Here is a 57671-nt window from a genome sequence, read left to right on the forward strand (position 1 = left end):
TGACTTGTCGGAATCCACCGTCGTGATCGGCATCATGATGCGACAATACCAACATATCCAAATGCCGCACCCCCGCCGCATTCAGACTGGGCAGAATATTCATCACCGCCGTCGGCTCCGTACCCGTGTCAAACAAAAGATGATGCCGGTGCGTCTGCATCCATACCGACAAACCCTGCCCCGCATCCCAAACGGTAATTTTCAGACGGCCTTGGGCGACTTCCGGCGGACGATATACCACAAACCCCAACAACACCAAACAGGCAAAAGGTTTCCAACCGCTGCCGCGCGGCAATAACAACAGCCATGCCGAAACCACGGCCAACAAAAGCAGATAAGGCGGCGCCGCGGCAACCGCATATTCCGGCGCACCTTGCGCCATATACGCCAGCGCACGCAATGTATATTCGCCCGCACCCGCCGCCAGCCACTGTAATGCCGGAAGCGGTACTAAAGAAGCCAATAAAGCCAGCGGCACCAACACCCACGAAAACCACGGCACCGCCACCATATTGACCAACGGGCTAATCAGCGGCAGCGAAGCAAATATACTGCCCAAAGCCACCGCTGAAAGTACCGAAACTGCCCACTGGGCGCGTAATACCTGCCGCCACCCCTTATCTGTTTTCAGACGGCCTGACGATACCCACAACAACGCCCCCACCAAGCCGAAAGACAACCATAGCCCTGCACTCAGTACCGCCTGCGGGTCAAACAGCAACACCAGCGCCAATGCCTGCCACCAACCGCGCCACGCCGCCACACCGTTACCGCACCACCAAGCCCATGCCAATGCAGACAACATCAAAACGCTACGTTGCGTCGGCACGGAAAAACCCGCCAAACCCGCATACAACAAAGCCGCCGTTAGCCCTGCGGCCAATATCCATAAACGCGGTATTTTCGGCACAAACGGCCATAGGCGTAATATTTGTTTCATCAACCAGCCCGCCAATAAAGCCACCATGCCCACATGCAGGCCCGAAATACTCACCAGATGATTTAAACCCAATGGCCGAAAGGTTTGCCAAATATCTGCTCTTAAAGCCGATTTTTCACCCAAACTCAATGCCCGCATTAATGACAGGCCGTCTGAAAAATCATGGTCGCGCATATCGGCTTGCTGCCAATTCAAACTGATGGCTTCCCGAACCGCTAACAGTCCGCCTGCGCGACCCGACAACTGTTTCCGCTCCTTGCCAACCGTACCCCAGCCATCGAAACCGGATGCCAATGCCCATGCCTCACGATTTAATCCGCGCAAATTAACTTCGCCGACAGGCGCACGCACTCTGGCAGAAACTTGCCACCGGCTACCTGCCGGCCAATCCCGTAAATGATAGTCCGACAAGCGCAAACGATAATGTTTGCCGGATTCATCAACCGCATCGGCAACAAAACGTACCCGCCGCCTATCAGCCTGAGACAAGTCGATGACTTGAACGGTCAACGGTACGGAAACCACTTCCTCAGACAGCGGCCACTGTTTAGCCAACTGCCATTGCGTATGCCCGATGCCATACAACATGCCCGAAAGACACACCCAAGCCCACCCTGCCGCACGAAACCGCCATGCCGCCGCTAATAGAACCAACCACAGTACAATAGACCATGCCCACGGCGGCACAACAGGCAATGCAAACGACACCGCCACACCTGCCACCCATAGCGGCAACCCGAATCCCCGCATCAATAAAATTCTTTTTAATAATAAACACAGTTATCATAAAGCAATATAAGCAGAACGTCATCCGTATATATTCCAAAAGCCAAACACCCTGTTATGATAGATATATTTAGGATAGAAAAGAAAAAACGCAATCTGCCGAACTTTTTCGGTATACCTGCATCAGTGATAAAAACAGGATAATTACAATGCCCGTACTATTTTTCTAACAACTATAGATAACAAAGGAGCTGTATTATGCTTTCTACAAAAATCATCACTCATCTAAACGATCAAATGAATCTTGAGTTTTATTCATCCAACGTTTACCTGCAAATGTCCGCATGGGCAGACAGCCACGGTTTTGAAGGCACTGCCGCATTCTTAAAAGCACATGCCGCCGAAGAAATGCAGCATATGCAACGGCTTTTCGATTATTTGAGCGAAACCGGTGCTACGCCTAAAATCGGCACAATTGATGCCCCTAGAGCAGACTATAACGGCTTAAAAGATGTTTTTGAGACTGTATACGCACATGAAAAAATGATTACGCAAAAAATCAATGAATTGGTTGAAGCCACATTTGCCGAAAAAGATTTTTCATCATTTAATTTCTTGCAATGGTATGTAGCCGAACAACATGAAGAAGAGCGTTTATTCAAATCTATTTTAGACAAGCTCAATTTAGTCGGTGACGACGGCAAAGGGCTGTATTATGTTGATAAAGACTTATCGGCATTAATCCCACCTGCTGCCTAAAACTTTATTATTCACAGGCTGATAACTAAAAATTATCAGCCTGCATTAAATAACATTCACATCCGAATAAACCAGTAAAAGTATGGTTTATATCCATTTGATTAGAACCCTGTATCTTGTTATTCTGAAAATCTATTAGAATAACCAAGCGGTATCATGAATTTGTTATAATCTGCTCATTATCTATTTCCCACAATTCAAATAAATGATGCGTTACTTTATTTTATTCCCTGTCTTACTTTGTGCTGCTTGCGGTTCTCAAAAAGCTGTACGCCCCAATGCCCCCACTCCTTTAGTGGCTGAAGCACAAACACAAACTATCCATTATCAAGCAGGAAAAAACAAACGCCTGACTGCGGTTTATAACAACAGTAACAGCCCGCTTACCGTAGAGCTGCGCCAAGGTAATACGGTTGAAACACTACAGCAAATCCAATCATGGGCACAAGGCGTAGAATATGGCAATGCCACCACACGCTGGCATATACAAGATAGCCGCGCCACTTTAAAACGTAAAGGCTCAACTACAGTCTATCGTGAAGTAGAATAAGCTGCCTAATCGGTTTGAATACAATCTACTTTCCACATTTATTTGATAATAAGGCCGTCTGAAAACTTTTTCAGACGGCCTTACTCCCATGTATTCATCCAATGCTTGTTGATAACCTTTTTATACCGATGCGATTAAGGTAACAACATCTAATGTAAATGAGCCATCTTCTTGAATATCAAAATAGTTTTTTAAATCTTGGCTACTACCTTGTTGCAATGCCCTGATACTGGCAACAAAATGCTCAGGGGTACGCATTCTCGTTATCCAAGAAGCAAAATCTAACGGCAACTTATGCGTTTGCATACTCTGAACCTGTAACCCTGCATATCCCAACATAGTTTGCCATTGAGAAGCGGAATAGTCCCGCACATGACTGGTATCCCGAAGGATTTCTATGGTTTGTAAAAAGCTGTCATAAAGTGGATTGGCGGGTGAGATAACATCTACCATCATCACTTTGGCATCTGGCTTACAAACCCGCCGAACTTCTTTTAAAGCTTAGAGCACATCTTGCCAATGGTGCGCTGAAAAACGACTGATAACCATATCAAAGCTATCATCGGCAAAAGGTAATAACTCAGCTATTCCTTGTTCTATCTCAATATTATCCAGCCCTCTTTCTTTCGCCGTTTTCGCTACAAGGTTCAGCATATCTTTTGATAAATCATAAGCAATCACTTTATGAGCCCACGGCGCCACATTAAAGCTAACATGCCCGGCTCCACATCCCAAATCTAATACAGTAGGTTGCTGCAACTGTTGTACTTGTTGCGCCATTAATGCAAATTCTTGGCCTGAAGCATGTACACTGCTTTGCAAATATAAATTTGCCTGCGAGCTAAATTGCTTATCTATCAGATCATTATGGGTTTTGTAACCAGATACTGGTTTATCGGTGTTATTTATATTTGTATTATTCATATTCAACCGCCTGTCTGTCGCTATTCGACCAATAATAATTGATTATCCCATTTAATAATATCATATCAATAATCAACATATTTTATATTTTAAAATATAAAACAAAAGTTTATATATCATTATTCTATTAGTAAATACGCACTGCTTATTATTTTATCCTATCTACCCACATCCGAAACAATACCGTACATTAGTGATTTAACTCGGTAAAGTAATATGAAAAGAGGCCGTCTGAAATTTTTTTCAGACGGCCTCTTTTCATTGATCACTACACAATCCCATCTTGGGCGCTATCAAGAAAAACTCAGCTTCCCGTTACTTTGGCTGTTTATTTTTCTCAATGATTTTTTCATATAAAAATGTTAAAGCAAACTCTACGGCCTGGCGGCGTACTTCATCACGATCGCCTTCAAATAGCGCGGTCTTGGCCCAAATACGCTGCTTGGTTGCCAATCCGAACCATACCGTCCCCACAGGTTTTTCCTCACTACCACCGGTTGGACCGGCAATACCGGAAATACTCAAAGCATAATCCGTTTTGGTGATCAGCAATGCACCAAGTGCCATTTCACGCACCGTTTCTTCACTAACGGCACCATAAAATTCCAAGGTATTTTTTTTCACACCCAAAATATTCTGTTTGGCTTCATTACTATACGTTACCAACCCTGCTTGAAACCATGCGGAGCTGCCCGGTAAACTGGTAAGTGCTCCTGATAACAATCCTCCGGTGCAAGATTCGGCACAAGAAACGGTTTGGCCATATTCGACAAGCAGCCCGGTGAGATCGGCTAGAATATTATCCATAATATAAAGCTTCCATATAGAGTGCTCGGAAAGAATGCCAACAGTAGCTTCTATATCATCTGTTTGATTCCCAAAACACTAAAATTGTGACTCAAATAACACTGCTTATAATTCACCCTATTTTATCCTATCTGCTTATCTTCGTGGCGATTCATCCATTATTTTCACTAACAAAACGATATATTTACTGAAAATATCACCGAACAACACTTCTTTATTATCTTTATCTACCATTCTAAAAAATCAATCTAAATATATGGTTGTACGAATACTATGCAATAAAAACCGGTTTGGTATTCATGCTGATTCCAAACGGATTTTTTGTCTCAATTATACTAACATCATAAATATCAAACTCATAATAAGCCAAGCGAGATAATCGGAAAGGCGATTAATATGGCCAACCTGATAAATTATAAAATAATAAATAGTATTACTACCGTAAACATATCGGCAAGCTTAATATGCGGTGCAATCACCTTAATCACAAAAATATTCATTCCCATCTGCGGCGTAATCAATCCAAGTTCGACGGTCAGCACGGTAATAATGCCGAAGCAAATCGGATCAAATTCTAAGGAAACAACAGGATAGACCACAGGAATAGTAATCATCAACATGGCCGAAGCATCCATAAACAATCCTAGAAGGATGCACAGCAAAATAATCATAGGGCTAACAGCCAAACCCGAAATCCATACTGATAAGGTATAAGACAAGCGGGAAACAAAGATAGCGTTTCTATTAATGACTGCTTCAAGCCCTTAAGGCGTATTCCTTTCACAACAGCATAAAACCAAGAGGCAAGTGCACCTATGGCGGCACCTTCAGTCGGCGTAAACACACCCATTAAAATCAAAAAGCATTAAAATCACGTAAATTTGATATGATACCAACAAACAATCTGCTTCAATTCCAATAATAAGTAACAGTAAAATGCCTTATACAATATTAATCAAGTAAACCATGATTCAACCAAATAAGACCCGTCACGGCGTAAAGTCAGTAGAAATCGGATTGTCGATTTTAGATATCTTAATTGACTATAAAGAGCCGATGAAATTAAAAGATATTGCTTTTACAATGCAAATGCCGGCAGCAAAAATACACCGTTATCTGGTTAGCATGACGGTGAAAAACTACGTGAAGCAATTAAGTAATGGATACTATACGGTAGGCAACCGGATTAACTCTATTCAACAAGCCGGTTTAGAACAAACCAGCGTACTAAACCAACTTAATAAAATAGCAACAGACATAAAAAACAATTTAAATTGTAGTGTGCAAGTAGCCAGATGGTTTAATGAAGGGCCTATTATTATTCAATCTGTCGATCTTAATAATTTTATTAGTATCAATACCCGTATAGGTTCCAAAATGCCGTTATTCTCCTCTGCTACAGGAAAACTCTTAGCGAGCTACCAGCCTTTAGACATAATTAAACCCCTAGTATTAGCAGAATTAAAATCATTTTCAGACAATTCAAATGAAGACAAGCTTAATGAAAATGACAGCATTGCACCGCCAAACAAACAAATCAAAGAAGATATTTTAAAACGTTGGCATGAATTTGAATCATCCCTAGCTGAAATTAGGGAACAAGGTTTTTCTTATGTTATCGGTAATATGATGACAGGAATTAATGCTTTTAGTATAGCGGTAGATATGACACACTTATCAGATATAAAAAACGCCACAGATACACTTGACCACCAACAACAAATATATGCCGTCACCGCCATTGGTACAGCAGAGCAATTACCCTCAAGTAAACGAAATAAAATCCTTAAAGAAATGCTTGCTATTGCACAGCATTACCGTCTTTTATAGCCTAATAACAAACCCTAAAACTACCAACATAGCATTTACCAGAATAAAACCCTTATTGAGCCATAAGCTCAATAAGGGTTTTATAACTTAAAAGCTAAATAATTAGCTTATTATAAATAGCTTTTATTTAACATTAACAGTGATTTTGCTCAAACCGTCAAGAGTAGCAACCATCTTATCGCCTTTAACGACGGCACCGACACCTTCCGGAGTACCGGTCATAATTAAATCACCGGCTCTTAATTCAAACAGTTCAGACAAGCGGGAAATCACCTCTGATACATTCCAAATCAAATGAGTAATATTGCTTTTTTGTTTGGTTTCACCATTTACAGTTAACTCAATATTGCCTTCATTTAATTCGCCAATGGCAGAAATAGGAGCCAACTCACCAATAGGTGCTGAGTAGTCAAATGCTTTACCGATTTCCCAAGGACGTCCTTGTTCACGCATTTTCATTTGCAAATCACGGCGGGTCATATCCAAACCAACGGCATAGCCGAAAATCACATCTTTGGCTTCTTCAACAGAAATATTTTTAGCATTTTTACCAATGGCAACAACCAACTCTACTTCGTAGTGATAGTTTTCAGTCAATGTCGGATAAGGCACATCAACGGTACCGTCTTTTTCAACAGGAATCACTGATTCCGGGTCGTTTGGTTTGCAAAAGAAAAACGGCGGTTCACGATCGGGATCGAAACCCATTTCACGAGCATGCGCCGCATAGTTACGACCTACACAATAAACACGACGTACGGGGAATTTATCTTCCGTACCCTGTACATTCAAACCAACTGTTTTTACAGGTTCAAAAACATATGACATATTTCATTCCTTTTGCTATTTTTACCTTAACAGGCAAATAAATATGAACAACTTATTAATCTAAAAACCAATTAAAGCTTATATTCAGAATAATAAATCAAGACTTACAAAGCATACTAACTTAAATTAAAAAGCATCCGATTGATTTTCCGGCTCTGCTTTAATAAAAGCTTCCAGGCTGCGGCAATGCTCATCAACCGCCACAATATTGGGATAAGGAGTTAAATCCACATTAAAACGACGGGCTGAATAAACTTGGGGCACCAAATAACAATCGGCAAAAGTCGGTTTATTGCCATAACAGAAATCACCGCGCTCTTTATCTTCGGCCAAATGTTTTTCCAATGCGGTAAATCCATCATTAATCCAGCGATGACACCAAGCTTGTACTTCTTTTTCATCTACTGATAAATCTTTGCGCAGATACTGCAAAATACGACGATTGTTAATCGGGTGGATATCGCAACCTACTAAAGCACTTAATGCCCTCACCCTCATACGGCCAAAGCTGTCTTCAGGCAATAACGGTGTATCCGTATAAGTTTCTTCCAACCACTCTATAATTGCCGGGCTTTGAAATAAACGTAACCCATCTACTTCCAAAACCGGTACTAACCCTTGAGGATTGATGGCTTTAAACTCAGGTTGCAAATGTTGCTCTTTAAACAAGTTAACCGGAATATATTCATATTCCAAACCTTTTAAATTCAAGGCAATACGCAGACGGTGTGATGTGCCGCTACGAAAATAACCATAAAGTTTCATTATTATTCCTTTGTGAATAATCACTATAAAATATACTGATTGATATACAAGCCTAATCTATTTATGAATAAGCAATTATTCATTTAATCTCATCAATAATTGCCCAACAGACATTTTCTTGCATTGCAAGTCAATATTTTTATACCTATTTATCCTTAGATAAGACTTATTGATACTTAAATATCCGTTCTTTCACGCTCAGAATACAATCCCAACTTTCTTTGGAAAGGAGACTCATCAGCCACAAAAACAAAAGACGGCTTATCTAATGTATTTACTAAAGTGACATTTGTAAAGCACGGAGTACAAAGCGTATCGGCGACTGTTAAATCATGTTGGACTGAGTCCACTTTGATATTAACATCCCCTTCAATTACATGAAATACCATAGCACAAGAACGCTGTCTCAACTTCAATACCTGATTTGGGCGCAGCATAATGGCACTAAAGCCAATAATTTTTTGTGCATCATCGCCTGTTTCAGGGTTAACATAAGTCACCTGAACCATTTCAACACTACTATTTTCTGCAATGGTTTCCAATGCTTTTTTGGCATCAGCCCACGGATAACGCAATACCGGATATTTAACCAAATGATTGTCGTTACGTGTAAAGTTTTCAGTGGCTACGATACCCGGGCCATAAACCAACGGTTTAGCCTCATTATTACTTTTTGCCTTTTCACCCTCTTCGACGAAACTGGCTTCAGAATAATAAACTAAGGGTAAGTCCAATACATCCAACCAAACGACTTCAGATTCTCCTTCATGTGAGTGCTCATGCCACATGCCTGTCGGTGTTAGAATCAAGTCACCTCTTTCCATCGGGCATTTTTCGCCATTCACACTGGTATAAGCACCATTGCCTTCAACGATCAAGCGGACGGCATTCGGGGTATGGCGATGGCTGGGGGCCCATTCTCCAGGCAACAAAAGCTGCATGCCCAAATACATAACGGAACTGGCGCGCATATTTTCCAAACCGTGACCAGGATTCGACAATACCAACACTCGGCGTTCCGCCTTTTCTATTGGTGTCAGTTCGCCGGCACGCATAAGTAGCGGTCGGATATCTTTATATTTCCAAGAAATAACTTGTGTTTGAGGCTTAGGCTTATTTGGAGGTAATACTTCTCTCAAACTTGGCCATAAAGGAACCAGATTTTTTTGAGTCAGCTCATCAACATAAGCTTTAGGCAGATCATCTAAGGTAGCAAGTGTTTCCATTATTCAGTCTCATCTCTCAATTAGGTTATATTACCAACTAAAAAACAATAGGGTAACGCTCATTTTTTGTTTATAACATACTTGAATATTTTAGTCTGAAAATGACTTAAATATTTTTTAATATATGGTTTATATCATTAATTTAAGAGGTATTTAATCCGTCAGACAGCAAAAAATAAAATATAGGTTCTTTTTCGAAAAGGTATAATTTATGTAATATTTAATATTTATGGTGGCAACAAGATTCACTTTTTACCGAATGACTTTCCTTACGAATTTACAACCATGCTATCCCAACGCTACCTATAAACTCCTCAACACTTTAGATAAACAGGCTGCACAATAAATTACATAATATAGAATTTTTAACTTATCACTAATTTTGACTTATAACCTTTTTTTACATAAAAAAACTTTATTTAAATAAAATTACCCGTACAAATTTATTTTCTTTTAGGCTTACTAGTTAAATAACATTAAAACGGTGCCAATCTTATTTGATAGCATAGCCTCCTTGGTTATTTCCCAAGCCCCATTGACCTCTCAATTCAAGTCATGCCGTTGGGTATATTTTCAAACCGTTGAGTTTAATATCACATACATATCGAACCTGTACCCGATAATAATACATAACCATAACCTGCGAATTGCAAATGCTACATGTTGTGATGTATTTGTTTTAATTTTTTAATGGTATTTTGCATTCCAGTTTTACACAGATTTTTATTTGCTGCCTTTTCAACACAGATACTTGCGGTACAGTCTTGAAAAAATATATGGTGCGATAAAATCATAATCAGTACAGCCTATTGCAAACAATATGATATTAGCTCACATAAGCCGAGCACTCGCCTTCTCTAAATAAAAGGCACCTACAAACCCCTATTTATCAAAATTTAAATCGATATTCATGAATAAAAAACGTAATATACTTCTTTATCTGCCCGTTATATTGGCACTATGTTGGCTGGTATTGCTGGCTTGGGTCTATATATCCGCATTATTTTCACGAAATATTACCTTAGACGAAATCCAGCCAGCCGATGCCGTATTGGTGTTGGGCAATGCCGTTTATAGTAATGGCGAACCCAACCCATGCTTACGTTCCCGTGTAGCAGCGGCCGTCGAGCTTTACAATGCCGGTAAAGCCCCGAAACTGGTTGTCAGCGGCGGCACGGATAGCGACGGCAGCAATGAAGCGGCCCACATGAAAGAAATCGCCATGGAATTGGGCGTACCGGAATTCCGTATTGTGACCGAAGGCAAATCGGAAAACACCTATGAAAATATCTTTTTCAGCACGATACCGCTCACCAACAATCAAAGCGTGATTATCGTCAGTGCCGACTACCACCTCAAAAGGGCGGGTTGGCTGGGAAGCAAAGTCTGGAAAGACAAAAAAACCATACAGGCTTATTCCGGACAAGACACTTGCGACAGAAGCAGCGGCGGCTACTCACGCAAACTGGTTCGTGAAAGTTTGGCATGGGTTAAAGCCGTTATCACACCCGAATAGCCTACATCGGCAATGGCAGAAATCAGGTAGAATACAGCTTGTTTCCGACCCTAGGCCGAGCACAATTCGATGATTTAGCCTGATAAGCTCTGCTACTGCTTATTTAATTGGCTCATGAAAACTATTAAACAAAGGCCGTCTGAAACTTTTTCAGACGGCCTGATACTTTATACAATCACGATAATATTAATTACCGACAACCATATATCAAATCTATGAATACAGACGACCACTGGCAAATTCACCGCCTTCTTGCCCAAAACACCGACGAACGTTTGCAATTATTACGCCGCACCCCGCAGCAGATTATATTAGTAGGCGCAGATGCCGACGAAAGCCGCCGCTTACTGGCCGCCCGTTATCCCAAAGCGGTTTTCTCAGAATATGATCCGCGTGCCGATGCTCTAGCAACGGCTGCCGAGGCACGTCAAACCGGTTTATGGCAAAAGCTGACAGGCAAAGCCGTTATCCAATACCAGCAAGCGCCGACCGATCCTTTACCGGCGGCGCAAGCCGATATGTTGTGGTCGAATTTAGGAATGATTCACGGTAAAGACCCGATACCTGTTTTAGAAAACTGGGCCAACGCTTTAAAAACCGACGGTTTGCTGTTTTTCACCCATTTCGGTGTCGATACGCTGGTAGAACTCAGAGGCCGTCTGAATGCACAAGGTATCGGTGTCGAAGCCCCCATGTTGTTTGATATGCACGATTTGGGCGATATGCTGTTTCACCACGGCTTTTATGATCCGGTGATGGATACGGCCAAACTCGAATTGAGCTACCGCAAAGCCGAAACCTTTTGGCTGGATATGGAAACATTAGGTTTATGGTCGTCACTGGTTTTTGAAGACCCTGCAACTGCGCATGATGCTATAAACGATTGGTTTGCTACCGACAAACAACTCACGATTACGTTAGAAACGGTATACGGCCACGCGGTAAAAAAACAAATCCTGCCGCAAGGGGAAAGCCCGGTACAGTTTTATCCAAAAAAACCGGCTTGAGTACCGTTTTATTTAGGCGGTGTAACAGTTATTTCATCACAATTGAAATGCTGTTTTAAGCAAGTATCAGGCCGTCTGAAAGCGGCTTGATGTATAATAGCGGCCAATTTTCAATATTGTATAGCCGCTTCGATAAAAATCCGGCAGTCTATCCCCTATACTGCCGAATATATTTTGAAAAGCACCGATAACGCTACATTACTGATATTTTTTCGTCTATCTTCACAGGAATCCGACAAATATGATAAACACCATCGCCGCCCTTTCCCCCTTAGACGGCCGTTACGCCAAATCCGTAGAAACCTTACGCCCGATTTTCTCCGAATACGGCCTGATGAAAGCCCGTGTTACCGTCGAACTCAACTGGCTCAAAGCCTTGGCTGCCGAAGCCAAAATCACCGAAGTTCCAACCTTCAGCCAAGCAACCATTGACGAAATCGATCGTGTTATCCGTGAATTTTCCTTAGAAGACGCAGCGGCGGTAAAAGCCATCGAAGCCACCACCAATCACGATGTAAAAGCTATCGAATACTGGCTGAAAGAACGCTTTGCCAATGTACCCGAAGTAGCTGCCGTAGGCGAATTTATTCACTTTGCCTGCACCAGCGAAGACATCAACAACCTTTCCCATGCACTGATGCTGAAAGAAGCACGCGAAACCGTGCTGTTGCCGAAACTGGCCGAAATCACCGCCAAGCTCACCGAAATGGCACACCAATTCGCCGCCGTACCCATGATGAGCCGTACCCACGGCCAGCCGGCAACACCGACTACATTAGGCAAAGAAATCGCCAACGTGGTATACCGCCTGCAACGCCAAGTGGCGATTCTGGGCACTCAAGAGTTTTTAGGCAAAATCAACGGCGCCGTCGGCAACTACAACGCCCACATGGTCGCCTATCCCGATGTAGATTGGGAAGCACATTGCCAAACATTTGTCGAACAATCACTCGGCCTCACCTTCAACCCCTACACTATTCAAATCGAACCGCACGACTATATGGCCGAATTTTTCCAAGCCATCAGCCGCGTCAACACCATCCTAATCGACTTTAACCGCGATGTTTGGGGTTATATTTCTTTGGGTTATTTCAAACAAAAAGTCAAAGCCGGCGAAGTAGGCAGCTCTACCATGCCGCATAAAGTCAACCCGATTGACTTTGAAAACTCAGAAGGCAATCTGGGCATGGCCAATGCCGTATTGGGTTTCTTAGCGGAAAAACTACCCGTTTCACGCTGGCAGCGCGACCTGACCGACAGCACCGTATTGCGTAATATGGGCGTCGGTATCGGCTATACCATTTTAGGTTTAACCGCCCATTTACGCGGCCTGAACAAACTCGAAGCCAACCCTGCCGCATTGGCTGCCGATTTGGATGCCACTTGGGAATTACTGGCCGAACCGATTCAAACCGTGATGCGCCGCTACGGTGTCGCCAATCCGTATGAAAAACTGAAAGACCTAACGCGCGGCAAAGACGGCATTACACCGGAAGTATTGAAAGTTTTCATCGAATCTTTAGAGATTCCGGCCGAAGCCAAAACCGCCCTATTGGCACTGACTCCGGCGCTATATATCGGCAAAGCCGAAGCATTGGCTAACCGAATTTAATCTGCGGTTTTAAATCAAGATAAGAGGCCGTCTGAAAAAAACATTCAGACGGCCTCTTATCTTTAAAATACTCAAAACAACCATTGCGACACAATATAAATCACCAACCCCACCAAACCGCCGACGATTGTGCCGTTCATACGGATAAACTGTAAATCGCGGCCTACGCTTAATTCTAGTTTTTCCACCATCTGAGCACTGTCCCAACCTTTCACTTTATCCGATACAAAAACCGCCGCCTTATCCTTATAACGCATGACAAAATCACGCACCAGCAACGAAATACGAAGGTCGGCACGACGCATAAATTGTGGATAAGCCTGCGCTTGCGACAACATATGATCCAACAACCGATTCAACTGCACCAGCCACAAAGAATCCGCCTTTTCCACATCGGCTGCCGTCCAGTTTTGCAAACCCTGCCAACTGCGCATCAGCATTTCGCGCATGGCCGGCGATTCTGCTATCTGCATTTTCCCCTGTTCCAAACGCTTATGCCACAACCGCGAATGGCTAAGGGAATGAACAACCTGATCATATTCTTCATTAAAAGCGGCACGGATACGGTGTTCGGGGTTTGCCAAAGCCGCTTCCAGATAGCTATCGGCCCAATCCAAAGCCTTTTCCGATACCCAACCGTCTACCCTATCAACAATGGTTCCTTTCAATGATGCTTTTAATTTTTCCCAAGTGCTCGGCGCATCGCTTTCGATTCGCGCCGCCCATTCGCGCAAATTTTCTTCCAATAGCGCACGGGTCTCCGGATCCTGCAACCAACGGCGCGCCTGTTTCAACATCGCCACAAACAAAGTTTCATGCATGCCCTGCGCTTTTAAGGCTTTCAGAATATTGGCCAGCGTTTTCCCTATCCGCTCGCCGCTATATTGCTCGGCCAACAACATCCCGATAAACCGCGCCGCCTGCTCTGGCTTCGCCACATTAAGCACCGCCGGTAGCTGTTTGGCCAGCCAAGGCAGCCACTGGCTACGCGTTTTTCCCGCCGCCAGCCAATTCAACAGTTTCCGACTCGGATCGGCCTGATAAACCCTTAAAGCAATCGGTTTGCCTTGCAAAAAATTATGCTCGATAAACCGCCCCAACTCATCGGCAATACGGTGTTGGTTGCGCGGCAGAATCGCGGTATGCGGAATCGGCAACCCAAGCGGGCGGCGGAACAATGCCGTAACGGCAAACCAATCGGCCAACGCCCCCACCATCGCTGCTTCTGCAAAAGCCTTCACATAACCCAACGCAGGGTATTGCCTGATATAAATCGCCGATACCACAAACAACACACAAGCCGCCAACAACAATCCGGTAGCCCAACGGCGGCTTTTTTGCAACCGCTTGCGGGCAATTTGGGTACGGACTTCGGTAGATAGCGTGTGCACGGCGGTTCTCCTTATTTTTATCTTTCACTGCCAATTATACCGCTTCATATTAAAAAAACATCTGCACATTTTTTAAGCAAATTTATTTTTATGTTATAAATAATAGTATTAAGCATGTTATCCACAAACCATGCACATGAAAGCAAATCTTTTCTGTGGGTTTCTTATTTACACTGCCTATTTTTTCAGCAATTTAAAATTCTCTTTATGTTTCAAAGCGCATATTGATTTCTCCACAATATACACACAACATTATCAAAGTTTTTCGTGGGTATGAGGTTATTCCTGCATAGATTAAAGAATAACTTGCGGATAAGTTGTATATAACTTGAAGGCCGTCTGAAATTTTTTCAGACGGCCTTCCATATTTTTTATTCAAACCAATATGTCTTGATCCAAAACTTAGCTTTTAGACCGTATAAAATGGCCGTTCCGCAAAAACGCGGCCACTTGAGCGACCACTTCGGTACTGAACAACATCCCCGTATGGGTAACCGGCAGCACAATATGATCCTGCATCCCCTCACAATAGGTTTCTTCCACCCCCACTGTTCCATCATTTTCACCCTTGATACCAATCACTTTGCCCAACCCCGCCGCATGGTTGCCCGCCAAGCTACCCAACGCAATACTTTGCGGCAAGGCCGGTATATTACCGTCTAACCCATGATGATAAGTCTCACCCAGCAATCGGGATAAATAAGCCGACCGATATATCCGATGAGCGACAGAACTACCCTGATGCGGCGTACCGACGGTAACGATTCCGCCCCGCACCAAATCAGGGCGTGCCGCTGCCAGATGACGCAATAACAACCCGCCCAAACTATGGCCGACAAAATGTAAATTCTCAATATTTTGTCCGTACAGCCGCATCACTTCATCCGCCAATACCGCTGCATGTTGCACCAAAGGCTGCCGTGTCGTGCGGTAGCCGAAATAATGAACTTTAAAACCCTGCTGTTCGAGCTTCCGCCCTAATGAGCGCATAATCCAAACGCCGGTATATAAACCGTGAACCAATAAAACGTGGGATGTCATAACCGTACCAATAACCATAATGTTTTTATATTACAGAATAATTCAAACCCAACAAACCCGAATACAATAAAAGGCCGTCTGAAATCTTTTTCAGACGGCCTTTTATTCATCACTAACGATTCAAAATCAGATTAATCAAAAATCAGTTCATCGCCTTGGGCGCGTACATGAATAACGCTTTCCGGCGGGTATTTGCTTTCCAGCAATGCCATTGCAAGCGGGTTTTCAATGTCGGACTGAATCGCGCGTTTGAGCGGGCGGGCACCGTAAATCGGGTCGAATCCGGCTTTGGCCACCAAATCCAATGCGCTGTCTTCCACATCCAAATGCAGACCTTGTGCGGCCAAGCGTTTTTCCAAGCTTTGTAGTTGGATTTTGGCAATGATACGGATATGTGCCTGATCCAAACCATGGAATACCACCACTTCATCAATACGGTTAATCATTTCCGGACGGAAGTGTTCTTTCACATCCTCCATCACCACTTCTTTCACCGCATCATAATCTGTCGTGCCCATGCTTTGGATATGCTGGCTACCGATATTGGAAGTCATCACAACCACGGTGTTTTTAAAGTCTACCGTACGGCCTTGGCCGTCGGTTAAGCGGCCGTCGTCCAATACTTGCAATAAGATATTGAACACATCGGGATGCGCTTTTTCCACCTCGTCGAGCAAAATCACGCTATACGGTTTGCGGCGAACCTGTTCGGTCAGATAACCGCCCTCTTCATAGCCGACATAGCCCGGAGGCGCACCGATTAATCGGGCAACGGCATGTTTTTCCATATATTCCGACATATCAATGCGGATTAAATGGTCTTCGCTGTCAAACAGGAAGTTTGCCAATGCTTTACACAATTCGGTTTTACCGACACCGGTCGGGCCTAAAAACAGGAAGCTGCCGTAAGGTTTGTTGGGGTCGGCCAAACCGGAACGCGAACGGCGGATGGCATTGGAAACGGCACCTACCGCTTCGTCTTGTCCGACTACGCGGTTATGCAGCACGTCTTCCATTTTCAGCAGTTTTTCCCGCTCGCCTTCCATCATTTTGCTCACCGGAATGCCGGTCATGCGGGAAACGATTTCGGCCACTTCGTCTGCGCCCACTTTGGTGCGGAACAATTTATTGACCTGTTGTACTTCGGGGTTGTTTTCCACCGATGCCAACTGTTGGGTCAGTTTCGGCAATTCGCCATATTCCAACTCGGAAGCGCGCCCGAAATCACCCTGCCGTTTGGCCTGCTCGATTTTAACTTTTACATCGTCGATTTGTTTTTTAATATCGGCGGTACCGGCAGATGCGGCTTTTTCGGCTTTCCAGATTTCATCCAAATCGGCATATTCTTTTTCCAACTCGGTAATTTCTTCGTCGATTAATTCCAAGCGTTTTTTGCTGGCATCGTCGCTTTCTTTCTCAACGTGCATTCTTTCCATTTTGAGCTGGATAATGCGGCGGTCGAGTTTGTCCATCTGTTCCGGTTTGCTGTCGAGCTCCATTTTGATACGGCTGGCGGCTTCGTCAATCAAATCGATGGCTTTATCGGGTAAAAAGCGGTCGGTAATATAACGGTTGCTCAATTCGGCAGCCGCCACAATGGCCGGGTCGGTAATGTCGATACCGTGATGGATTTCATAGCGTTCCTGTAAACCACGCAAAATGGCAATGGTATCTTCCACGCTCGGCTCGCCCACCATCACTTTTTGGAAACGGCGTTCCAAAGCGGCATCTTTTTCGATGTATTGGCGGTATTCGTCTAAAGTGGTGGCGCCCAAGCAGTGCAGTTCGCCGCGTGCCAATGCGGGTTTGAGCATATTGCCCGCATCCATCGCACCGTCGGTTTTACCTGCGCCGACTAGGGTATGGATTTCATCAATAAAAATCAGGGTATTGCCATCATCTTTGGCCAAGTCGTTCAATACGCCTTTCAAGCGTTCCTCAAATTCGCCACGGTATTTGGCACCGGCAATCAACGCGGCCAAATCCAACACCAACAGGCGTTTGTTACGCAGCGAATCGGGCACTTCGCCATCAACGATACGTTGTGCCAAACCTTCTACAATAGCGGTTTTACCGACACCGGGCTCACCGATTAACACCGGATTGTTTTTGGTACGGCGTTGCAATACCTGAATGGCACGGCGGATTTCATCATCGCGACCGATAACCGGATCCAATTTACCCTCACGGGCGCGTTGGGTTAAATCCAATGTGTATTTTTTCAAGGCATCGCGTTGGTCTTCGGCATTTTGGCTGTCCACCGCCGCACCACCGCGCACCGCGTCAATGGCGGCATTGATATTTTGTTCGGTCGCACCGGCGTTTTTCAAAATTTTTCCGGTCGCGTCATTTTGCTGTACTAACGCCAGCGGAAACAGTTCGCTGGCAATATAGGCATCGCCGCGTTTGGTAGCGGCTTTATCCATCAGGTTCAACACGGCCTGTAATTCGCGGCTGGGCAGAATTTCCCCGCCATTGCCGGATACTTTCGGCAGGCTGTTGAGCGATTGGGTAAGCTGTTGTTTCACTTGCGGTACATTAATACCGGCATGGGCAAGCATGGCAGCCGTGCCGCCGTCGTTATCGAGCAATGCTTTTAAAACATGGCCGGCTTCAAGATAGCTGTTGTCGGCAGCCAAAGCCAAACTTTGGGCATCGGCCAATGCTTGTTGGAATTTTGCTGTCAGTTTGTCAAATCTCATATATTTCTTTCTTCATATAGTGGGAAGTTTTGTGGATGACTTCAGATAACAGCTATATGGGTCTGCCTGTGGGTAAGTCAATATAGAAATCTGATATTTTATTTAAAAATAATATAAATATTTGAATAAAAATAAAATCTATCTGTGGATAAGTTTAAAAATAAAAATCTGTCCTATCGAATAACATCATGTTCAGGCCGTCTGAAAGCCAGAATCGGCAACGTGTTTGATGTATAATCCGCTTCTTAATCAAGATTACCCGTTTTCAGACGGCCGTTTGCTTTTCATATTCGGAGGCCGTCTGAAACTTTTATACCGCATACAGAAAGCAGTGATATGAATAAAAAACGTGTCTTAACCGGCGTTACCACTACCGGTATTCCACATTTGGGCAATTATGTCGGCGCCATCCGCCCCGCCATTGCCGCTTCTCACTTACCCGATACCGAATCGTTTTTATTTTTGGCGGATTATCACGGCATTATCAAATGCCACGACCCTGAAATCATCCACGAATCCACACGCGCCATCGCCGCCACTTGGCTGGCCTGCGGTTTAAATCCTGAAAAAACCACGTTTTACCGCCAAAGTGATATTCCCGAAATCATGGAATTAAATTGGATTCTGACCTGCATTACCGCCAAAGGCCTGATGAACCGCGCCCATGCCTATAAAGCGGCCGTGCAAGACAATCTCGACAAAGGCCAGGAAGACCAAGACCACCAAATCGAAATGGGCTTATACAGCTATCCGATTTTGATGACTGCCGATATTTTGATGTTTAAAGCCCAAGAAGTGCCCGTAGGCCGCGATCAAATCCAGCATGTTGAAATGGCACGCGATATTGCCGGACGCTTCAACCACCGCTTTAAAGAAGTCTTTACCCTACCCGAAGTAAAAATTGATGAGAATGTAGAATTATTGGTCGGCTTAGACGGTAGAAAAATGTCGAAAAGTTACGGCAACACCATTCCGCTGTTTGATACGGATAAAAAAACCCAAAAAGCCGTGAACAAAATTATTACCAACCTCAAAGAGCCGGGCGAACCGAAACAACCGGACGAAAGCCCCTTGTTTGAAATTTACAAAGCCTTTGCCACGCCGTCTGAAACCACCGAGTTCACACAAATGCTGGCAGACGGCTTAGCGTGGGGCGAAGCTAAAAAATTACTGGCTGCAAAAATCAATGCCGAACTAGCCGAACCACGCGAACGCTATGCCGAACTGAACGCACATCCCGAAAAAATCGAAGCGATTTTACAAGCCGGTGCACAAAAAGCCCGTAAAGAAGCACGCATATTGCTCGACCAAGTGCGCGATGCCGTCGGTATCCGTGCATTGAAATAAAGCCGTTGCCATACCAAATAACAGGCCGTCTGAAAAAATATTCAGACGGCCTGTTTGATATTCAACCGAAGAACATTAATTAAAAAACGTATGCGCCCCGATAAACCTTTTTGCAAAATAAGGATTAGACATTTTTTCGGTACGAATCACCCCTTTTCTTGACGGCGCATGAATAAATTCGCCATTACCGATATACAATCCCACATGCGAATATTTGCTCGAACCGCCGGTATTAAAAAATACCAAATCACCCGTTTTCAGACGGCTCGGATCAATCGGTCGTGAAGCAGCCGCCATATCACGTGCAGTACGCGGCAGTGCCACACCCAATGCATTTTGATAAACAAACTGAATCATGCCGCTACAATCGAAGCCTGTCGAGGTATCCGAACCACCATAACGATAAGGAGTACCAATCAGACTCATGCTGTGCAACATCAATTCTTGTGCGCCCTGATCACGGTCAATATGGGAAATACGCACAGGCTTAACCGAGCGTGCCACATGTTTGGGTTTGCTATTCACCTTTGTTGCCACCTGCTTAGGCGCACTACCACAAGCGGCCAGTAAAAAAGGCACACACAATAACAGTATTTTTTTCGATATATTCATCATCCCACCATCTTGTGATCGATTGCTATCAGATGGTTTGATTTTAAGCAATCATCCCGAAATTGCCAAGATTACCCCAAAACTATGCATACCATATAAATAACTTAATGCGTGTTATACTTAAGCGCCGTAAATTCATGTAAATCAAACTAGCTTTTTTTACTATCAGCATTATATTTAGTGAAATTCAAAATGAAGATAGCTATTAAGTTATATTCATTTACATATATATAAATTTTATTAATATTATTAGCACTATAAATTATACAAATTTAGATTTCAGGCTAGAATATCGGTATTGAATTTCTAACTGATTTATTTTTTTATACCGTTTAACTAAAAGGAGTATCAAAATGGCTTTCGTAGACCGCACCGGACAACAAGTCCCAAATGTCGTATTCCATACCCGCGTAGGTGATTCTTGGAAAGATGTATCAACCGACGACCTGTTTAAAGGTAAAAAAGTTGTCGTATTCTCTTTGCCCGGCGCTTTCACACCTACTTGCTCCTCAACCCACCTGCCACGCTACAACGAATTAGCTAAAGCATTCAAACAAAACGGTGTCGACAGCATTCTGTGCGTTTCTGTAAACGACACTTTCGTGATGAATGCATGGGCAGCCGAAGAAGAATCTGAAAACGTTATCATGGTTCCCGATGGTAACGGCGAATTCACCGAAGGCATGGGCATGTTGGTTGGTAAAGACGACTTGGGTTTCGGCAAACGTTCTTGGCGTTATTCTATGTTGGTGAACGACGGCAAAATCGAAAAAATGTTCATCGAGCCGGAAAAAGAAGGCGATCCCTTCGAAGTTTCCGATGCCGACACCATGCTGAAATACATTGCACCGGATTGGAAAGCTCAAGAATCTATCGCCATCTTCACCAAACCCGGCTGCCAATTCTGTAGCAAAGCTAAAAAATTGTTGGAAGAAAAAGGCTTGGCTTACGAAGAAATCGTATTGGGTAAAGATGCCAGCATCGTATCTGTACGCGCAATTACCGGTAAAGCAACCGCTCCTCAAGTGTTTGTTGGCGGTAAATACATCGGCGGCAGCGAAGATTTAGAAGCTTACCTGGCTTAATCCAATCTTTATATCTAAACAGACCGTACACTTGGATCTGTTAATGAAGCAGAACTAAACAATATTCTGCGCAATTTAAACGTGCCGTTGTGATTTCATTTCACAATGGCACGTTTAAATCATTTCAGACGGCCGATGAAATAATCATAATAAAATAACAACGTGTTATCATAGAAAGTTGTTTTACAAAAGCAGGATAGAGCAGATTCCGTTATCGAAGGTATTCTATTTTTGTAAGATAAGAATAGTATCGTTCGTCTTCCTTAATCAAAATTTTTTAAAATAACGGCCCTAACCGGCTTCTCCACATAATAAAGGAAATTATATGAAACAAATTCAAGCTGATGTTGTCGTTATCGGCGGCGGCACTGCCGGCATGGGTGCATTCCGCAATGCACTCCGACACACAGACAATGTTTATCTGATTGAAAACAACGTATTCGGTACGACATGTGCCCGCGTCGGCTGTATGCCGTCCAAACTGCTGATTGCCGCTGCTGAAGCACGCCATCACGCCTTACATACCGATCCGTTCGGCATCCATCTGGATAAAGACAGCGTAAATGTGAACGGCGAAGAAGTGATGAACCGTGTTAAATCCGAACGCGACCGTTTTGTCGGCTTTGTATTAGAAGACGTAGAAGCATGGCCTGAAGAAAAACGCATTATGGGCTCGGCTAAATTTATTGATGAACACACCATTCAAGTAGACGACCATACAACTATTAAAGCAGACCGCATTGTCATTGCTACCGGCTCACACCCTATTGTATTGCCCGGCTGGCGCAAAGAACTAGGTGACAAACTCATTATCAACGATGACGTTTTCTCATGGAACACCCTCCCGGAAAGTGTTGCTGTTTTCGGCCCCGGTGTGATTGGTTTGGAATTAGGCCAAGCGTTGCACCGTTTGGGTGTTAAAGTAGAAATTTTCGGTGCCAGCGATAGAATTGCCGCTATTGATGATCCTATCGTTTCAGAAGAAGCCATCCGTATTTTCAGCGAAGAAATACCGTTACACTTAGATTGCAGTACCGAAGTCAAACTCAACGACCAAGGTAAAGTAGAAGTTTGCTGGGATAGCAAAGACGGATCGCGTGGTACTTATGTTGCCGATTATCTGTTAGCCGCTATCGGCCGCCATCCGAATGTGGAGAAACTCGGCTTGGAAAACCTTGATATCGAATTAGATAACAAAGGCGTACCCAAAGCACACCCCCTGACGATGCAAACCAGTATTCCCCATATTTTTATTGCCGGCGACGCATCTAACCAAATACCACTGCTACATGAAGCCAGTGATCAGGGCAAAATTGCCGGTGACAATGCCGGTTTATACCCCAATATTGAAAACGGTTTGCGCCGCAGCCCGATGGGCGTAGTCTTTACCAGCCCGCAAATTGCCTTTGTCGGCTTAAAATATAATCAGGTTATGGAGCGCTTTAAAAATCCCGAATGCTTGATTATCGGCGAAGTTTCCTTCAAAAATCAAGGACGCAGCCGTGTGATGTTGGTTAACAAAGGCCACATGCGCATTTATGCCGAACAAGGTACCGGTTTGTTTGTCGGTGCGGAAATGGTCGGCCCGGCTGTCGAACACTTGGCGCACCTGTTAGCATGGGCGCACCAACAAAAAATGACGATTCCGCAAATGCTGGATATGCCGTTCTACCACCCCGTTATCGAAGAAGGTTTGCGCACGGCATTGCGTGATGTTAACAAACAGCTCCGACTCGGTATGCAAAGCAATGAATGTGCCGAATGTCCGGGTGCATAAAATATCTAATTAACAAAGCCGTCTGAAACTTTTCAGACGGCTTTGTTTTTTTATTGCTGCTTAATATTGTTCAGACGGCTTCTAATAACCGCCTAAACAAAAGTTTAAACCCCGCGCAATAAATCGTTTACGCTGGTTTTCGAGCGGGTTTGCGCATCGACTTTTTTCACAATCACCGCGCAATACAGGCTGTATTTACCATCGGCAGACGGCAGATTACCCGATACCACCACCGAACCGGCAGGCACGCGGCCGTAATGGATTTCGCCGGTTTCGCGGTCGTAGATTTTGGTTGATTGGCCGATATACACCCCCATAGAAATCACACTGCCCTCTTCGACAATCACACCTTCCACGATTTCAGAGCGGGCACCGATAAAGCAATTATCTTCAATAATGGTCGGATTGGCTTGCAACGGTTCCAACACCCCACCGATACCCACACCACCGCTCAAATGAACGTTTTTACCGATTTGCGCACAAGAGCCGACAGTCGCCCAAGTATCTACCATCGCACCTTCATCCACATAAGCACCGATATTCACATAAGACGGCATCAGAACCACATTTTTTGCCACAAAGCTGCCACGGCGGGCAACGGCCCCGGGAACGGCACGGAAACCGGCGGCTTTAAAGGTTTGTTCATCCCAATCGGCAAATTTGGTCGGCACTTTATCGAAATATTTATTCACGCCGTCGTCTGATACGCCATTATCCTGAATACGGAAAGACAATAATACCGCTTTCTTCACCCATTCGTTTACCTGCCATTGGCCGACACCCAAACGTTCGGCGACACGCAATGCGCCTGAATCCAACTGACGGAGGGTTTCCTCTACTGCTTCTTTTACTTCGGGCGTTACCGTTGCCGGGCTGATTTGCGCACGGTTTTCAAACGCTGTTTCAATAATATTTTGTAATGACATATTTTCTTTCCTAAAAGGCTCGGATTAATCGGGCTGAAGCCGTCTGAAAACCTATCGTACTTTCAGACGGCCTATTCAAATGAAAATCTTATCCAATCCGTTAAAACCGCAAAGGGCAGGCATATACAGGCAAAACACGATTCGCCATACAAAGCCATATACCCCTCGGCTTTAAAACGATTTCACGCTATTTTAACTGAAAATGCGCCGATGGCCATGATTCCCTGATATCAGGCCGTCTGAAAATGTTTTCAGACGGCCTATGATAACGGTTTTTATTTTATAAGCCTAAAGCATCAGCATGAAACTCAATATGCGCATCAATAAAGCTGCCGATAAAAAAGTAACTATGATCATAGCCTTTACGCACACTGAATTGCACATTAAAACCCTTACCACGGGCAGCATGGATAAACGCCTCCGGCCGCAATTCCGGATAATATTCGTCGGCATCGCCCTGATCCACCCATATCGGCAAAGGTTGAGTAGCATTTTTAACCAATTCAGTGCTGTCGTATGGCAACCAAGTGCTGCTGTCTTCACCCAAATAAGCGGTTAATGCTTTTTGCCATAACGGCGTTGCCGAAGGATTGGCTATCGGCGCAAAAGCAGAAACAGAAGCATAACGGCCCGGGTTTTTCAAAGCAATCATTAACGCACCATGCCCGCCCATACTATGACCGGCAATACTGCGCTTATCGTTCACCGGAAAATGGCTTTCCACCAGTTCGGGTAATTCCTGCACAATATAATCGTACATCCGATAATGCTTCGCCCACGGCATTTCGGTGGCGTTCACATAAAAGCCGGCACTCAAGCCCACACCCAGCTCATTACTGTCAGCCACCCCTTCACCGCGTGGTGAAGTGTCCGCCATCACCAAAGCCATCCCCCATTGCGCGGCAAAGCGTTGCGCTCCTGCTTTCAGGGTAAAGTTCTCATCGGTCGCGGTAATACCGGAGAGCCAATACAAAACCGGCACTTTATAACCTTGCAAGGCCATCGGCGGTAAATAAATGCTGAAGGTCATTTCGCAATTATTGGTTTTGGAAACATGCCGATAACGCTCCTGATGACCGTTAAACATTTTATGACGTTCTATTAGCGTTAAACCATTCATACCCTACCTCACATTTTTTTGATAAAAACATAATTCATGCTTGCTGCTTATTTCACATCTCAAAGCACAAATTAATACTAACTAATTATTTTTAAAAGAATTTTATAAAACATCATACTTTTAAAAAACACTATTTTCTTGAATATTTTATATTTTTTGACATTCTTAAAAGTAAACAATCAAACCGATAGAGATAATATTATTTCCAAATGGTAAATAGTACTTTTCATATAAGCTACTTTTTTCACCCATACTGCCATACGTATAATTCACCCATCGCTTAAGAAGCCAACAAATATCAATTAAAAACTAATAAGGAATAATATTATGCAAACAGTTTACCACGCAGCAGGTTCACGCGGTTTTGCTAACCATGGCTGGTTAAAAAGCGCACATACTTTCAGCTTTGCAAACTACTACAACCCCGAGCGCATGGGTTTCGGCGTACTGCGCGTTATCAATGACGACTTTGTAGAAGCCGGCATGGGTTTTGGCAACCATCCACACCGCGATATGGAAATTATTTCCGTACCCTTGAGCGGCGACTTGGCTCACAAAGACAGCATGGGCAATGGCAGCATTATCAGAAACGGTGATGTGCAGGCGATGTCTGCCGGAACAGGCGTTGTTCATAGCGAAATGAACGCAAACCACGACCAAGCCGTAAAATTTTTACAAATTTGGGTATTGCCGCGCAAAAACCGCGTTAAACCGCGCTATCAGCAAGTCAATATCACAACTGAAGCCAAGCCAAATGATTTCCAACAAATCGTTTCGCCGAATATGGATGACGACGGTGTTTGGATTCATCAAAACGCATGGTTCTCGCTGGCTAAGTTTTCAGACGGCAATAAAAAACATTACAACGTCAAACGTGAGGGTAACGGTGTTTACGCGTTTGTAATCAAAGGCAAAGCCAAAGTCGGTGGGATTGAACTCAACGAACGCGACGGTTTGGGTTTATGGGAAACCGACGGGTTCGATGTAGAAGCCCTAGGCGATGCCGAAATCCTGTTGATGGATGTGCCGATGGATATCGAAGCCAATATCAACCAACGCCATTAAAAATGAAGAAGAATTTTTTGAAGTTTATTTTGAAATTTTAAAGTTTAAGTAGTACCACAAGCCCGAAAGTAAGAACTTGGCCCCGTATACATTTACCCGCCTGGCGGATAAATGGAACGGGGCATCTTTTTATCTGCAAAATCCATCACCGCAACCGAAAGCAATATTATCCGATATCGCTTTAAATCTTTCAGACGGCCTAAAACCTTGTTTTACGACAAAACAAATTCCACCGCTGCCAAAGCATGAATCTGAGCACTGTCGAAAACCGGCAACGGGCATTCCTGCGGCGACAACAGCAACCCGATTTCCGTACAACCGAATACAATACCTTGCGCCCCCTGCTCTGCCAGCCGTTCCATCACACCGAGATAATAAGCTTTGGCCGATTCGGTAAAACGGTTCAGGCACAATTCTTCAAAAATAATCCGATGGATTTCCGCCTGTTCCCGTTCGGTAGGCACTATGGTTTCTATGCCCGATGCCCTAGCACGCTCAGTATAAAAATCATCGTTCATTGTAAAACGCGTTCCCAACAGGCCGACCTTATTCAAACCCTGCCGTTTCACCGCTTCGGCGGTCACATCAACCACATGAATCAGAGGAATATCCACTGCCTGTTCAATAGCAGAAGCGACTTTATGCATGGTATTGGTTGCCAATACCACGGCTTGCGCCCCCATTGCAGCCAACTTCACGGCGGCAGCGGCCAACACTTCGCCCGCCTGCCGCCAATCCCCCGCCCGTTGCATGGCGGCAATGGTTTCAAAATCAATACTGTATAGCAACATTTCGGCGCTATGGTTCGCACCCAAACGGCGGTTCACTTCGCGGTTGATAATGTGGTAATAAGAAACGGTGCTCTCAGGGCTCATGCCGCCAATCATGCCTAAGGTTTTCATATTGTTCCCTTTTATAAAGATAAAAAAGCGGCGTCACAAGCCATAAAAACTTTTGGCCGTCTGAAAGATTTATTCCTGCTCGTCTTCCGCTTCGGTACTCAAATAGCTGCTTTGTTTCAACGCATGTAGGAATTCGGCGGTATAAAGTTTGCGCTCGGTCGCTTTCAATTGCGCCCAACGGGTTTTCTCTTCAAAGCGGTTAATCACTTCGTTGGTAGAAAGATGCACATAATGAAGCATATCTTCAATGGTATCGTGCTCTTCCATACCGCCGAATTCGATATTGCCGTTATCACGCACATAAACGTTCACCGAATCGGTATCGCCGAACAGATTATGCATATCGCCGAGAATTTCCTGATAAGCCCCTACCATAAACACACCGAGCATATACGGTTCGCCGGGATTCAGGGCATGCACACGCATGCTGGATTCAATACTCTGCTGATCAACATACTGGCTGATTTTACCGTCGGAATCACAGGTCAAATCCTGCAAAACCGCGCGACGGGTCGGGCGTTCGTTCAAACGGTGCAGCGGCATAATCGGCAGCACCTGCCCAATCGCCCATGTATCCGGCAAGCTTTGGAACACGGAAAAATTACAGAAATATTTATCGGCCAACTTATCGTTTAAATCGTCGTAAACCTGACGCTGCGAACGCCTGCCGGCTTGCAGTTGTGTTTTCAGACGGCGGCACAATACCGCATGAAGCTGTTCGGCCAAAGCTTTTTCTTTTAAGGGCACTTTGCCTTCCAGATAAAGCTCGGTCACTTCGGTGAGGTAATGGCCGATGCGGTAATAGGTTTCGGTTACCATTTCGCTGTCGTTAATATCCAGATAGGCAATCAGCTTTTGCGTGGCAAACGAAAGCGTTTCAGGGTCGGCAATATCGGGAATCTGTTCGGGCAGGGTTTCCACATCGGTCACATTCATCACCAAAACCGCATGGTGTGCCGTCATGGCGCGACCCGATTCCGAAAAGATATGCGGATGCGGCACATTGTTGGCATTACAATATTCGGCCAACATCGACACAATCACATGCGAGTATTCGCCCATATCGTAATTAATCGAACTGGCATTGCGCGAGTGGGTACCGTCGTAGTCAACGCCCAAACCGCCGCCCACATCCACATATTCAATCGGCAGCCCCAAACTACGCAACTCGGCAAAATAGCGCACGGCTTCTTTAAAGCCCATACGGTAGTCGGCAATATTGGAAATCTGCGAACCCATATGAAAATGCATTAATTTAACCGTATCGCCCAAACCGGCAGCAGTCAGTTTTTCAGCCGCCGAAATCAATTGTGCGGCCGACAAGCCGAATTTACCTTTCTCCCCGCCGGTATCCGCCCACTTGCTCGAAGACAGCGACGACAGGCGCACACGCAGGCCGATATTGGCACGGATACCGAGATTGCGCGATTCTTCAATCACCAAATCCACTTCGGATTCTTTTTCAATCACGATAAACACCTGATGACCGAGCCGCTGACCAATCAGCGCCAAACGGATAAAGTCGCGGTCTTTATAGCCGTTGCACACAATCGTGCCGCCTTTGGGGGCAAACGCCAGCACAATCATCAGTTCGGGCTTGGAGCCGGCTTCTAAGCCAATGGATACCTGTTCGTTTTTCGGCACGATAATATTTTTAACCACCGATTCCTGTTGATTTACCTTAATCGGATAAATCGCCGTATAACGCCCCTGATATTCGTTTTTACGGATAGAACGGTTAAACGCCGCACACAAACGCGCCACCCTGTCTTGCAGAATATCGGGAAAACGAAACAACATCGGCAAATCCTGCCCGCGTTCGTTCAATTGCGAAACTAAATCGTATAAATCCACTTCTACCGGGCTATTGTCGTTCGGCCGAACCATGACACGACCGTTTTCCCCCACGGAAAAATAACGGTCGCCCCAATGGCGGATACCGTAAAGAGAAACACTGTCTGCTACCGACCAAGTCATGGTTTTATCCTTATCAATAAAATAAAAGAAGTATCTAACCGTTATCGATAAAAAATAACGAAACGGCCTGAATCATAACATATCCGATATCCTGCCTCAGTTATCCATGAATCAATCAGGCCGTCTGAAAATATTTCAGACGGCCTTTTCATTACAAATAATCAATCTATTACTCGGATACAAGTTTATTTTCCGGGCTGCATAATGTCGGACAATATTGAAGCCCGCCGATAATGGTTCTGACAAAAACCAACAACATATCCCCTTTTATATCCACCCTAACCGGATTCACCAAATTTTGATATATCGATCCGGTTACTGCGGATTGCAAATAAAAAACCGCTGCATCAATATCTAAATTTTCCGGTAACGATTGCTGTTTCACACACTGCATTAATACGGCCTTCAGCAATTCATACCACATCTTTTCATATTTGCCGATAATATCGACAATCGACTGATTCTCGGTAACATATTCACATTTTAAAAACAGAATACTGCAAAATTTATAATAAAGTGGATCATTGGCCAAACGGTCAAACATCGCCAATAAACTATTATAAAGACTTTCGAGCATATCAGCGGCACCGTCTGCCAAATCATTTCTCAGCTGACTTTCGGCATCTTCACATAATTGTCCGAAAAGCGCATCAAACAAATCTTCTTTGTTTTTAAAATGCCAATACAATGCACCGCGCGTCACCCCTGCAGCACGAGCGATTTCATTCAAAGATGCACGGGAAGTACCTTTCTGATAAAAGGTTTCCAGCGCCGCCATCAATAAATTATGGCGTGTTTCAAGTGCTTCGGCTTTGGTTCTTCTCATAAAATAATGGCTATATTTAAGTTATTTTTCGTAAAAAAATTTACGCAATTATAGAAAACAACTTTTTAACATGCAACTGTGTATGTATAATTGCAAAAAATTTGTCAGGCTATTTCTCGTTAAGGTTTAAACAAAAGAAAGAAAATAAAACAATGTCATACTTTACACCCAACACAACAAACACATTGAAACTAGCCGCACTGGCGGCCGCTACAATGCTTGCTTTATCTGCTTGTAATCAAGGAGGGGACAATGCATCTGCCCAAAAAGGGACGGAACAAGAAGCACCCGCCCCCCTTGTCGGTGTCGTCACCGTGCAACCGCAAAATATCACGCTGAGCACCGAACTCCCCGGCCGTTTGGAATCTCGCCGTATCGCCGATATCTTGCCGCAAGTCGGCGGTATTATCAAAAAACGCCTGTTTCAAGAAGGCAGCTATGTCCGTGCCGGGCAACCCCTCTATCAAATTGATGATGCCGTCTATACCACAGCTTTAGAAAATGCTCGCGCCCAGCTGGCTTCAGCACAATCGGCACTAGCCAAAGCCAATGCCGATTTATCGCGCTATAAACCATTGGTTGAAGCTGATGCTATTAGCAAACAAGAATATGATGCCGCCGTTGCAGCCAAACGCTCTGCAGAGGCCAGTGTAAAAGCGGCGCGTGCCGGTATTAATGCGGCACAAATCAATGTGAATTATTCCCGTATTACCGCACCGATTTCCGGCTATATCGGTCAATCGTTTGTTTCCGAAGGTACATTAGTCAGCCCCGGCGGGCCCTCCAAATTAGCGACTATCCAACAAACCGATCCTATGTATGTCAATGTCACCCAATCAGCAGCCGAAGTGATGCAGCTGCGCCAAGATATCGCAGATGGGAAAATGCAGTCGGTCAATGGCGGTGTCGAAATTGAGATTAAATTAGAAAATGGTACGCTTTATCCGCTCAAAGGCCGTCTGTTGTTTGCCGATCCGACCGTCGACCAAACCACCGGTCAAGTGACTTTGCGCGCTGAAGTGCCAAACCCCGACAATATCTTATTACCCGGCTTATATGTGCGTGTTGTACTGCCTCAGGCAGATATTCCCAATGCATTCGCCGTACCGCAACAGGCAGTTACCCGCGGAGAATCAAACTCCGTTATGATTGTTAATGCGGAAAACAGCTTGGAACCGCGCCAAGTTAATGTGGTACAGCAACAAGGCAATAACTGGATTATTTCAGACGGCCTTCAAGCCGGCGACAAAGTGGTTGTGAACGGCCTATCAATTGTCGGTATGTCGGGCGCGAAAAAAGTGACTCCGCAAGAATGGACCGCACCGGGCAGCGAAGCTCCGGCTCCTACCGATATGAACAATACGGCTTCAGATACCGAAATCACTTCTGACGATGCCGATCAAGCAGCTTCCACAGCACAATAAGGAGCAGTCATGGCTAAATTTTTTATTGACCGCCCTATTTTTGCGTGGGTGATTGCAATATTTGTTATTATTGCCGGTATTGTTGGTATCTATTATTTGCCGGTTTCACAATACCCCTCCGTTGCAGCACCGACCATTACTCTATCAACCAGCTATCCGGGTGCATCCGCCCAAGTCATGGAAGACAGCGTATTGGCCGTTATCGAGCGTAATATGAATGGTGTAGAGGGATTGGACTACATGACCACCAATGCCACCTCTAATGGTAGGGGCTCGGTCAGATTAGTATTTACGCCCGAAACCAATGAAGATTTGGCACAAGTCGATGTGCAAAACAAACTTTCCCAAATCACCCGAGTATTGCCTGCTCCGGTACAACAAAACGGGATTACCGTCGCCAAAGCACGCTCTAACTTCCTAATGGTATTAATGATGTCATCCGAAACGATGAGTACGGAAGAAATCGGCGACTATGTGGAACGTAATATCAGCCCCGAAATACAACGTATTGATGGTGTCGGTGATGTAAACTTATTCGGTTCACAAAGAGCGATGCGTATTTGGGCCGACCCGAAAAAACTGCAAAACTATAACCTTTCTTTTGCCGATATTTCTGCAGCACTCAGCGGACAAAATGTTCAGCTTTCCACCGGTAGTATCGGTGCCCTCCCCGCTCCGGCCGGGCAATCTATTACCGCAACCATTATGGCGGAAGGCCAGCTTTCCACACCGGAAGAATTCGGCAATATTATCCTACGCTCCAATACCGACGGCGCTAACGTGTATCTGAAAGATGTTGCCCGTATCGAGCTGGGTAGCCAAAACTACGGTGCAAGTACCCGCCTGAACGGTAAACCTTCCGTGGGTATGGCGGTAATGTTATCCAATACCGGTAATGCCATGGCAACAGCCGCTGCCGTACGTGAAAAGATGGCCGAATTAGAGCATTTTTTCCCGCAAGATTTGAAATGGTCTGCACCTTACGATACTTCTAAATTTGTTAATATTTCCATTCAAAAAGTGGTTACTACCCTGATAGAGGCCATCGTATTGGTGTTTATCGTGATGTATATTTTCCTACAAAACATCCGCTATACATTGATTCCAACTATTGTGGTGCCGATTTCCCTATTGGGTTCGTTTGCCTCTATCTGGTATCTGGGGATGTCGATCAACGTATTAACCATGTTTGCCATGGTCTTGGTGATCGGTATTGTGGTGGACGATGCGATTGTGGTGGTAGAAAACGTCGAACGGATTATGGTTGAAGAGGGCCTCACACCGGTTGAGGCCACCAAAAAAGCCATGGGCCAGATTTCCGGTGCCGTAATCGGTATTACCGCCGTATTGATTTCGGTATTTATACCCTTAGCCATGTTTAGCGGTGCTACCGGTAATATTTACCGTCAGTTTGCCGTCACTATGGCAATTGCCATCGCATTCTCGGCATTTTTCGCGTTATCACTCACGCCTGCCTTGTGCGGTACATTACTCAAACAAATCCCCAAAGGCCATCACGAACAGAAAAAAGGCTTCTTCGGTTGGTTTAACCGCAAATTTTCAAGAGGTACCCACCGTTATGAAGGCTGGGTTGCCAAAATTCTGAATAAATCTTTCCCCATGATGATAATCTATGCCATCTTAACCGCAGTGGCCGGATTATTGTTTACCCACATTCCCGACTCGTTTCTGCCCAATGAAGACCAAGGTAGCCTGATGATGATTATGCAGCTTCCTTCTGGAGCAACCAAAGAGCGGACCGATGCTACTTTAGCTACAGCCACTAAAGTGATTATGGATCAACCCGAAGTAGAAAGCATAATCGGTATTTCCGGCTTCAGTTTTTCAGGCTCGGCACAAAATACCGGCATGGGCTTTATTACACTGAAAGATTGGTCGGAACGTACTACGCCGGAAACGAGTGCGACTGCACTGGCCGGCAAGTTGACCGGTGCTTTAATGGGTCAAGTGCGAGACGGTTATGCAATTACTGTCAACCCGCCTGCCATTAGGGAGCTGGGTAATAGTTCCGGATTTGAAATGTATCTGCAAGACCGTAACAATAGCGGGCATGATGCATTATTGGCCAAGCGCAATGAACTGGTTAATAAAATGCGCCAAAATCCAATGTTTGACCCCTCCAGTGTCCGCCCTTCCGGTTTAGAAGATGCGCCGCAGCTTAAAATCGACATCAACCGCGAAGCTGCTGCTGCACAAGGGATCAATTTCGACAGTATCCGTTCGGTATTGGCAACGGCATTGGGTTCTTCTTATATCAACGACTTCCCCAACAAAGGCCGTTTACAACGTGTCATTGTACAAGCCGATGCCCAAGCTCGTATGCAACCTTCTGATATTTTGGCATTAACCGTGCCAAATAGTCAGGGGATTGCTGTTCCTTTGTCTACCATTGCCACCGTATCATGGCAAAACGGTATTGAACAAAGTGTCCGCTTCAACGGCTACCCTGCCATGCAAATCAGCGGCGGAGCTGCTGAAGGCTATTCTTCAGGTGATGTAATGGCCGAAGTACAGCGCATGGTCGATGAAATGGACGGCTACAGCTTAGAATGGAGCGGCCAATCTCGTGAAGAAATCAAAGGTAGTTCGCAAACAACCACTTTATATGTATTTGCCATTATTGCCGTATTCTTAGTATTGGCTGCATTATATGAAAGCTGGTCGATTCCTTTAGCCGTGATTTTAGTGGTACCACTCGGTTTCTTAGGCGTAGTGTTGGGCGTAAACGGACGCAATATGATAGGTGCCTTATTCGGCAATGCCCCCGCTTATCTTAATGATATTTACTTCCAAGTCGGCCTGATTACCGTGATCGGTTTAAGTGCCAAAAATGCTATTTTGATTATTGAGTTTGCTAAAGATCTACAGGCACAAGGTAAAAATGCAATTGAATCTGCTCTGGAAGCAGCACATCTGCGTTTCCGCCCGATTATCATGACATCATTTGCCTTTATTTTAGGTGTTGTGCCACTTTATCTTGCCTCCGGTGCCAGCTCGGCCAGCCAACGTGGTATCGGTACAACCGTGTTATGGGGTATGTTGATAGGTACCATTTTATCAGTATTCCTTGTACCACTGTTTTATGTACTGATCCGCAAACTCTTTAAAGATAAATCCAACGGAACACCGGCCGGAGCAACGGCCTTACCCAATTCGGTTGGAAATGAATACACTGATAAGGATTAAACATGAATGTATTCTCTTTCAAACCTGCTTTGAATGCTTTAACGCTTATAACAGCACTTTCAGCCTGTACTATGATTCCGACATACGAGCAGCCGCAAGTCAACATACCGGAAACATTCAAGCATGACACCCAGCCCGAAACCGGTATTCAGGCGGCCTCGTTGGGTTGGCAGGATTACTTTGCCGACCCCCGTTTGCACCGTTTAATCGAATTGGCTTTAAACAATAATACCGACTTACAGGAAGCGGCATTAAATTCCGAAGCCGTACGCCGTCAATATATGATTTCCCGTGCCGACTTATTACCCGGCATCAACGCCAGCGGCAACGGCCAACGCGGACGCAGGGCGGCAGATCTAAGCGGTGGCAACGCTATGGTTTCATCATCTTATAATGTCGGCTTAGGCATTACCGCTTATGAGCTTGACTTATTTGGTAAAGTACGCAGCCAAGCCGAAGCAGCCAAACAAACTTATTTCAGCAGTGCCGCTGCCCGTGATGCCGCACATCTGACACTGATCGCTACAGTAGCCAAAGCCTACTTCAACCAACTGCATGCAGAAGAAGCCATGGTACTGGCTCAAAACGTGCTGGAAACTCGTCAAAGAACCTATGAACTGACCCAATTAAAACATAGAGCCGGTGTGGTTTCCGCACTTGATCTACGCCAACAGGAAGCCTTAATTGAAGCAGCCAATGCCGATTATGCCGCTGCGGTACAAGGCAGAGAGCAAGCACAAAATGCTTTATCTATGTTGATTAACCAACCACTTCCCAACGATTTGCCGCAAGGTTTATCGCTATCCGAACAGTTTAAAATCAGCAAGTTACCTGCCGGCTTATCATCCGAGGTTTTGCTCAACCGCCCTGATATCCGTGCTGCTGAATATGAATTACGCGGTGCCAATGCCAATATTGGTGCAGCACGTGCTGCATTCTTTCCCAGTATCAGCCTAACCGGCACCATCGGTACCGGCTCAACCGAGTTAAGCGGCTTATTCGAAGGTAGAAACCGTACTTGGGCATTTATTCCCACCATCAATCTACCCATTTTTAACTGGGGACAAAACCGTGCCAATCTGGATTTAGCCAATATCCGCAAACAAATCCAAGTTGTTCGTTATGAAGCGGCTGTTCAGAATGCTTTCAGAGATGTCTCCGACGCACTGGTTGCCCGTGAGCAGTTGGACAAACGTTATGATGCGACGATGAGACAAAAGCAATCATTCGCTGATTCTTTAAGATTGGTACGCCTGCGCTATCAACACGGCGTATCCAGTGCGCTGGATCTGTTGGATGCCGAGCGTAGCAGCTATGGCGCAGATACCGCACTCTTAAATATAGAACTGACCCGCTTGGAAAATCTGGCAGATTTATATAAAGCATTAGGTGGCGGTTTGAAACGTTATACCGAAGATCCTTCTTAAAGACTCAATATTTAACCTTAAATAAAAGGCCGTCTGAAAATAATTCAGGCGGTCTTTTATTTACTACCACGCATATCTACCCATCATTTTTTTATTCATCCTATATTTCATACTATTTATTTTCATAAAAAATAAACAAATAAATCAATAATTTAAAAAATAATTAATTATATATTAAAAAAATCCGTAAGAAATCGCCACCCCTGCCGTCTACTCAGTACAAGTTTAATTTCTCAGGAATAATTTATGAACAAAGCTAACAATCTGGCCCGATTCTCAGAAACATGGGGCAAAGACATTGCTCTATTAGGTTTACGCTTTTTCCTAGCTTATGAATTTTTAGAATCCGGTTTGGAAAAATGGGGTGGTCAAAACTGGTTTGCCGATATTCAAGACTCATTCCCTTTCCCACTCAATCTGTTTTCTGCCGACTTCAACTGGACAGTAGCAATGGGTGCAGAGCTGATTATCCCCGCTTTATTGATTGTCGGTTTGTTCGGTCGTTGGGGCGCACTGATTTTAATGGTGATTACCGGCGTTGCTTGGTATGCAGTACATGGCGGCAACGGCTATAACGTCTGCAACAACGGATACAAAATGGCATTAATTTATTTGGTTGCACTATTACCACTGGTATTACAAGGCGTAGGACGTTTTTCACTCGATTATGTTTTGTTCGGCAAGAAAAACAATCGTCTTTCAGAACAAGCCGTCTGAATTATCAATATAACGGCATGTATATAAACAATTACTTTTTTAACACTAATTTTTAACACTATCTGGAGTATTTAAATGACCAAAACATCTTCTTCCCTTATCGCTTTAGCGGGTTTATTGGCATTAGCAGGTTGCCAAGGACAAAGCAATAGTGAACCCGTACAAGCCACTTCCGCTGCCAGCTCATCAACATCTAAAGCAGAAGAAGGTAAATGCGGTGAGGGAAAATGTGGTGCTGCTTCTCAAGCTGCCGGTAAGTCTGCCGAAGGTAAATGCGGCGAAGGCAAATGTGGTGCCGCTTCTCAAGCTGCCGGTAAATCTGCCGAAGGTAAATGTGGCGAAGGCAAATGTGGTGCCGCTTCTCAAGCTGCCGATAAATCTGCCGAAGGTAAATGTGGCGAAGGCAAATGTGGTGCCGCTTCTCAAGCTGCCGGTAAATCTGCCGAAGGTAAATGCGGCGAAGGCAAATGTGGCAGTAAATAATATCTTGGCCGTCTGAATCATCAGACTATTTTCAGACGGCCTAACAAACAGAACCCTCAACAAACTTAAAACTTTAAGGAGCTACTTATGAAAAAAACATCATCTTTAATCGCATTAGCCGGTGCTTTAGCTGTTTTAGGCGGCCAATCTGCCTTTGCAGACAATAAACCTGCAGCAGCCAAAACAGTGAAAACAGCAGCAGCTAAAAAAGCCAAAGAAGGCACTTGTGGCGAAGGTAAATGTGGTGCTCATAACCAAAAACACCAAAAATCTGCCGAAGGTAAATGCGGCGAAGGTAAATGCGGTGCTCATAACCAAAAACACCAAAAATCTGCCGAAGGCAAATGCGGTGAAGGTAAATGTGGTGCAGATGCACACAAAAAGAAAGCCACCAAAGCCGGTGAAGGCAAATGTGGCGAAGGCAAATGCGGCGGCTAATCCGTAAAATAAAATAGCCAACATTTTCAAATACCTTTGAGAAAGGCTGTCTGAATCCTTTCAGACGGCCTCTCATACAACTAAGGTTGTTCTCTATCAGTATGTTTAAACAACTAAGCAGGTTGATACAGAGCTATCTCTCTTAAAAGGAAAACTATCATGAAGACTTTATATGGTGCCGGCTTAGGCTATAAACGCAGCATGGCCGAAGATTTTATGGCGCGTACGCCTGAAACCGGTGTAATTAAATTTATCGAAATCGCACCTGAAAACTGGCTGAGAATGGGTGGGGCAGCACGCTTAAAATTTGATGCCGTCGCTGAACGTTTCCCAATCGCCTGCCACGGCTTATCCCTTTCGCTAGGCGGACAAGATCCGTTGCAAATTGATTTTTTAAAGCAAATTAAAGCCTTTATGCAGCAATACCATATCCGTTTTTTTTCAGAACATTTAAGCTATTGCAGCCATCACGGCCATGTTTACGACCTGCTCCCGCTGCCGTTTACTGAAGAATCCGTTCAGCATACTGCTGCACGTATCCGTACCGTACAAGATATTTTAGAACAACGTATTGCCATTGAAAATACATCTTATTATGCCCACAGCCCGATAGCAGAAATGGATGAGGTCGATTTTCTCAATGCCGTTGCACGCGAAGCGGATTGCGCCATCCATTTAGATGTTAATAATGTTTATGTCAACGCTATTAACCATGGCATTGTGCAGCCACAAGATTATATCGACCGCATAGATATTGACCGCGTTAACTATATTCACATGGCCGGCCATGATGAAGAGCATGCCAATCTATTAATCGACACTCATGGGCAACCCGTTTGCGCCGATGTATGGGATTTATTCGCCTATACCTGCACCAAACTGCCACACAATGTACCAACCCTGCTAGAACGTGATAGTAACCTCCCACCCTTTGAAGAACTCGAAGCCGAAGTTGCCCGTATTGCCGCTATTCAACAACAAGCAGAGGAACAACGCCATGCAGCCGCATAAAACCACGCCTGAAAAAACCAGTAGTGCCGATTTTCAAGCTATGCTGGCCGATCACGTGCGCGACCCGTCCAAACCTGCGCCCGAAGGTATAGAGCCTGATCGCCTAGCTGTATATACCCGCCTCGTTCGCAACAATCTGCGTAGCTTTTTGGATTTATGCTTCAGCGACAGTAGTGAGCTGGCCGATCGTGAATTATGGCAACACCTACAGAATTGTTTTCTAATCGAAGCACGTCCTGAGTCGCCGTTTTTCAATGATATTCCGGCACAATTTTTGAACTATGCCCGCAGCCGCGAGTCAGAAGAGAAATTACCGGACGGCATATTGGCCATGATGGATTTCGAAACCGCCCTACTCCATGCCGAAACCGCTATCCAACCGCTTTCAGACGGCCATTGGGATGATAACACCACATTAACATGGCAACCGGCGGCAAAATTAACCCACTATGATTATAATTTTGTCGATAGCCATTTAGCTTCTATCGAACCGATCCCCAGCACCGTACTGACTTGGCGCAATCGAGACAATGAGGTTTATTACCGGACAATAAGCGGTACAGATCTATTTTTATTGGAACATTTCAGCCAACAGCAAGACACGTTTGAACACATTTTGCAAAGTTTGCAAGAAATGACCGGAGGGCAAAGCCAAGATATTGAAATATGGTTGCGTGAAAATATAGATGGTTGGATAAAGGCAGGTGTATTATTTCCTGAATCAAGCAATAAAAATACAATATAAAAGCTGCATTTTTTGAATTAATATTTTAAAATATCCCGTTCTATTATTTCTATTACAAAGAACGATTCGCACAATGGAAAACTTTAAAAAGATGCTAATCGCTCTCAGACCGGATATTTTACGCTTTGCCAAAATACAACTCAGGGACGACACTCTTGCCGAAGATATGGTTCAAGACACTTTAGCCACCGCTATTGATAAATTCCAGCAATTCCGCGGTGATGCTGTCTTGAAAACGTGGATAATAACCATATTAAAAAATAAAATCACTGATTATTTTCGCAGCAGAAAAAATATTTCCAGCCTTGAAGAGCTTCAGGAAGAAAATGCCGCTATTGATGCTCAATATAACCAATGTTTCGATGAAAGCGATCATTGGTTGAGTTCGGCTAGTCCGAATCATTGGGGAGAAACGCCTGAAGAATTTTCACACCGGCAAGCATTTTTCCGTACTCTAGAAAACTGCTTACAAGGTTTGCCTGAAGATACTGCACAAATTTTTTACTTGCGCGAAATTATGGGCATGGAAGTAGAAGAAATATGCAACAATTTTAATATCACTAAAGAAAATTGCTATGTGATATTACACCGTGCCCGAAACGGTTTAAGAAAATGTTTGCAACACCGCTGGTTTGATTTAAACGACTAAAACGGATACACCATAAAACGGATACATCACAAAGGAAAATAGAGAAATGTTAAAATGCAAAGAAGCCTGTGTCTTGCTCTCCGAGCGACAGGACAGAAAATTAGACTTCACCGAAAACATATCGTTACTTGTACATCTACTATTATGCCCGCACTGCCGGCGCTACCGTAAACAACTCATATTTATACGGAAAAATATGCAGAGATGGCAAGACAATATCAAACGATAATGCCTTGCCATATCATTTGAATATCAAGATAAACAATATTTAATAACGCGGCACACTACTATCAACCTGTAACGACCAAGCATCTATGCCACCCTGAAGGTTATAAAGCGATTCAAATCCTGCTTCTGCCAAATACATAGCAGTATTCAAGCTGCGGATACCGTGATGACAATACACCACAATCGGGGCATCGTCAGGCAGTTCGTTGTGCCGAATCGGAATCATATTCATCGGAATATGCACATATCCCGGTAATGTGCATATCGCCACTTCTTCATCCGTACGCACATCCAACAGGGTCAGCGGTTTACCTTCGGCCAACCATTGCTGCAATTCAAGCGGCGTTAATTGTGGAATCATTTTTCTCTTTCTGAAGCACGGCATTGAAACCCGTGCAAATAAAAATTGCTAAAACTTCATAATAGCGGTATCAATAGCCTGAACCGCCTGAAACAACCAATATTTCAGTTTTCAGACGGCCTTAAAATCAAAACACACTTACTTTCCGGCCATCTTTTCAAATACCGCCCGCACCCGTGCCAAATCTTCCGGCGTATCCACACCGGCAGCCGGTGCGGTTGACGTGATTTCTACCGCGATGGGGAAACCATGCCATAACACACGGAGTTGTTCCAACGACTCGGCGGTTTCTTGCGGGGAAACGCCCATTTCGGCATATTGCCGCAAGAAACCGGCACGATAAGCATATAAACCGATATGGCGTAAAGGATGCAGACTTTCCGGCAGTTTTCCGGCTTTATCCGCAGCCATCGCATCACGCGGATAAGGAATCGGCGCACGGCTGAAATACAAGGCATTGCTTTCCCGATTCAACACCACTTTAACGCAATTAGGATTCAGAAATTCATCCCAGTCGTCAATCGGGTGTGCCGCAGTGGCCATCGGCACTTGGTTTTTCACCAACAGCGCAGCCGTACGGTTAATCAATTCCGGGTCAATCAAAGGTTCGTCGCCCTGAACGTTCACGATAACGGCATCTTCCGCCAAACCCAAAATATCCACGGCTTCAGCCAGGCGGGTTGTGCCGCTTTCATGCGTATCCGCCGTCATTACGGTTTCAATGCCGAAATCACGGCAGGCCGTCTGAATATCGGGATGATCGGTTGCCACAATAATACGTTCCGCCCGACTCTTGGCAGCCTGCTCCGCCACCCGTACCACCATCGGCTTACCATGTATATCGGCAAGCGCTTTAGACGGCAAACGTGATGAAGACAAACGGGCGGGAATCAATACGGTAAACTGACTCATGCGTGCAACTCTTCTTCGCTTAATGTACGCGCTTCGGATTCCAACATATAGGGAATGCCGTCTTTAATCGGATAGGCCAATTTGCTTTGGCGGCACCATAACTCTTGTTTGTCTTGGTGATATTCCAGTTTTCCTTTACTAACGGGGCACACAAGAATATCTAAAAATTTTTTATCCATGGTTTTTACTTTCTACTAAGCTGGCAATCATTATCACCGTCACAAAGAATCTGACGCAATTCACCTTCAAAGGCGCGCCTTCTTTGCCGTTGGAAGTCTATCATTCGGTCTTTGACCATATTCATCGATACCACCATCGTGGCCGTTATATAGCGTGGCATTTTTTCGACAATTCTTTTCCCCACCGGCGTATTATAAAATTGAATCAACGCGTCCACTTCTTCCTGCGTATAAATACGTTGCACATTTTGTACGGAAAGATAGTGTGTTGCGGCGCGGACTGTCGGATTATCGGTATAGGCCACCAACTCATCCACATATCGGTCTAAAACCGCATCCACCTGCGCCTGTTTGTCGGCAGGTATTTCCTTAAGCGGCGCATAACGCAACTCGTTTCTAACCGTTGTAGGCAAGGTTTTTAGCTGATCATCCAACGCCCTATCAAAGTTTTGTATTTGCAACAATTTTTCTACCGAATCCCGGCTGGCCGGTGCGGCCTGAACAGTCGCAACCGCCATACCTAATATGATAGCTGCGAGACAATGTAATTTTTTCATGATTATTTTCCCCGAAACATATTCAAACGACGGGCAACAAATGCCGCCAAATCGGGTTCGATTATCGCACAAACCGGCAGCACCCACACATTTTGCGGCAGGCCGTCTGAAAGTTTTACGGCATCTTTCTCGGTAATCACCACCACATCGGCAACAGGCAAGTCGGCAACACGCAAAGCCGCATGATCCGGCAATGCCCGCGTTTCGGCCAAAGCAATGCCCATACTGCGCAAAGTATCAAAAAAACGCTCCGGCTTGGCAATTCCGGCTACGGCAACCACTTTCAACTGTTTCAGACGGCCTATATCCAAATATTCATCCGGTTTCCCGATGCGATAAATTGGTTTAATTTCCAAACGGCTTGAGTAAATATGCGTATGCAAATGCCGATAATCCTCAGCATAGCCACGACTGCCGCTTACCACCACCGCATCTACCGTCCGCAAGCGCGACATTGGTTCTCTCAACCCACCGTTTGGCAATAAATCCAAATGCTTTCGCCCCGAATCGGCAGCCGGAAAAACCACAATTTCCATATCGCGCCGTAAGGCATAATGCTGCAAACCGTCATCGGCAATGATTAATTCGATATCAGGATATGCTGCCAACAAAGCCTTTCCTGCCCCTACGCGACTACTGCCGACCGCCGTCGGCGCCCCGGTTTGGCGATAAAGCATCAACGGTTCATCGCCCGCCTCATCCGACCGGCTCTGCGGGTGTAAAACATGCACGCTATTTCCCGAACGCCCGTAACCGCGACTAACAATCCCTACCTGAATCCCGTCTGCCTGCAAACCGCGAACCAATGCCGCTACTACCGGCGTTTTCCCCGCCCCGCCGACATGAATATTCCCGACCACCACCACCGGCACCGGTAGTTGTTCACTTTTCAGACGGCCACTCATATACAACTTGCGGCGGACAGCCGCCACTACCTGAAACAAACGCGACAACGGCCACAGCAATATACCCAGTATCAGATTGGGGCGCTGCCAGTGCTGTTCGATAATTTGATGGAGTTTCGGCATTCAGACGGCCTTTGTGTTGATTCTATTCTTACCACTTAAAACGATACCGACTTTAACATAAAACACCCGCCAATATGGTTGATTGGCGGGCATGGTTTCATATTCTTCATTCTACCCTATCGGCAAACGGCATCGGCTATTTTCCCCGTATAATCGCCGGCATACCACTTATCCGCAACGGGGGCATTGTTTGATGTACCTTTAATATTGGCTTGCAAACGTGTTTCACAATCGATTAAAACCGGCCATGTACGAGCGCTCATGCGGCGTTCGAAAAAATATAAATTGGCCTGAACCACATTATCAAACGATAAGGTTTTTGCCGTATCAACGGCAACAAACTTCAATATTTGCGGCTGCACATACGTCCACGGTTTATAAGGCGCGGTGTTGGCAATCTCGGCAATCACAACCGTTTCTTGCGGCAGTAACGAACGGGTATGCCCGTACCAAGTGTATTCACTGTATATTTGAAAAAACAACATACCCGCACCGGCACCGGCAGGTATCAGCCATTTCGGCATTTTTTTAAAAACAAAACGCAGGCCGAGCATAATACCGGCGGCACCCAGCCCTGCAAAAATTGTGGCAATCCATTCCCAAATCATCAAATTTCCTTACTACGGTTGTATCCATGCACAACCTAAATATTATACGAAATACCCGATAAAAGGCATGATTCATATCTAATTACAATCCAACTGCTGCAAAATTTCGGGCTTCCCGAAGGAAGCCCGATAGGTGAAAGATTTAGTGGTCTACTGCCTGACCGGCACCGCGCGGATAACGCACGCTTTCTACCAAATCTTGTACGTCTTGAGGTGGTGCTTTGCCTGAGCTTGAAACAATAAACGCTACGACAAAGTTAATGATTGCACCCACCGCACCGAATGATAATGGCGAAATACCGAGCAACCAGTTGGCTTCTACATTTTCAAAGGTATTGGTACCAGGGATAAAGAACCAACCCATGTATAGGAAAATATACACACAAGTGGAAATCAAACCGGCCAACATACCTGCAATAGCACCCGTACTATTAATCCGTTTTGAGAAGATACCCATCATCAAAGCCGGGAAAATAGAAGCGGCGGCAATACCGAAGGCCAAAGCAACCACTTGCGCTGCAAAGCCCGGCGGATTAATACCCAACCAAGTCGCCACAACAATAGCAACCGTCATGGAAATACGGGCAGCCATTAATTCGCCTTTTTCAGAAATATCGGGTTTCAATGTTTTCTTAATCAAGTCGTGCGATACGGCTGAAGAAATGGCTAACAGCAAACCGGCTGCGGTAGACAATGCGGCAGCCAAACCACCTGCGGCAATCAAACCGATAACCCAGCTTGGCAGATTGGCAATTTCAGGGTTCGCCAATACCAGAATATCATTGTTAACCGTTAATTCGTTGCCTTTCCATCCTCGTTCGGTAGCAGTAGCTTCGAAAGTATCGGATTTATCATTATAGTATTGGATTCTGCCGTCGTCGTTTTTATCTTCGAACTTCAGCAATCCTGTATTTTCCCAAGTTTTCATCCATTGCGGACGCGCTTCATAGCTCAAGGCTTCGGATTGCGAACCATTCGGATAAATCGTATCAACCAAGTTCATACGAGCCATAGAGCCTACTGCGGGTGCCGTTGTATACAGCAGCGCGATAAACACCAATGCCCAACCTGCAGAAGAACGTGCATCGGATACTTTAGGCACGGTGAAGAAGCGGATAATCACGTGCGGCAAACCGGCCGTACCAATCATCAGCGACAGCGTAAACAAGAACATATTCAATTTATTCGGCACATCGGCGGTATAAGCATTAAAGCCCAAATCCGTTACCAACATATCCAGTTTTTGCAGCAACGGCAGGCCGGAAGCGGTATCCGTGCTAAACAAACCCAATGCGGGCAACGGGTTGCCGGTGATATTGAAAGAAATGAATACGGCCGGAATGGTATAGGCAATAATCAACACCACATATTGCGCCACCTGCGTATAGGTAATCCCTTTCATACCGCCCAAAACGGCATAGAAAAGCACTACGACAGCAGCAATCAGCAGACCCGTCGTATTACTTACTTCCAAGAAGCGGGAAAACGCCACGCCCGCACCTGTCATCTGACCGATAACATAAGTGGTTGAAGCAATAATCAAACAGGCTACAGCCACTAAGCGTGCAGTACGGCTGTAAAAACGATCGCCGATAAAATCGGGAACGGTAAACTTACCGAACTTACGCAGATAAGGTGCCAGCAACAACGCCAGCAATACATAACCGCCCGTCCAGCCCATCAGATAGGCGGAAGCGCCATACCCGTTCATCGCCAGCAAGCCGGCCATGGAAATAAATGATGCCGCACTCATCCAGTCGGCACCGGTTGCCATACCGTTCAATACCGGATGCACACCGCCGCCGGCAACATAAAACTCTTTGGTAGAGCCGGCACGCGCCCAAATGGCGATACCGAAGTAAAGCGCAAATGATGCCCCTACGAAAATCAAGTTAATTACAAATTGGCTCATGCTTTACTCCTCATCTACACCGAATTGCTCATCCAGCTTATTCATCCGCCAAGAGTAGAAAAAAATAATAGCGATGAATGTCAAAATCGATCCTTGTTGTCCGAACCAGAATCCCAAATCGGCACCGCCTACCTTGATACCGGCAAGCAACGGCCTAAACCAAATGGCGAAGCCATAAGAGCATAGCGCCCAAACAACCAGGCAGGTTAGAATAAGCCGTACATTGGCTTTCCAATAACCAGCCGCGTTATGTTTATCAGCAGACATGATTGCTTCCTCCTTTGTTAGCTGAAATATTTTTATTCAAATAAAATTTTATATTAAATTAAGTCATTATCTCACGATAAAATCGGCTATCTTCAAGCAACCCGCACAATATATATTAACTACGTGTCACTACATTCAGAATAGCATAGATGAAATCTATTGCAACACATTACTTTACAATCACCATTAAAAAATAAATAATTATTTGATTAAAAATATAAAAAATATTTAAATCTATTAACTTATTAAAAAATAATGCCTTAATTTGGCACCCTTGCCCATAAAAAAAAATTATTGCCGCCAACAAATCTTTGAATGGCACCACCCTATTTGGTATTAGACCATTTACTGGTTTCAAAAGATTCAATTTCTCTAGAAGCGCAAACGAAAGATATACAATCCATCTACCCCTATCTGATTTATATTTACCTTTCAACTTTCGCAACATAATGTTGTGCTTCTTTGTTTGACTGTAATTGGTATAAAATAAAGAAATTTTTATGATGGCCCAAGCCGGAACTACTGCCTAACCGATATAATTTTCAACATAATTATTAAGTATAAGCAGCCACATATTCGGTTCAATAATATTTTATAAGGCCGTCTGAACATAATTTCAGACGGCCTTATACTGAAAAATAAATGTCTTCGGCACATTTATCTTAACAAACAAAAATATTCACTAAAGGAAACACACCATGCCTGCCTACCGCTCCAAAACCTCTACCCACGGCCGTAATATGGCCGGCGCACGCGCTTTATGGCGTGCCACCGGCGTATCCGACGAAGACTTCGGCAAACCGATTATTGCCATTGCCAACTCATTCACCCAATTCGTCCCCGGCCATGTTCATCTACACAATATGGGACAATTGGTTGCCCGCGAAATCGAAAAAGCCGGCGGTTTAGCGAAAGAATTCAATACCATTGCCGTAGACGACGGCATTGCCATGGGGCACAGCGGCATGTTGTACAGCCTGCCCAGCCGTGATCTGATTGCCGACTCAGTGGAATATATGGTGAATGCCCACTGTGCCGATGCGTTGGTGTGTATTTCCAACTGCGACAAAATTACACCGGGCATGCTGATGGCTGCCATGCGCTTGAATATCCCGACCGTATTCGTTTCGGGCGGCCCGATGGAAGCCGGTAAAGTCATCGGCGTGGCCAATATTACCGACGAACGTAAATTAGACTTGGTGGATGCGATGGTAGATGCCGCCAATGATCAGGTTTCCGACGAAGCGGTTGCTGCTGTCGAGCGCTCCGCCTGCCCTACCTGTGGCTCTTGTTCCGGCATGTTTACCGCTAACTCAATGAACTGTCTCACCGAAGCCCTCGGCTTATCGCTGCCGGGTAATGGTTCGCTACTGGCTACCCATGCCGGCCGCAAAGAGCTGTTTTTAGAAGCAGGCCGCCTGATTGTTGAGATTACCAAACGCTACTACGAACAAGACGATGCTTCGGTATTACCGCGCAGCATTGCCACCAAAGCTGCTTTTGAAAATGCTATGAGCCTTGATGTCGCCATGGGCGGTTCAACCAATACCGTATTGCATCTGCTTGCCGCTGCCAGTGAAGCCGAAGTGGATTTTAAAATGGCCGATATCGACCGTATCAGCCGCCATGTACCCTGTTTGTGCAAAGTAGCACCGGCAACGCAAAAATACCACATGGAAGACGTTCATCGTGCCGGCGGTGTGATGGGCATTCTGGCCGAATTAAACCGTGCCGGCTGCCTGAACACCGATGTTTCCACCGTTCACGAAAAAACACTGGCCGACGCCCTGAATAAATGGGACGTGATGAACGAGGCCAACGAAAAAGCAAGAGAACGCTATAAAGCCGCACCGGGCGGTATCCGTACCACCGAAGCATTCTCACAAAACCGCCAATGGCCGAGCCTGGATTTAGACCGTGAAAACGGCTGTATCCGCGACAAAGCCCATGCTTATTCGCGAGACGGCGGCTTGGCAATATTGTTCGGTAATATTGCCGAGCGCGGCTGCGTGGTAAAAACCGCCGGCGTGGACGACAGCATTCTTACCTTTAGCGGCCGCGCCCGTGTGTTTGAAAGCCAAGACAGCGCCGTTGCAGGTATTTTAGATAATCAAATCGTGGCTGGTGATATTGTGATTATCCGCTATGAAGGCCCCAAAGGCGGACCGGGTATGCAGGAAATGCTGTACCCCACTTCTTATTTGAAATCCAAAGGTTTAGGCAAAGCCTGCGCCCTCTTAACAGACGGACGCTTCTCCGGCGGCACTTCCGGCTTGAGTATCGGCCACGTTTCTCCCGAAGCAGCCGAAGGCGGCGCCATCGGTTTGGTACACGAGGGCGATACCATTGAAATCGACATTCCAAACCGCAGCATCCGTTTGGCCGTGAGCGATGAAGAACTGGCGCAACGCCGTGACGAAATGAACAGCCGCGGTGCCAAAGCATGGAAACCGGAAAGCCGCGAACGTGTGGTTTCTAAAGCATTACGCGCTTATGCCGCCATGACCACCTCCGCCGACACCGGTGCCGTACGCGATGTATCCCAGGTAGAGCGTCAGTCCTAACCTAATATTAAACCGACAACAGGGGCAGCTTATACCCGCCCCTGTTGATTTAAATCTTTAGGATTAAGATATTTTCAGACGGCCTATCTATTAACAATAAAAACTTGGATACAAACAGCAATAAATATCATAACCATGCATTCGGATAATCCTACTATTCGCTAGAAATTAGTCCGCTTGTTATAATCCACGACCGATTTGAAAAATGAAGAGTATATGTCCCGACAAAAAGCCCCTTTTTCCACACGTCTGATGCGTTTGGGCAAATTAGTGGTCTGGCTGTTTAAAACAGGCCGTAATTTAAACAAAATTGATGGTACCAATGCCGAAGAACGCAATCAGGCATTGATTACCTTAGGCACCACCGCCTTACAAGCCGTTGATGCCAAACTCAACGTCTCCACGCCACCGGAACATTTCCAAATCAGCGGCACGCTATTGGTATCCAATCATGTTTCATGGCTAGATATTTTTGCCATGAGCGCATTATTGCCAAGCAGCTTTATCTCCAAGCAGGAAATCAGCAATTGGCCTGTATTGGGCAAAATGGGGCGTAATGCCGGTACGGTATTTATTAACCGCAATTCGCGTAAAGATGTCGAACCGATTAATCAAGCCATCTCAGAAGCTTTAAGAAACGGGCTGAATGTCAGCTTTTTTCCGGAAGCGCGCACATCTCCAGGATTGGATACCCTGCCGTTTAAAGCGGCATTGTTTCAATCTGCTATCGATAGCAATGCACCGGTTCAGGCTGTCGCCCTGCGTTATTACGACCATGAAGGCCGCCGTACAGAGCTGCCTTCTTATGCCGATACCAGCTTAATCAAATCACTCTGGCGCATTGTTTCCATGCCGCAGCTTCATATACGGGTAGACTTTGCCAAACCGATATATCCGCATGAACACCCCGATATCGACCGTTTCCAGCTCAAAGAAATGGCCGAAGCCTATGTGCGCGGAAAAGTTTGTGAAGATGCCGATAATAATGACATGGTTTAAAAACCCTGATAGATATCATCCAATATAAAAGAAGCCGTCTGAAAAGTTTCAGACGGCTTCTTTTATATTAAAAACAATATCTTTAATGAAAATATCTACAACAATTTTTCTATCGGCAATACCGATAAAATTTTCACCGTCAACCGCTTCCAAAAACCTGCCTCGGGCTCTTTATTAGACACTTCCCCGTCTTCCGGATCTCGCCATTGCAATTTATGGTGTTTATCCAGCGTCACCTTGTAGGCATATTGCGGTGTGGTTCTTTCCAAGGTCTGCTGCATGGTTTCTGCCAAACCCGGGCTTTCAATCACCACGCCCATTTCCGTATTCAATCGCGCAGAACGTGGGTCAAGGTTAAACGAGCCGATAAACACACGCTGTTTATCCACAATAAACGTTTTCGCATGCAGGCTGGTAGACGAACTACCTGTCAAACCACGGTCTTTACTTCTTGGTACGGCATGATTGGCTTTCAATTCATATAAGTGGATACCGGATTGAAGCAGCGGTTTACGATAACGGGCATAACCCGAATGCACAGCAGCCACATCGGTTGCCTGCAAAGAATTGGTTAACACCGTAACCTCAACGCCATGTTCAACCAACTCTGCAACCGCACGAGTACCCTCTTTAGTCGGTACAAAATAGGGTGACACCAAATAAATTTCCTGCTCCGGCGAACCGAGCGCTTCATCTAATTTCTCGCTGATTTGCGGCTTATGACGTGCGCGGTCCAGCGCTTTGCCCGGATCATCGCTCACCAACATGGCTTTCACATACCGCCAATCCACCTGTTTGTTTTTAATGGCTTTAAATAGTTTTGAATCTGTTAAGTCATTATAATAACGTGCCAATACGGTTTTTTTCTCATTGTCGTCAATCACCAGTTCGGCAAAGCCTTCCTCCACTTTGCCACGGCGTACAATACGGTCAAACGGATACGCCGAATCGCTTGCCCAATAACGGTCAAAATCCTGAGAAACTTCCGTCACCACACTTCCTGTTGCCAAAATATCCAAGTCGGAAAATGACGTATCGGCACTAATATTAAAATATTCGTCACCAATATTACGACCACCTAAAATCGTTGCCTGATTATCTGCCGTCAGCGATTTATTATGCATACGACGGTTCAGACGGGGGAAATCGGTCAAATATCCGAGTGAGCGCCATCTACGGTTAAGAAACGGATTAAACAGGCGCACTTCAATATTGGCATGACTGTCGAGCGCAGCCAAAACATGATCCAAACCATTGGTATTGTTATCATCTAACAACAGACGTATACGAACACCACGCTCTGCAGCACGGTGCAGCATATTAAACAGTATTTTGCCTGATACATCGTTATGCCAAATATAATATTGCAAATCCAGTGTGTGCTCAGCCGAATCAATCAATGTTGCCCGGGCAACAAAAGCATCATGAGCGTCATCGAGCATATAAATACCGGAAATACCCTCCTTCAGCCCGTCTTTCTCAGTCGATAGCGGGTTTAATGTATCAGCCAACCGTGAGGAAGGCGGTATGTCGAGATAAGTGCTGACCGTCCGTCCTTCCAATGAAGGCAAGCTCAAACAGCCGCTCAGTAAAAATGAAAACATCAGACAGACAATATAAAGTGGTTTCATACAGTTATATATCACGTTTCAGACGGCCTCCCTGAAAAACACATAAGCCTTGTTTTATAGAGGTTCAGGCCGTCTGAAAATTATTTAATCCGGCCATATTGTAACCGTATTTTCATATTGACCCCATAAATGCCTATGGATTAATCAGCATTATCAATGCCATCAGAAGCACCTTATTACACAAAACTACATAAAAGCAAAGAGCAAGCCACCTGTTTCCCAAATTTATTCAAACAACAAATAGCCTGCATAAGACAACGCCCCACCGCCAATCATCAGCCATACCGCCAGAATACCCGCCAATATCAATGGCCGGATACCGGCTGCCCGAACAGCTTCCCAACGCGTGGTCAACCCCAACGCTAACATTGCCATAGTCAACAACAAGGTATCTATATTTAATATGGTCGAATGCAAAGATGGCGGCAGCTCAATCGCACTATTCACCGCCACCATTACCAAAAAGGCCGGAACAAACCACGGCATAGCAATTCGCCTCCTACCACTGTTTTGCCCGTTTTTGCCTGACATCAACCAAGATAAAGCCACCAGCAACGGCGCCAACATCATCACCCGAATCATTTTGGTAATTACCGCCACATCGGCCACCGTATCATTCACTGCCGCACCGGCCGCCGCCACCTGCGCCACCTCATGCACACTTGAACCGGTATAAATGCCCCAAGCAAACCATGCACTCGAAGAAGCATCGGCCGGCAGAATCCAAACGGCCAGCAACGGATAAACAAACATCGCCAGCGTTCCGAACACCACCACCGTCGCCACCGCCACACCGACATCATGATCTTGCGCTTTCAATACCGGTTGTGCCGCCAATACCGCCGCCGCACCGCACACCGCACTGCCCGCGCCCACCAATGCCGCCGTTTTATCATTCACATGAAAACGCCGCCCCAGCTTCACGGCCAACACCATCGTTACCGCCACAATCACCGCATCGGTAAAAAATGCCGGCCACCCCACATAAGCCACTTGAGCCAATGTTAACCTGAAGCCGTAGAGCATAATGCCCAACCGCAGCAAATGCCCTTTACTGAAAGCAATGCCCTCCAACCATAATTCAGGAAACCGTACAAATAAAGTATTGCCCGCCGCAATACCCATTACAATGGCCAATGTCAGCGGGCTAATCCCCCATGCCGAAAGCGTTGCCGATTTCGACAACCCTATACAGACAACCGAAACACCCAATAGAGGCAATAGCTGGCCAAGCCATAAAAAGCGGGACGGCATTATTCTTCTCCATCATTCAACTGTTTTAACGATATATTAGGTGTACAAATATTTGGAAATTTATTAGTTAAGAACCTTATAGCGGCAAACTAACTGCCACCTCAACGACAAACTACTTAACTTTCTACTTAAAGTTAAAGCTATTGCCAAACTTAAATCGGATATCATTTAAACCAACATTATCACAATAAACGTTTTGCCTGCTACCGCACTTTGCAAATATCCTAATTTTATTTAAGATAAAAGATAACGTATTTATAAATACGATAAACCCCATTGGAATATTTTTTATGGCAAACACATTAAACGAAGTGATTACGGCTGCCTACTATCTATTTTCCAATTATCATGCAAATCCCCCACTTAATATATGCCAATGCAATAGCTGCATACCTTTAGACGAACAACATAATTTTCTTGCAATTCCTTTACGCGAGCTTCCGCCTGAATGGCTACAAAGCTATCTATCGAGCGTTCCACTCAATGATGAATACTCTTATATTCAGGAAGTTAAGCATTTCCTGCCACGTATTCTTGAATTATTGGCACAAAAAAAAGAATTGGGGGTATTGACTGAAACCACGCTCAGTAAACTTGCCCTAAATCATAATGATTGTTGGAACCCTGATGAACAAAAACTCATCCGGCAATTTGCACATGCGTTCACTTCTTCACTTTTTACTGAAGAAGCATGGCAAACCACCTACCGTAGTCATATAGCCAATTACCTTCTGATGTTTCACTGGGCAGGCCTAAGAATTACCGACGAGCTTACTGCACGCTGGAATGCTTATGCGCACACTTTACCTGCCCTTAGTGATTTTATTGATATATATCAACATATAAACTGGGAATACAATCGTGTCAGCTGGAAAAAACTACTCCATCTTCCTGATTACTGCCCCCAACGTGATGAGTTTATTGCACACATGGATAATTGGTTTAACCAAAAAAATACCCGTCGTATTTTTCATACAGCCTTAGAAGAAGCGCTATTACACAATCGAGAGCCGTCTGAAGAAACAGCCCTTTGGGAAAGTGTCTACGACTGGCTGGAATATGAATAATACATGAAATATGTATTTTGCTTACTTCGCCTTCGGCGTGGCCTGATAAAACGCAAACTTCAAATCCTCACCATCTATTTCCCATACCGACACGGCATGGTTGTCCAATTTTTTTAATTGGCCGCCAACCAAAACATCGGCGTTAAACTCAGCAAATACCAAAACACAGCCGCCCAAAACACGAACTTCATAAATCGGGTAATCAATCCGCTGATAATCATAAAGGCCGGACTGCACTTTTTCCATAAACGACGACAATCCGTCTACTGAGCCGCCGCTATGTACATAACGTAGGCTAGGGCTGCACATCGCCGCAAATTTCTCAAATTGCCCCGCAATCATATAGCCTATTCGTTTTTTCTCCGCTTCACGGACCATCGCTGCCCAATCTTTAGCCGATTCCATATTTATCCTTTCCTTTTCTATCATTCTTACACTTTGCATAACGTATACCGTTATTATCGTTCCAAATTATCACAAAGATTGTTCTGATTTTCAAAATATTATATTTGCCGACAATATCAATACATGACACATAAAAACACAATAAAATTAAAAAGATAAATATATTCAACCTACTAAAAAGAAAAACCACTATGATAGGTAAAGCCGCATATCCTAATGAATACGCAATTTGCCTGTTAAATTATTTTTGGCAATTTAATTGCCCTTAATATAGTTATTGAATAATAACGCTAGCTCGTCTCGGGTGTAATGAGCATTTAATTCGTTTTGCATAATATCAGCAAATTGTTTAAATTCTTGGATTTCTATCTGTTCTGTATGTGTGTCATAAATTTTAAAATAGCTGCTATCCCTTAGGGAATAAATGGCATCATCCCCCAAGCAAGACATAATCAAATGATTACGCCATATAGTTTCGGGATTCATGTAGCAATAAAAATTACTCACTTCAAAATCTGAATCTATATTTGCAATTAAATCAAACTCACTAATATTAAATTTCTCTTCTTTTTGAATCATTTGTAGCGTATAAATATCTCTTTGCTCATCCACAGGAAAAACATGATATTGGATGCCCAAGTGGCTCATCATAGGCTGAGGGGCATTAAGTTTGAGGACAACGCCGGGGCTGCGGAAACCAACGCCAACATCAATTACATAGGTGTCACCTTGATAAGATAATAAGGTAACCCTGTGCGTTAAGGGAATTCTAGGTTTTTCATTATTGACTATTCGTGCCAAATGCTGACCGACTTCAAATCCTTTGGCCTTGAGTACTTCATACATGAGTTTGTTTTGTTCGAAGCAATAGCCCCCTCTTCTTTTAACCACTAAATTGTTATAAACCGATTCAATATCAATAGGCACCGTTTCGCCCACTAAAATTTTAGCATTGCCAAAACAGAAAGCTTTTAGATGGGCTTGTGCCAACTGACAAACATCTTCTAAAGTTTTAATATCATCAGTGATGTTTAAAGCTTTTAAATAACCGTCAACGATTTTTTGAATGTCCATCATAATTTCCGAATTGTTATCTATACATTATCGACATAGTAAAAGTATTAAACTTACACAATCCAATTTTAGATATCAGATTTTATAGAGTTTCAATACCGCCATCTTCGATATCAAGACAAATACTATAAAATCACACCCCATAAAACAAGCCTGCCGAATCCTTTCAGACGGCCATATATACCATCCGCCCCAACAAAACAACTTAGGCCGTCTGAAATAAATATATTCAATAAGTAAGCACAATAAAAAATGAAAGTACCCGAGCACCAAACCCCACCGACACATCTACGCCCACCCAGCCGAACAACCTATCTGATAATATATAAAATAATCATTTAGTTTATTAAAAACTTTTTTAAAAATAGCATGTTAGCAACAAGTTGCTATACAATACAGTTTTTAGAACCTATCCGGCATAACCACAAATGAATCAAAATACGCCAGAATCACTGTATCAAAAAGGGCATGACATCCTACTGCACAACCCCAACAACACTGCCCAAGCCATACCCTTTCTCCTTCAAGCAGCCGAAGGTGGGCACATTGAGGCCGCCTTTCAACTGGCCGGTTGCCTGCTGAGCGGATCAGTCGGCAGAAAACCCGACTACCCCGCCGCCACTCAATGGCTGAAAAAAGCAGCCGAACAAGGCCACCTATACGCCCGCTACAACCTACTGCAACTGCGCGCCGCCAACGGCGAACCCTTCGAACAGCAAATCCCCGCCTATACCGATTTAGCCGAACAAGGCATTCTGCAAGCCCAACTGCGCCTGCTCGAATACTACGCCGACCATAAAAACCCCAAAGCCGTTTATTGGGCAGAAAAAGCCGCCGAACAAGGCCACGGCGAAGCACAAGTCTATCTCGCCAAATACTACCAACAAGCCGCCGAACCCGATCTTGCCCGCGCTCACCAACTACTCACCCAAGCCGCCGACCAAAACATCACCGCCGCCCACTGGCTGCTCGGCAACCAATACCGCTACGGCCAATTCGTCGGCAAAGACCTACACAAAGCCATTGAGCACTTCACCCCCGCCGCCCAAGCAGATTTCCAGCCCGCCCAAACCGCACTCGGTGAAGTATTACTCGAACTCAACAACAGCGAAGCCGTTGACTGGCTGGAAAAATCCGCCGAGAAAAACGACTGCGACGCCCAAGCCGCAATGGCCGAACTCTACCTCACCGGAAAATATGTAGAACGCGACTACATCAAAGCCCGCAAATACGCCTCGGCCGCCGCCCGCCGCAGCAACGCCAAAGCCCTGCGCCTACTCGGCGACATCTTCCGCTACGGCCTCGGCATCGAAGCAGATGCCAGCGTTGCCCGACACCAATATCAAAAAGCTGCCGAACTCGGCGATATGGCCGCCCACCACAAACTGCTTTCCGACACCGCCCTCACACACAAAGAAGCATACGAAGAAGCCAAACAGGCCGCCTTAATGTTTCAAAAAGCCGATCAGGCCTACCAAGCCGCCTTCGCCTGCCACTACGGCCTCAACCGCCCGCAAGACTACCTACTCGCCCGCAAACTCTATCTTCAGGCCGCCGAACTGCACCACAGCAAAGCCCAAACCAACCTCGGCATGATGTATTACAACGGCCAAGGCGTCGATAACGACCCCGACCAAGCCGCCTACTGGTTTGAACAAGCCGCCAATCAAGGCGACACCATCGCCCAATACAACCTCGCCTGCCTGTATTACCACGGATACGGCGTTATGCCTAACACCCAAACCGCCTGCCACTGGCTGCAAACCGCCATTAATAACGGCCACGAACACGCCGCCCAACTCAGGCAGTTACTGGCACAATGGCAAAAACAAACCCCCGCCGCCTAATCATTCAAACAAACGGGCGGATATACAATCCGCCCCTACAAACGGCACAGGCCGTCTGAAAACATATCCCACAAGAACCACCATCAAAAACAATCCAACCCCATCCGTAGGGGCGGATTGCATATCCGCCCGCGCTCACACCCTAACAATGCCAACCAATACCTACCCCTACCAAAACCCCTACCCTCAACAAAAATCAACCATAACTGACAAAAAACGTCGCATGACAAAAAAATAAACTTCCTGCCGCGCAGAAAGTCACATAACCGACAAAAAACGGCACATTTTGCATAAAAAAATCTTATCAGCATAACGCCAATATCATTTAAATTCCTTTTTCATAAAATTTAAAACGAATAAAAACAATAAAATAAAAATAAAAATCACAAAATTTAACAATATGGCACAGGCATTGC

General features: G+C 45.0%; 53 protein-coding genes and 2 pseudogenes (1 of these 55 running past the window's edge). 25 read left to right on the forward strand and 30 right to left on the reverse strand.

Annotated elements, in window-relative coordinates:
• Positions 1-1690: the 5' portion of a DNA internalization-related competence protein ComEC/Rec2 gene (locus tag D0T92_RS10125; protein ID WP_404821650.1), read on the reverse strand. 545 nt of this gene lie to the left of the window's left edge; only the first 1690 of its 2235 coding nucleotides appear in the window; its start codon is at positions 1688-1690; its stop codon lies off the left edge, out of view.
• Between the two features lie 234 nt (positions 1691-1924).
• On the opposite strand from D0T92_RS10125, the gene ftnA reads away from it, so the two are divergent.
• Entirely contained in the window at positions 1925-2425 is a 501-nt protein-coding gene (gene ftnA, locus D0T92_RS10130) for a non-heme ferritin (RefSeq protein ID WP_151052536.1), read from the forward strand.
• Positions 2426-2630: 205 nt separating this feature from the next.
• Positions 2631-2975: a putative periplasmic lipoprotein gene (locus D0T92_RS10135; protein WP_151052538.1), complete on the forward strand. Its 345-nt coding sequence runs from the start codon at positions 2631-2633 to the stop codon at positions 2973-2975.
• A gap of 120 nt (positions 2976-3095) precedes the next feature.
• Here the strand turns inward: D0T92_RS10135 and D0T92_RS11635 are convergent, their stop codons facing one another.
• The 4 genes from D0T92_RS11635 to D0T92_RS10155 all read right to left on the reverse strand — a co-directional run bounded on the left by D0T92_RS11635 (position 3096) and on the right by D0T92_RS10155 (position 5425).
• Positions 3096-3431 carry a hypothetical protein gene (locus D0T92_RS11635; RefSeq protein ID WP_225315108.1) on the reverse strand — a complete coding sequence of 112 codons (336 nt, stop codon included), beginning with the start codon at positions 3429-3431 and terminating at the stop codon, positions 3096-3098.
• 45 nt (positions 3432-3476) lie between these two features.
• Positions 3477-3899, reverse strand: a complete 423-nt coding sequence (locus D0T92_RS11640; RefSeq protein ID WP_263641686.1) for a class I SAM-dependent methyltransferase — start codon at positions 3897-3899, stop codon at positions 3477-3479.
• A 315-nt stretch (positions 3900-4214) separates the two neighbouring features.
• Positions 4215-4706 carry a CinA family protein gene (locus tag D0T92_RS10145; protein ID WP_151052540.1) on the reverse strand — a complete coding sequence of 164 codons (492 nt, stop codon included), beginning with the start codon at positions 4704-4706 and terminating at the stop codon, positions 4215-4217.
• 413 nt (positions 4707-5119) lie between these two features.
• Positions 5120-5425 carry a TRAP transporter large permease subunit gene (locus D0T92_RS10155; protein WP_225315109.1) on the reverse strand — a complete coding sequence of 102 codons (306 nt, stop codon included), beginning with the start codon at positions 5423-5425 and terminating at the stop codon, positions 5120-5122.
• A 247-nt stretch (positions 5426-5672) separates the two neighbouring features.
• Between D0T92_RS10155 and D0T92_RS10160 the strand changes: the two genes are divergently transcribed.
• Positions 5673-6536 (forward strand): IclR family transcriptional regulator, encoded by an 864-nt coding sequence (locus D0T92_RS10160; protein WP_151052543.1) that lies wholly within the window; start codon positions 5673-5675, stop codon positions 6534-6536.
• Between the two features lie 123 nt (positions 6537-6659).
• Here the strand turns inward: D0T92_RS10160 and D0T92_RS10165 are convergent, their stop codons facing one another.
• From D0T92_RS10165 to D0T92_RS10175, 3 genes are all read right to left on the reverse strand, one after another.
• Positions 6660-7364, reverse strand: coding sequence for a fumarylacetoacetate hydrolase family protein (locus tag D0T92_RS10165; RefSeq protein ID WP_151052545.1), 705 nt, complete (start codon positions 7362-7364; stop codon positions 6660-6662).
• 126 nt (positions 7365-7490) lie between these two features.
• Positions 7491-8129 carry a maleylacetoacetate isomerase gene (gene maiA / locus D0T92_RS10170; protein WP_191963642.1) on the reverse strand — a complete coding sequence of 213 codons (639 nt, stop codon included), beginning with the start codon at positions 8127-8129 and terminating at the stop codon, positions 7491-7493.
• 176 nt (positions 8130-8305) lie between these two features.
• The gene (locus D0T92_RS10175) at positions 8306-9355 is read right to left on the reverse strand and encodes a cupin domain-containing protein (RefSeq protein ID WP_151052547.1); all 1050 of its coding nucleotides are present in this window, start codon (positions 9353-9355) and stop codon (positions 8306-8308) included.
• Between the two features lie 910 nt (positions 9356-10265).
• Between D0T92_RS10175 and D0T92_RS10180 the strand changes: the two genes are divergently transcribed.
• From D0T92_RS10180 to purB, 3 genes are all read left to right on the forward strand, one after another.
• Positions 10266-10871 carry a YdcF family protein gene (locus D0T92_RS10180; protein WP_151052549.1) on the forward strand — a complete coding sequence of 202 codons (606 nt, stop codon included), beginning with the start codon at positions 10266-10268 and terminating at the stop codon, positions 10869-10871.
• Between the two features lie 215 nt (positions 10872-11086).
• Positions 11087-11878 (forward strand): class I SAM-dependent methyltransferase, encoded by a 792-nt coding sequence (locus tag D0T92_RS10185; RefSeq protein ID WP_151052551.1) that lies wholly within the window; start codon positions 11087-11089, stop codon positions 11876-11878.
• Between the two features lie 241 nt (positions 11879-12119).
• Entirely contained in the window at positions 12120-13490 is a 1371-nt protein-coding gene (gene purB / locus D0T92_RS10190; protein ID WP_151052553.1) for an adenylosuccinate lyase, read from the forward strand.
• A gap of 71 nt (positions 13491-13561) precedes the next feature.
• On the opposite strand, the gene D0T92_RS10195 is transcribed toward purB, so the two are convergent.
• The 3 genes from D0T92_RS10195 to clpB all read right to left on the reverse strand — a co-directional run bounded on the left by D0T92_RS10195 (position 13562) and on the right by clpB (position 18624).
• Positions 13562-14881: a DUF445 domain-containing protein gene (locus tag D0T92_RS10195; protein ID WP_151052555.1), complete on the reverse strand. Its 1320-nt coding sequence runs from the start codon at positions 14879-14881 to the stop codon at positions 13562-13564.
• A 402-nt stretch (positions 14882-15283) separates the two neighbouring features.
• Entirely contained in the window at positions 15284-15922 is a 639-nt protein-coding gene (locus D0T92_RS10200; RefSeq protein ID WP_151052557.1) for an alpha/beta fold hydrolase, read from the reverse strand.
• A gap of 131 nt (positions 15923-16053) precedes the next feature.
• Entirely contained in the window at positions 16054-18624 is a 2571-nt protein-coding gene (gene clpB / locus D0T92_RS10205; protein ID WP_151052559.1) for an ATP-dependent chaperone ClpB, read from the reverse strand.
• Positions 18625-18960: 336 nt separating this feature from the next.
• Here clpB and trpS point away from each other — a divergent pair, with 336 nt between their 5' ends.
• Positions 18961-19971 carry a tryptophan--tRNA ligase gene (gene trpS, locus D0T92_RS10210; protein ID WP_151052561.1) on the forward strand — a complete coding sequence of 337 codons (1011 nt, stop codon included), beginning with the start codon at positions 18961-18963 and terminating at the stop codon, positions 19969-19971.
• A 75-nt stretch (positions 19972-20046) separates the two neighbouring features.
• Here the strand turns inward: trpS and D0T92_RS10215 are convergent, their stop codons facing one another.
• Positions 20047-20586 carry a C40 family peptidase gene (locus tag D0T92_RS10215; protein ID WP_404821651.1) on the reverse strand — a complete coding sequence of 180 codons (540 nt, stop codon included), beginning with the start codon at positions 20584-20586 and terminating at the stop codon, positions 20047-20049.
• A gap of 350 nt (positions 20587-20936) precedes the next feature.
• On the opposite strand from D0T92_RS10215, the gene D0T92_RS10220 reads away from it, so the two are divergent.
• Positions 20937-21668, forward strand: a complete 732-nt coding sequence (locus tag D0T92_RS10220) for a glutathione peroxidase (protein ID WP_151052563.1) — start codon at positions 20937-20939, stop codon at positions 21666-21668.
• Between the two features lie 325 nt (positions 21669-21993).
• Positions 21994-23445 (forward strand): dihydrolipoyl dehydrogenase, encoded by a 1452-nt coding sequence (locus D0T92_RS10225; RefSeq protein ID WP_151052565.1) that lies wholly within the window; start codon positions 21994-21996, stop codon positions 23443-23445.
• Positions 23446-23549: 104 nt separating this feature from the next.
• Here the strand turns inward: D0T92_RS10225 and dapD are convergent, their stop codons facing one another.
• The gene (gene dapD / locus D0T92_RS10230; RefSeq protein ID WP_151052566.1) at positions 23550-24371 is read right to left on the reverse strand and encodes a 2,3,4,5-tetrahydropyridine-2,6-dicarboxylate N-succinyltransferase; all 822 of its coding nucleotides are present in this window, start codon (positions 24369-24371) and stop codon (positions 23550-23552) included.
• A 280-nt stretch (positions 24372-24651) separates the two neighbouring features.
• Complete coding sequence (gene fghA, locus D0T92_RS10235; RefSeq protein ID WP_151052568.1) at positions 24652-25491, reverse strand: S-formylglutathione hydrolase; 840 nt, start codon at positions 25489-25491, stop codon at positions 24652-24654.
• A 327-nt stretch (positions 25492-25818) separates the two neighbouring features.
• Between fghA and D0T92_RS10240 the strand changes: the two genes are divergently transcribed.
• The gene (locus D0T92_RS10240; RefSeq protein ID WP_151052570.1) at positions 25819-26556 is read left to right on the forward strand and encodes a pirin family protein; all 738 of its coding nucleotides are present in this window, start codon (positions 25819-25821) and stop codon (positions 26554-26556) included.
• Between the two features lie 212 nt (positions 26557-26768).
• Here D0T92_RS10240 and D0T92_RS10245 read toward each other — a convergent pair whose 3' ends face one another.
• From D0T92_RS10245 to D0T92_RS10255, 3 genes are all read right to left on the reverse strand, one after another.
• Positions 26769-27458, reverse strand: coding sequence for an aspartate/glutamate racemase family protein (locus tag D0T92_RS10245; protein WP_151052572.1), 690 nt, complete (start codon positions 27456-27458; stop codon positions 26769-26771).
• A 69-nt stretch (positions 27459-27527) separates the two neighbouring features.
• A complete protein-coding gene (speA, locus tag D0T92_RS10250; RefSeq protein ID WP_151052574.1) occupies positions 27528-29435 on the reverse strand; it encodes an arginine decarboxylase in 1908 nt (635 codons plus the stop codon).
• 169 nt (positions 29436-29604) lie between these two features.
• Positions 29605-30261, reverse strand: coding sequence for a TetR family transcriptional regulator (locus tag D0T92_RS10255; RefSeq protein ID WP_151052576.1), 657 nt, complete (start codon positions 30259-30261; stop codon positions 29605-29607).
• 152 nt (positions 30262-30413) lie between these two features.
• Between D0T92_RS10255 and D0T92_RS10260 the strand changes: the two genes are divergently transcribed.
• From D0T92_RS10260 to D0T92_RS10305, 11 genes and pseudogenes are all read left to right on the forward strand, one after another.
• Positions 30414-31685, forward strand: coding sequence for an efflux RND transporter periplasmic adaptor subunit (locus tag D0T92_RS10260; RefSeq protein ID WP_151052578.1), 1272 nt, complete (start codon positions 30414-30416; stop codon positions 31683-31685).
• A gap of 9 nt (positions 31686-31694) precedes the next feature.
• Positions 31695-34892 (forward strand): efflux RND transporter permease subunit, encoded by a 3198-nt coding sequence (locus D0T92_RS10265; RefSeq protein ID WP_151052580.1) that lies wholly within the window; start codon positions 31695-31697, stop codon positions 34890-34892.
• A 2-nt stretch (positions 34893-34894) separates the two neighbouring features.
• Positions 34895-36319, forward strand: coding sequence for an efflux transporter outer membrane subunit (locus D0T92_RS10270; RefSeq protein WP_151052582.1), 1425 nt, complete (start codon positions 34895-34897; stop codon positions 36317-36319).
• Between the two features lie 246 nt (positions 36320-36565).
• The gene (locus D0T92_RS10275; RefSeq protein ID WP_151052584.1) at positions 36566-37036 is read left to right on the forward strand and encodes an HvfX family Cu-binding RiPP maturation protein; all 471 of its coding nucleotides are present in this window, start codon (positions 36566-36568) and stop codon (positions 37034-37036) included.
• Between the two features lie 75 nt (positions 37037-37111).
• Positions 37112-37519, forward strand: coding sequence for an HvfA family oxazolone/thioamide-modified RiPP metallophore (locus D0T92_RS10280; protein WP_151052586.1), 408 nt, complete (start codon positions 37112-37114; stop codon positions 37517-37519).
• An 87-nt stretch (positions 37520-37606) separates the two neighbouring features.
• Positions 37607-37888 (forward strand): annotated as a pseudogene (locus tag D0T92_RS10285) (HvfA family oxazolone/thioamide-modified RiPP metallophore); the annotation flags it as partial.
• Between the two features lie 6 nt (positions 37889-37894).
• Positions 37895-37957, forward strand: a pseudogene (locus D0T92_RS11890) (HvfA family oxazolone/thioamide-modified RiPP metallophore); the annotation flags it as partial.
• A 159-nt stretch (positions 37958-38116) separates the two neighbouring features.
• The gene (locus D0T92_RS10290; RefSeq protein ID WP_151052590.1) at positions 38117-38968 is read left to right on the forward strand and encodes an HvfB family MNIO-type RiPP peptide maturase; all 852 of its coding nucleotides are present in this window, start codon (positions 38117-38119) and stop codon (positions 38966-38968) included.
• Positions 38955-39713: an HvfC family RiPP maturation protein gene (locus tag D0T92_RS10295; RefSeq protein ID WP_151052591.1), complete on the forward strand. Its 759-nt coding sequence runs from the start codon at positions 38955-38957 to the stop codon at positions 39711-39713. Before D0T92_RS10290 ends, D0T92_RS10295 begins: the two co-directional genes overlap by 14 nt.
• A gap of 73 nt (positions 39714-39786) precedes the next feature.
• Complete coding sequence (locus D0T92_RS10300) at positions 39787-40362, forward strand: sigma-70 family RNA polymerase sigma factor (RefSeq protein WP_151052593.1); 576 nt, start codon at positions 39787-39789, stop codon at positions 40360-40362.
• Between the two features lie 46 nt (positions 40363-40408).
• Positions 40409-40591, forward strand: a complete 183-nt coding sequence (locus tag D0T92_RS10305) for a zf-HC2 domain-containing protein (RefSeq protein ID WP_151052595.1) — start codon at positions 40409-40411, stop codon at positions 40589-40591.
• A 39-nt stretch (positions 40592-40630) separates the two neighbouring features.
• Here the strand turns inward: D0T92_RS10305 and D0T92_RS10310 are convergent, their stop codons facing one another.
• The 9 genes from D0T92_RS10310 to D0T92_RS10350 all read right to left on the reverse strand — a co-directional run bounded on the left by D0T92_RS10310 (position 40631) and on the right by D0T92_RS10350 (position 46862).
• Positions 40631-40951, reverse strand: coding sequence for a rhodanese-like domain-containing protein (locus tag D0T92_RS10310; RefSeq protein ID WP_151052597.1), 321 nt, complete (start codon positions 40949-40951; stop codon positions 40631-40633).
• Positions 40952-41089: 138 nt separating this feature from the next.
• Positions 41090-41863: a 3-deoxy-manno-octulosonate cytidylyltransferase gene (gene kdsB, locus D0T92_RS10315; RefSeq protein ID WP_151052599.1), complete on the reverse strand. Its 774-nt coding sequence runs from the start codon at positions 41861-41863 to the stop codon at positions 41090-41092.
• A complete protein-coding gene (locus tag D0T92_RS10320; protein WP_151052601.1) occupies positions 41860-42042 on the reverse strand; it encodes a Trm112 family protein in 183 nt (60 codons plus the stop codon). Before D0T92_RS10320 ends, kdsB begins: the two co-directional genes overlap by 4 nt.
• 5 nt (positions 42043-42047) lie before the next feature.
• On the reverse strand, positions 42048-42599 hold the full coding sequence (locus tag D0T92_RS10325) for a DUF2059 domain-containing protein (protein WP_151052603.1): 552 nt from the start codon (positions 42597-42599) through the stop codon (positions 42048-42050).
• Between the two features lie 2 nt (positions 42600-42601).
• Complete coding sequence (gene lpxK / locus D0T92_RS10330; protein WP_151052605.1) at positions 42602-43627, reverse strand: tetraacyldisaccharide 4'-kinase; 1026 nt, start codon at positions 43625-43627, stop codon at positions 42602-42604.
• Positions 43628-43743: 116 nt separating this feature from the next.
• Entirely contained in the window at positions 43744-44235 is a 492-nt protein-coding gene (locus tag D0T92_RS10335; RefSeq protein ID WP_151052607.1) for a hypothetical protein, read from the reverse strand.
• 142 nt (positions 44236-44377) lie between these two features.
• Positions 44378-46147 carry a sodium:solute symporter family protein gene (locus D0T92_RS10340; protein WP_151052609.1) on the reverse strand — a complete coding sequence of 590 codons (1770 nt, stop codon included), beginning with the start codon at positions 46145-46147 and terminating at the stop codon, positions 44378-44380.
• Positions 46148-46150: 3 nt separating this feature from the next.
• Positions 46151-46414 carry a DUF4212 domain-containing protein gene (locus tag D0T92_RS10345; RefSeq protein ID WP_151052611.1) on the reverse strand — a complete coding sequence of 88 codons (264 nt, stop codon included), beginning with the start codon at positions 46412-46414 and terminating at the stop codon, positions 46151-46153.
• Between the two features lie 169 nt (positions 46415-46583).
• Positions 46584-46862 (reverse strand): hypothetical protein, encoded by a 279-nt coding sequence (locus D0T92_RS10350; protein ID WP_151052613.1) that lies wholly within the window; start codon positions 46860-46862, stop codon positions 46584-46586.
• Positions 46863-47112: 250 nt separating this feature from the next.
• On the opposite strand from D0T92_RS10350, the gene ilvD reads away from it, so the two are divergent.
• Together ilvD and D0T92_RS10360 are read left to right on the forward strand one after the other, a co-directional pair.
• Positions 47113-48978: a dihydroxy-acid dehydratase gene (gene ilvD, locus D0T92_RS10355; RefSeq protein ID WP_151052615.1), complete on the forward strand. Its 1866-nt coding sequence runs from the start codon at positions 47113-47115 to the stop codon at positions 48976-48978.
• A 216-nt stretch (positions 48979-49194) separates the two neighbouring features.
• Entirely contained in the window at positions 49195-49977 is a 783-nt protein-coding gene (locus tag D0T92_RS10360; RefSeq protein ID WP_151052617.1) for a 1-acylglycerol-3-phosphate O-acyltransferase, read from the forward strand.
• 95 nt (positions 49978-50072) lie between these two features.
• On the opposite strand, the gene D0T92_RS10365 is transcribed toward D0T92_RS10360, so the two are convergent.
• Positions 50073-51608 (reverse strand): phospholipase D family protein, encoded by a 1536-nt coding sequence (locus D0T92_RS10365; protein WP_151052619.1) that lies wholly within the window; start codon positions 51606-51608, stop codon positions 50073-50075.
• 225 nt (positions 51609-51833) lie between these two features.
• The gene (locus tag D0T92_RS10370; protein ID WP_151052621.1) at positions 51834-52862 is read right to left on the reverse strand and encodes a YeiH family protein; all 1029 of its coding nucleotides are present in this window, start codon (positions 52860-52862) and stop codon (positions 51834-51836) included.
• A 290-nt stretch (positions 52863-53152) separates the two neighbouring features.
• Between D0T92_RS10370 and D0T92_RS10375 the strand changes: the two genes are divergently transcribed.
• Positions 53153-53929 carry a hypothetical protein gene (locus D0T92_RS10375; RefSeq protein WP_151052623.1) on the forward strand — a complete coding sequence of 259 codons (777 nt, stop codon included), beginning with the start codon at positions 53153-53155 and terminating at the stop codon, positions 53927-53929.
• Positions 53930-53950: 21 nt separating this feature from the next.
• Here D0T92_RS10375 and D0T92_RS10380 read toward each other — a convergent pair whose 3' ends face one another.
• Positions 53951-54334 carry a nuclear transport factor 2 family protein gene (locus D0T92_RS10380; protein ID WP_225315110.1) on the reverse strand — a complete coding sequence of 128 codons (384 nt, stop codon included), beginning with the start codon at positions 54332-54334 and terminating at the stop codon, positions 53951-53953.
• Between the two features lie 255 nt (positions 54335-54589).
• A complete protein-coding gene (locus tag D0T92_RS10385) occupies positions 54590-55411 on the reverse strand; it encodes an arylamine N-acetyltransferase family protein (protein WP_151052625.1) in 822 nt (273 codons plus the stop codon).
• Between the two features lie 425 nt (positions 55412-55836).
• On the opposite strand from D0T92_RS10385, the gene D0T92_RS10390 reads away from it, so the two are divergent.
• Positions 55837-57255: a tetratricopeptide repeat protein gene (locus D0T92_RS10390; protein ID WP_151052627.1), complete on the forward strand. Its 1419-nt coding sequence runs from the start codon at positions 55837-55839 to the stop codon at positions 57253-57255.
• Positions 57256-57671 lie beyond the last annotated feature (416 nt).

Origin of the sequence: Neisseria zalophi (assembly GCF_008807015.1) — a bacterium.
Taxonomy (GTDB): domain Bacteria; phylum Pseudomonadota; class Gammaproteobacteria; order Burkholderiales; family Neisseriaceae; genus Neisseria; species Neisseria zalophi.

Excerpts from the sequence above, each read along its gene's own strand:
- ftnA (WP_151052536.1), top strand. The coding sequence starts at position 1,925 with ATGCTTTCTACAAAAATCATCACTCATCTAAACGATCAAATGAATCTT.
- D0T92_RS10280 (WP_151052586.1), top strand. The coding sequence starts at position 37,112 with ATGACCAAAACATCTTCTTCCCTTATCGCTTTAGCGGGTTTATTGGCA.
- D0T92_RS10180 (WP_151052549.1), top strand. The coding sequence starts at position 10,266 with ATGAATAAAAAACGTAATATACTTCTTTATCTGCCCGTTATATTGGCA.
- D0T92_RS10345 (WP_151052611.1), bottom strand. The coding sequence starts at position 46,414 with ATGTCTGCTGATAAACATAACGCGGCTGGTTATTGGAAAGCCAATGTA.
- D0T92_RS10320 (WP_151052601.1), bottom strand. The coding sequence starts at position 42,042 with ATGGATAAAAAATTTTTAGATATTCTTGTGTGCCCCGTTAGTAAAGGA.
- trpS (WP_151052561.1), top strand. The coding sequence starts at position 18,961 with ATGAATAAAAAACGTGTCTTAACCGGCGTTACCACTACCGGTATTCCA.
- D0T92_RS10305 (WP_151052595.1), top strand. The coding sequence starts at position 40,409 with ATGTTAAAATGCAAAGAAGCCTGTGTCTTGCTCTCCGAGCGACAGGAC.
- D0T92_RS10245 (WP_151052572.1), bottom strand. The coding sequence starts at position 27,458 with ATGAAAACCTTAGGCATGATTGGCGGCATGAGCCCTGAGAGCACCGTT.
- D0T92_RS11640 (WP_263641686.1), bottom strand. The coding sequence starts at position 3,899 with ATGAATAATACAAATATAAATAACACCGATAAACCAGTATCTGGTTAC.
- D0T92_RS10350 (WP_151052613.1), bottom strand. The coding sequence starts at position 46,862 with ATGTTGCGAAAGTTGAAAGGTAAATATAAATCAGATAGGGGTAGATGG.
- kdsB (WP_151052599.1), bottom strand. The coding sequence starts at position 41,863 with ATGAGTCAGTTTACCGTATTGATTCCCGCCCGTTTGTCTTCATCACGT.
- D0T92_RS10310 (WP_151052597.1), bottom strand. The coding sequence starts at position 40,951 with ATGATTCCACAATTAACGCCGCTTGAATTGCAGCAATGGTTGGCCGAA.
- D0T92_RS10385 (WP_151052625.1), bottom strand. The coding sequence starts at position 55,411 with ATGATGGACATTCAAAAAATCGTTGACGGTTATTTAAAAGCTTTAAAC.
- ilvD (WP_151052615.1), top strand. The coding sequence starts at position 47,113 with ATGCCTGCCTACCGCTCCAAAACCTCTACCCACGGCCGTAATATGGCC.
- D0T92_RS10370 (WP_151052621.1), bottom strand. The coding sequence starts at position 52,862 with ATGCCGTCCCGCTTTTTATGGCTTGGCCAGCTATTGCCTCTATTGGGT.
- D0T92_RS10145 (WP_151052540.1), bottom strand. The coding sequence starts at position 4,706 with ATGGATAATATTCTAGCCGATCTCACCGGGCTGCTTGTCGAATATGGC.
- maiA (WP_191963642.1), bottom strand. The coding sequence starts at position 8,129 with ATGAAACTTTATGGTTATTTTCGTAGCGGCACATCACACCGTCTGCGT.
- D0T92_RS10375 (WP_151052623.1), top strand. The coding sequence starts at position 53,153 with ATGGCAAACACATTAAACGAAGTGATTACGGCTGCCTACTATCTATTT.
- D0T92_RS10215 (WP_404821651.1), bottom strand. The coding sequence starts at position 20,586 with ATGATGAATATATCGAAAAAAATACTGTTATTGTGTGTGCCTTTTTTA.
- purB (WP_151052553.1), top strand. The coding sequence starts at position 12,120 with ATGATAAACACCATCGCCGCCCTTTCCCCCTTAGACGGCCGTTACGCC.
- D0T92_RS10160 (WP_151052543.1), top strand. The coding sequence starts at position 5,673 with ATGATTCAACCAAATAAGACCCGTCACGGCGTAAAGTCAGTAGAAATC.
- D0T92_RS10300 (WP_151052593.1), top strand. The coding sequence starts at position 39,787 with ATGGAAAACTTTAAAAAGATGCTAATCGCTCTCAGACCGGATATTTTA.
- D0T92_RS10325 (WP_151052603.1), bottom strand. The coding sequence starts at position 42,599 with ATGAAAAAATTACATTGTCTCGCAGCTATCATATTAGGTATGGCGGTT.
- D0T92_RS10240 (WP_151052570.1), top strand. The coding sequence starts at position 25,819 with ATGCAAACAGTTTACCACGCAGCAGGTTCACGCGGTTTTGCTAACCAT.
- D0T92_RS10260 (WP_151052578.1), top strand. The coding sequence starts at position 30,414 with ATGTCATACTTTACACCCAACACAACAAACACATTGAAACTAGCCGCA.
- D0T92_RS10270 (WP_151052582.1), top strand. The coding sequence starts at position 34,895 with ATGAATGTATTCTCTTTCAAACCTGCTTTGAATGCTTTAACGCTTATA.
- D0T92_RS10275 (WP_151052584.1), top strand. The coding sequence starts at position 36,566 with ATGAACAAAGCTAACAATCTGGCCCGATTCTCAGAAACATGGGGCAAA.
- speA (WP_151052574.1), bottom strand. The coding sequence starts at position 29,435 with ATGACTTGGTCGGTAGCAGACAGTGTTTCTCTTTACGGTATCCGCCAT.
- clpB (WP_151052559.1), bottom strand. The coding sequence starts at position 18,624 with ATGAGATTTGACAAACTGACAGCAAAATTCCAACAAGCATTGGCCGAT.
- D0T92_RS10365 (WP_151052619.1), bottom strand. The coding sequence starts at position 51,608 with ATGAAACCACTTTATATTGTCTGTCTGATGTTTTCATTTTTACTGAGC.
- D0T92_RS10295 (WP_151052591.1), top strand. The coding sequence starts at position 38,955 with ATGCAGCCGCATAAAACCACGCCTGAAAAAACCAGTAGTGCCGATTTT.
- D0T92_RS10380 (WP_225315110.1), bottom strand. The coding sequence starts at position 54,334 with ATGGAATCGGCTAAAGATTGGGCAGCGATGGTCCGTGAAGCGGAGAAA.
- D0T92_RS10290 (WP_151052590.1), top strand. The coding sequence starts at position 38,117 with ATGAAGACTTTATATGGTGCCGGCTTAGGCTATAAACGCAGCATGGCC.
- D0T92_RS10185 (WP_151052551.1), top strand. The coding sequence starts at position 11,087 with ATGAATACAGACGACCACTGGCAAATTCACCGCCTTCTTGCCCAAAAC.
- D0T92_RS10220 (WP_151052563.1), top strand. The coding sequence starts at position 20,937 with ATGGCTTTCGTAGACCGCACCGGACAACAAGTCCCAAATGTCGTATTC.
- D0T92_RS10390 (WP_151052627.1), top strand. The coding sequence starts at position 55,837 with ATGAATCAAAATACGCCAGAATCACTGTATCAAAAAGGGCATGACATC.
- D0T92_RS10340 (WP_151052609.1), bottom strand. The coding sequence starts at position 46,147 with ATGAGCCAATTTGTAATTAACTTGATTTTCGTAGGGGCATCATTTGCG.
- lpxK (WP_151052605.1), bottom strand. The coding sequence starts at position 43,627 with ATGCCGAAACTCCATCAAATTATCGAACAGCACTGGCAGCGCCCCAAT.
- D0T92_RS10255 (WP_151052576.1), bottom strand. The coding sequence starts at position 30,261 with ATGAGAAGAACCAAAGCCGAAGCACTTGAAACACGCCATAATTTATTG.
- D0T92_RS10135 (WP_151052538.1), top strand. The coding sequence starts at position 2,631 with ATGATGCGTTACTTTATTTTATTCCCTGTCTTACTTTGTGCTGCTTGC.
- fghA (WP_151052568.1), bottom strand. The coding sequence starts at position 25,491 with ATGAATGGTTTAACGCTAATAGAACGTCATAAAATGTTTAACGGTCAT.
- D0T92_RS10165 (WP_151052545.1), bottom strand. The coding sequence starts at position 7,364 with ATGTCATATGTTTTTGAACCTGTAAAAACAGTTGGTTTGAATGTACAG.
- D0T92_RS11635 (WP_225315108.1), bottom strand. The coding sequence starts at position 3,431 with ATGATGGTAGATGTTATCTCACCCGCCAATCCACTTTATGACAGCTTT.
- D0T92_RS10225 (WP_151052565.1), top strand. The coding sequence starts at position 21,994 with ATGAAACAAATTCAAGCTGATGTTGTCGTTATCGGCGGCGGCACTGCC.
- dapD (WP_151052566.1), bottom strand. The coding sequence starts at position 24,371 with ATGTCATTACAAAATATTATTGAAACAGCGTTTGAAAACCGTGCGCAA.
- D0T92_RS10265 (WP_151052580.1), top strand. The coding sequence starts at position 31,695 with ATGGCTAAATTTTTTATTGACCGCCCTATTTTTGCGTGGGTGATTGCA.
- D0T92_RS10175 (WP_151052547.1), bottom strand. The coding sequence starts at position 9,355 with ATGGAAACACTTGCTACCTTAGATGATCTGCCTAAAGCTTATGTTGAT.
- D0T92_RS10360 (WP_151052617.1), top strand. The coding sequence starts at position 49,195 with ATGTCCCGACAAAAAGCCCCTTTTTCCACACGTCTGATGCGTTTGGGC.
- D0T92_RS10335 (WP_151052607.1), bottom strand. The coding sequence starts at position 44,235 with ATGATTTGGGAATGGATTGCCACAATTTTTGCAGGGCTGGGTGCCGCC.
- D0T92_RS10200 (WP_151052557.1), bottom strand. The coding sequence starts at position 15,922 with ATGACATCCCACGTTTTATTGGTTCACGGTTTATATACCGGCGTTTGG.